A 56,082-nucleotide genomic window follows, 5' to 3' on the forward strand; every position below is an offset into this window, starting at 1 on the left:
ACACGAAGAACCGGCCCCGGTTGACCGCGGGGGAGAAGCGCTCCCAGAATTCCATGTTCACGTGCTTGGCGGTGTCGATGCGGAAGCCGTCGACGCCGGTCTCCTTCACCCACGTGCGGTAGATGTCGATCATGCCCTGGACGACCTCGGGGCGCTCGGTCCACAGGTCGTCGAGGCCGGAGAAGTCGCCGTACTCGGAGCTTTCGCCGGTGAAGGTGGAGTCGCCGCGGTTGTGGTACATCGCCGGGTCGTTGAGCCAGCGCGGCGTCTTGGCGGTGCGCGAGCCGACGGGCGTGTACGGGAACGACCCGGCGCCGACCTCGGGGAAGGTCTCGCGGCCCGCGTGGTCGCGGTCGTCGAAAGGCCTGCCCTCGGTGTCGACGTAGGGGTAGGCACCCTTCGAGCGGTAGGCCCGCGAGCCCTCGGCGTAGTCGATGACGTCGGCGGTGTGGTTGGTGATGATGTCGAAGAACACCTTCATGCCGCGCCGGTGTGCCAGCTTGACCAGCTGTTTCATCTCCGCGTTCGTGCCCAGGTGGGGGTCGATGCGGGTGAAGTCGGTGATCCAGTAGCCGTGATATCCGGCCGAGTCCTGCTGGACGGGGCGGTTCTGGAAGGCGGGGGTGATCCAGAGGGCGGTTGTCCCGAGTCCCTGGATGTAGTCGAGCCCGGCGATCAGGCCCTTGAGGTCGCCGCCCTGGTAGTAGCCCTTGTCGGCCGGGTCGAACCCGGTGCTCTGCCGGTCCCCCCGGAGGCCGCCGCGGTCGTTGGCCGGGTCGCCGTTGGCGAAACGGTCGGTCATGGCGAAGTAGAAGCGCTCGCGTGACAACTCGTTGCGCGCGGCGTCCCTGGCCAGCGACTCGTCCCCCGGTTGCGCCCGGTCGCTCGGCGGCGTCGTCACGGGTCCGCCGCCCGGCGCCGCCGTGCCTCTGCCCGCGATACCTCTGCCCGCCGGTACGGCGACCAGCGCGGCGGCCAGGGCGAGGGCGGTGAGCGTGCGTAAGGCGGGGCGGGAGCTCACGGGCACTCCAGGAGAAATGGAGGACGTTGCCCGGAACGTACGCGTTTGCGGAGAGCCTTGCAGGGGATTGCAGCAAAAATGCTGAAGATCAGGGCTTCAGATGTAACAAGTTTGCAGACCTTGCAGAAAGTTCTTCCGAAATTGGTCATGCGAGCGTAACGTCCCGGTTGCTTGACCCCGGTTTCGAGTACTCGAGGAGATGGACCATGCGGCGAGCCTTCCCTGCTGCGGCGGTCGTGGCGGCCCTTGCGCTGGCGGTTTCCGCCTGTGGCGGTGGTGAGAGCGCGGCTCCTGCCCCGGCGCAGTCGGCCGCCGACCCGTCGAAGATCAGCGGTGAGATCATCTGGTGGGACACCACCAGGCCCGACAGTGAGGGGCCGGTCTTCCAGGAGCTGATCAAGGAGTTCGAGGGCAAGTACCCGGCCATCAAGGTCAAGTACGTCAACGTGCCCTTCGACCAGGCGCAGAACCAGTTCCAGACCGCGGCCCAGGCGGGCACCGGGGCGCCCGACGTGATCCGCGCCGAGGTGGCCTGGACGTCGCAGTTCGCCTCGCTGGGCTACCTGCAGCCGCTCGACGGATCCCGGGCGATCGACAACGAGGCGGACTTCCTCCCCGGACCCCTCAGTAGCACGAAATATCAGGACAAGACGTATGCGGTGCCCCAGGTCACCGACACCCTCGCCCTGCTCTACAACAAGAAGCTCCTGGAGAAGGCCGGCCACACCGAGCCGCCCAAGAACGTCACCGAGCTCAAGCAGTTCGCCCTCGACGTCAAGTCCAAGGCCGGCGTCACCGGCCTGGCGCTCAACGTCGACGCCTACTTCCTGCTCCCCTTCATGTACGGCGAAGGCGGCGACACCCTCGACGTGGCCGCCAAGAAGATCGTGGTCAACTCCCCGGCCAACGTGAAGGCCATGCGGACCATCTCCGACCTCGTGACCTCGGGGGCCGCCGCGAAGCCCGCCGTACAGGACAGCTACGTCAACGCGATGACCGCCTTCAAGGACGGCAAGGCCGCGATGATCTACAACGGCCCTTGGGCGCTGTCGGAGATCTACCAGGGCGCGGAGTTCAAGGACAAGGCGAACCTGGGCATCGCGCCGGTCCCCGCGGGCAGCGTCAAGGCCGGTGCCCCGACCGGTGGCCACAACCTGGCGATCTACGCCGGTTCCAAGAACATCCCGGCCAGCTATGAGTTCGTCAGGTTCATGACCTCCAAGGAGAGCCTGGCCAAGATGTCCGGCAAGCTCGGCCTGCTGCCGCCGCGTACCTCGGCCTTCACCGACCCGGCGGTCACCGCGAACAAGGACGTCACCGTGTTCAAGCCGGTGCTCGACTCGGCCCTGCCGCGGCCGTGGATCCCCGAGGGCGGCCAGCTGTTCCAGCCGCTGCTCGAGGGCTACCAGGCGCTGGTCGGCGGCAAGGAGACGCCCGAGCAGATGGTGAAGACGGTCGACGAGAAGTACCGCGGCATCTTCAAGGACTGGAGCTGACGCGTGCCGGACTCGCGCGCATCTGAGCGGGGGCGGCGGGCGGCGGGGCGTGCCCGCGGCCCGCGCCGGGCCTGGCTGCGCCACTGGTACGCCTGGGCGATGGTGGCCCCCGTGCTCATCGTCATGGCGGTGCTGATCGGCTGGCCGCTGGCCCGCGGCGTCTACCTGTCGCTCACCGACGCCACCGAGGCCAACGTCGGCCGGACGATCGGGGTCAACGTCATCCCGTCCCGCTACGAGTTCGTGGGGCTGGACAACTACCTGGACATCCTCGGCAGCGGGCTGTTCTGGGCCAAGCTCGGCTGGACGGTCACCTGGACCGTGGCCTGCGTGGCCCTGCACTACGGGCTGGGGCTCGGGCTGGCCGTACTCCTGCACCGCAAGCTGCGTTTCCGCTCGGTCTACCGGGTGCTGCTGATCCTGCCGTGGGCGATCCCCGCGTTCGTGGCCGCGTTCATCTGGCGTTACCTCTACAACAGCGACTACGGCGTCATCAACGCGATGCTGGAGGCGGCCGGGCTCGGCGCGGTGGGCTGGCTGAACGACCCGTTCACCGCCAGGATCGCGGTGATCGCGGTCAACGTGTGGCTCGGCGTGCCGTTCATGATGGTCGCCATGCTCGGCGGGCTGCAGTCGATCCCCAAGGAGCTCTACGAGGCGGCCGAGGTGGACGGCGCCTCGCCGTGGCAGCGGTTCACCAACATCACGCTGCCGTCGCTGCGGGCCGTCTCCAGCACGGTGATCCTGCTCGGCACGATCTGGACGTTCAACATGTTCCCCGTCATCTTCCTCGTGACCGGCGGCGGACCGGGCAGCGAGACGGAGATCCTGGTGACCTATGCCTTCCGCGAGGCCTTCACCGGCGTCAGGAACTACTCCGGCTCCGCCACCTGGGGCGTCATCATCCTGCTGCTGCTCGTGCTCATGGCCTTCGGCTACCGGCGGGCCCTGCGCAAGACCGGGGAGGTGTGGTGAAAAAGCAGCATAAGAGGGGCGAGAGAAGCCCGCTGGCGTCGATCGCCTTGCACGCGACGCTGATCGTCGCCTCGCTGATCTCGATCTTCCCGGTCGTGTGGCTGATCCTGACCTCGCTCAAGCCGCGCGACGGCTGGCTCTCGACCGAGCTGGAGCTGTTCAACAGCCCCTCGCTCGGCAACTACGGCCGGGTGCTGTCGGAGACCGCGTTCCCGACGTGGCTGCTCAACTCGGTGCTCGTCGCCGGGCTGACCATGCTGCTCGGCGTGTTCCTGGCCGCGACCACCGGGTACGCGATCAGCCGCTTCCGCTTCCCCGGCTACCGGGGCGTCATGTGGCTGCTGCTGATCACCCAGATGTTCCCGGTGGCGATCCTCATCGTGCCCCTGTACAACCTGATGGCCTCGCTCAAGCTGCTCAACCAGCTTCCCGGGCTGGTCATCGCGTACATGACGGTGGCGGTGCCGTTCTGCGCCTGGATGATGAAGAGCTACTTCGACACCATCCCGCAGGAGATCGACCAGGCCGGGATGGTCGACGGGCTCAGCCCGTTCGGCGCGTTCTGGCGGGTGGTGCTGCCTTTGGCCCGCCCCGGCCTGGCCGTCACCGCTTTCTACTGCTTCATGACCGCCTGGGGCGAGGTCGCCTACGCGACCGTGTTCATGTCGCAGGAGGAGAAGCGCACGCTCGGCGTCGGCCTCCAGCAGTTCGTCGGGCAGCACTGGTCGGACTGGGGGCTGCTGACCGCGGCCGCCGCGCTCATCGCGATCCCGGCCGCGGCGGTCTTCCTGCTGGTCCAGCGCCACCTGGTGACGGGGCTGACCGCGGGCGCCACGAAGCTGTGAGGCTCGCCGACATCGCCGCCCAGGCCGAGGTGAGCGAGGCCACGGTGAGCAGGGTGCTCAACGGCCGGCCGGGCGTCTCGCCCGCGACCCGGCAGGCCGTCCTCGCCGCGCTCGACGTGCTGGGGTACGAGCGTTCGCCCCGCCTGCGCCGGAGCAGCGCCGGACTGGTCGGGCTGGTGACGCCAGAACTGGAGAACCCGATCTTCCCGGCGTTCGCCCAGGCCTTCGAGCGCGCGCTGGTTCAGCACGGCTACACGCCGCTGCTGTGCACCCAGACGCCCGGTGGCGCGGCCGAGGACGAGTTCACCGAACTGCTGGTCGAGCGCGGGGTGAGCGGGATCGTCTTCCTGTCCGGCCTGCACGCCGACACCGCCGCGCGCTCCGACCGCTACGTGCAGCTGATCGGCCAGGGCGTGCCGATCGTGCTGCTGAACGGCTTCGCGGCCGACGTGCCGGCGCCCTTCATCTCCCCCGATGACCGGCTGGCGGCGAAGCTGGCCGTCCAGCATCTCGTGGACCTCGGGCACGCGCGCATCGGCCTGGCGGCCGGGCCGGCCCGGTTCGTCCCGGTGATCAGGAAGATGGAGGGTTACCGGGAGGCCGTGGGCGGTCCCGGCCTGGTGGCCCATTCGCTGTTCTCGGTGGAGGGCGGGCAGGCCGCCGCCGCCCAGCTCCTCGACCAGGGCTGCACGGGCATCGTGTGCGCCAGCGACCTCATGGCGCTCGGCGCGATCCGCGCCTGCCGCGAGCGCGGCCTTTCGGTGCCGGGCGACGTCTCGGTGGTCGGCTACGACGACTCGCCGCTGATCGCGTTCACCGATCCGCCGCTCACGACGGTCCGGCAGCCGATCAGGGCGATGGTGGCGGCGGCGGTGCAGACGTTGATGGAGGCGTTCGGCGGCGCGCCGCCGCGGCACTCCGAGCTGGTCTTCCAGCCGGAGCTGATCGTGCGCGGCTCGACCGGCTCGGGTCCGCAGGTGGCCAGGTCCTCTTGACATCCGGCATGGGTGCGTCGTATAAAACCGTCTAGTTATGGAACTGGACAGTTATGAACATCTGGACGCCACGTTCGCCGCGCTGGCCGATCCGACCCGCCGGGCCATCCTGGCCAGGTTGCGCGCGGGGGAGGCGACCGTCGGCGAGCTGGCGGAGCCGTTCGCGATGAGCCAGCCCGCGATCTCCAAGCATCTGAAGGTGCTGGAGCGGGCCGGGCTCATCTCGCGCGGGCGCGACGCCCAGCGCCGTCCCTGCCGGTTGGAGGCCCGCCCGCTCAAGGAGGCCACCGACTGGCTGGCGAACTACCGGGACTTCTGGCAGGAGAGCTACGAGCGGCTGGACGCGTTGCTGGACGAGCTGAAGGAGCGGCCGTGACGCTCACCGTCGAGGCGCTCGGCGAGACCGAGATCATCATGATCCGGCCGTTCGACGCGCCGCGGAGCCTGCTGTGGGCGGCGCTGACCGATCCCGGACTGGTGCCGCGGTGGCTGGGGGCGCAGGGGTGGCAGATCGTGCGGTGCGAGATCGACCTGCGGGTGGGCGGCGCGTGGCGGTACGTGTCGGCCGGGCCCGGTGGGGCGGAGATGGCGCATGGCGGGATTTATCGGGAGATCGTGGCTGAGTCGCGGCTGGTGTTCACCGAGTCGTACGACGACCAGTGGGTGGCGGGGGAGTCGCTGACCACACAGATCCTGGACGAGCACGCTGGGCGGACCACGTTGACCACGACGATCACTTACTCGTCGCGGGAGGTCCGGGATGTCGCGCTCCGGTCGCCCATGGAGCGTGGGGTGGGCGAGGGCTACCGCCGCCTGGACACGGTCCTGACCAACCTGAAGCCCTGACCCACAGCCCTGCCCGCCCGGCTCTTGCCCGCCCGGCTCTGCGCACCCGGCTCTGCGCACCCGGCTCTGCGCACCCGGCTCTGCGCACCCGGCTCTGCCCACTCGGCTCTGCCCATTGGCCCCGCTCGCCAGCCCTGCCCGCCGGTCCTGCCCACTGGGTCCGCGCATCGGCGCTGCCCCGCTGGTTCCGCCCATCCGCCCTGCCACCGGTTCCACCCCATGGGCTTGGCCCATCCGCCCCGGCCCGCTGGTTCCGCCTTTTGCGTGTGCCTGTGGCCGCGTGTGGTTGCTTGGCCACTTGGCCGGCCCACGGGGCGGGCGTAACGGCGGCCCGCCCCGCGCGGCCTGCCTGCCGTTTTCCTGGAGTGCCCCCAGCCCCGTGCGGGGGTGGGGGCGGGGTGGCTGGGCCGTAACGTATGGAGAAGGTTCAGATGCGGTCGACGGCGGAGACGTGCACGTCGGTGGGGGGAAGCTGGGCGCGCCAGGCGAGCCAGTTCTGGCGGGTGCGGTGCGGGTCGTTGGTCTCGCGGGTGCGGCGGCCGGTGCCGCCGGTCTGCCACGGGTGCGGGCCGTCGAGCGGGCGGTACTCGCAGCCCGCGGCCTCCAGCCGGGCCAGGTGCGCCTCGCTCAGGCGGCGCGTCAGGTCGGCGAAGTCGGCGGGGCGGCCGGACCACACGGCCTCCGCGATCGCGCACGCCCTCGGGAAGGTCATGTAGTCGAGGTGGCGGTCGTCCGGGATGTATTCGCGCCACACCTGGAACTGCCCGCCCAGCACGCGCCCGCGCTCCTCCTCCGACCAGGTGCCGGGCAGGACCTCGAACGTCGCCGCGTCCTCCAGCGTGATCGGGCCGCCGATGGACAGCGGCTCCGTGGGCAGCGTGGACTGGTCGTAGTCGAAGTAGGTGGGGTAGGTGGGGGCGCGGACCACGTCGTACCCGGCCGCGGCGGCCTGGCGGGCGATCGCGTCGCCGCGCCAGCACATGACGATCGAGTCCGCGCGCACGCCGCCGCTCTGGAAGCCCTCGTCCCAGACGATCATGCGCTTGCCCCGCGTGGCCAGGTGCTCGCCGATCTCGCGCAGGAACCAGCCGTGCATCTCGCGCGCCCGCGTGATGCCGAGCGCGGCCATGTGCGCGGACACCTCGGGGTCGAGCGGCCAGTCCTCGGTCGGGCACTCGTCGCCGCCGAGGTGCACGTACGGGGTGTCGACGGCCTCCAGCACCTCGTCCAGCAGTTCGCACACCAGCGTGACGGCGGCGGGGATCGGCTTGAGCACCCCGGCCGAGATGCCCCAGCCGCCGAGCACCTCGCGGCTGCCGGTGCCGAGTTCGGGGAAGGCGGCCAGCAGAGCGGACGCGTGGCCTGGCAGGTCCAGTTCCGGCACGACGGTGATCCCGCGTTCCGCCGCGTACGCGGAGATCTCGGCGAGGTCGTCGAGGGTGTAGTAGCCGCCGTGCGGGGTGCCGTCGTAGTCGTTGGAGTGGCGCCGGTGGCCGATGAGCGTGTCGGGCCGGTGCGTGGACCTGCGGTTGATCGCCGGGTGCCGGCGGCTCTCGACCCGCCAGCCCTGGTCGTCGGTGAGGTGGAGGTGGAGGCGGTTCATGCGGTGCATGGCGAGGAGGTCGACGTACTTGAGCACCGCCCCCTTGGTCATGAAATGTCGTGACACGTCGAGCATGCCGCCGCGCCAGCCGACCGCGGGCGCGTCCTCGATCTCGCCGCACGGCGCCTCCCACCGTCCGGGCAGCGCCGCCGCCCGCCACGCGTCCGCCGTGAGCAGCTGCTTCAGCGCCTGTACGGCATGCCGTACCCCGGCCAGGTCCGTCGCCGTGATCGCGATGCCGTCGCCGGAGACGCGCAGCCGGTAGCCCTCGGCCTGCCCGCCGTCTCCTGCCTGCCCGCCGTCCTCGACCCGGACCGAGAGCACGCCCTCGGGTGCGGAGCCCGGCGCGAGGGGCAGGTTCAGGGGGTGCAGGAGGCGCCGTACCAGGTGGGCGACCTCGGGTTCCGCGTGCAGAAGCGTGCCCGCGTCGAGCGTGAACGAGCCGGGCCGGGCCGCGGCGTGCCGGGGAGCAGGGACGAGGAGTGCGTATCGATCGCTCATGCCAGCAAATTAACAGGATGGTATCCAGAAAGAAAGGCTATGTGGTACATCTTGGCCCATGCCGCGCACCGCCTCGCCCCACACCGCCCGCCTCATCAACGACCGGGCGGCCTTCGACCTGCTGCTGGAGCACGGCAGCCTGTCCAGAGCGGAGCTGCAGCAGCGCACCGGGCTCTCCCGGGCCACCATCGGCGATCTGGTGGACCGCCTGGAGGCCGGCAACCTCATCACCCCGGTCGGCGAGTCCCCGGCCCGGCGCCGCGGCCCGAACGCCGTCCTGTACGGCGTGGTCGCCGACCGGGCGCACGTGGCGGGCGTGGAGGTGCGGGCAGGCGAAGTACTGGCCTCGGTCAATGACCTGACAGGCAACCAGGTAGGTTCCGCCCGCCGCCCCCTCGACCCGGCCGCCGAACCCGACCAGCTCGTCTTCGACACCATCACCGACGCCCTCCTGGACGCCCAGCTGGAGCCCGGCCGCCTGGACGGCGTCGTGGTCGGCACCCCCGGCCTCATCGACCCCGAGACCGGCGACGTCTCCTACGTCGGCGCGCTGCCCACCTGGCACGACAACCTCCTGCCCGGCCTGCGCGCCCGCCTGGGCGGCCTGCCCGTCCTGGTCGAGAACGAGGTCAACCTGGTGGGCCTGGCCGAACACCGGCTGGGCGCCGCCCAAGGCGAAACCACCTTCGCGCTGCTGTCGCTGGGCACCGGCGTCGGCATGGCCGTCATCCTGAACGGCCGCCTGCACCGGGGCCGATCGGGTGGCGCCGGCGAAATCTCCTACCTCCCCCTGGGCCTGACCGGCTCCACCTTCCCCGACCTGATAGCCGGCCCCGCCCTCCTGGCCCTGGCCCATTCCCACGGCCTCACCCCACCCACGGGTACCTCCACCCCACCCACCAGTACCCCCACCCCGGCGACCGGTACCCCCACCCCGGCCGAGGTCCCTCCCACCCCACACGAAGCCACGCCCAATCCGCCTGGCGGCACCGGCCCAACGCCCGCTCAGCCCGGCGGTGCCGGGGCAACGGCCGCTCAGCCCGGCGGTGCCGGGGCAACGGCCGCTCAGCCCGGCGGCGCGCCCAGGTCGCCCGAGGTCCCGGGCGGCACTCCCACGCCGTCCGGGGCCACGCCCGTCTCGCCGGAACGCTCCTCCGCACCCCACACTCCCGGCGGCGCGGCCGCCCCGCTCGGAGCGTCTGACCACACATCCGGCGTCTCGGCCGCTGTCCCCGGCGCTTTTGACCGCAATCCCCGCACCCCTTCACCCGACGCCCCACAGGCACGTGGTCTGGCCGGGGGGCGGCTGGGGGCGGAGGAGCTTGGTGAGGTTGTCAGGCAGGCGCCACCCGCGTTTCTGGACGAGCTGGCCGATCGGATCGTGTTCGGGGCGCGGGCCGTCTGCGCGGTGCTCGACCCCGGTGTCCTGATCCTCGCGGGGACCATCGGCCGGGCAGGGGGAGAAGATCTGGCGGCCAGGGTGGAGGAGCGGCTGGCGGCGCTGATTCCGCTGCCCACGCGGGTGGTGCCCGGAACCGTCGAGGGCGATCCGGTACTGCGCGGCGCGGTGGTGGTCGCCCTGGAAAGGCTCTACACCCAGATGTTCGACCAGCAATAATGCGAGATAGCCGCATCATGCGTGACATCTCCGTGGAACGTGGTGGAAACCTCGACACGGCACCGTGGACCCTCACGAAAGGGGGCGGACGATGCTGCTTCGGATCAGAGTGTCCCTGCCGGACCGGCCCGGCGGACTGGGCCAGGTAGCCAGGGCACTGGGCGCGCTCGGCGCCGACATCCTTCAGGTGACCGTCCTCGAACGCGAGGCCGGCCGGGCCTTGGACGAGTTCACCGTCAACTGGCCGGCCGTCGCGGGCGAGGTGAGCGACCGCCTGTCCGGCGCGCCCGGCGTGCGCGTGGAGGGCTGCTGGCCGACCAAGGAGGTCCCGGGTTCCGCGCCCGACTACGACGTCCTCACGCAGGTGGCCGCCGACCCAGCGCGCGGGCTCGCGACGCTGGTGGACGCCCTGCCCGGCCTGTGCGGGGCCGACTGGGCGCTCGCGCTGGCCGACGGGGTGGTACGGCATGCCAGCCTGGCCGCCCCCTCCGCCTTCGACCTGCCCGACCCGCCCCTGCGCCCCGCCGCCCGAGCCGGCGCCGACCTGCGCCTCATGGTTCTACCCGTCGCCGAACTCCACATCGTGGTGGCCCGCTCCGTGGGCCCCGCCTTCCACAGAGCCGAACTCCACCGCGCCATCCGCATCGCCGACGTAGTGGCCAAGCTGTCAGGCCGCACCCCAGAAACCACCCACCAGCCCTAGGTTGCCGCCGGCCCGCACTCACGAGACGGCCCCGGGGCGGCCCAAGAAGGACGGGGCCCGGCGGGGGCGGACACGGGACGCGCGCAGGCCCACGCCCGGCTGGCGTCCGCACCGGCCGGGGCTCGCACGCCGGTGGTCACGGAGGTGTCCCCGCGCGGAGACACCCCACGGGCCGGTGCCAACGCGGGGTGCTTCCAGGCGAGGGAGTCTCCGCGTGTGGTGTGTCCACGCGGGGGAGTGTCCGTGCGGGCATGGGGTTCGCGGAGCCGGGGTGGCATGAGCGCCGACCCACCGAGGCCGAGCCGCGCGAAGGGGCTCCTATGCGGGGCGGATCCTGCGTGAGGTGGGTGCCCGTGCGGACCGTGGTCCGCGTGGGGGTGTGGGTGGGTGAGCCGTGGTCGGCTGTGGGTGTATGCCCAGTGTCCCGTGGTGCTCCGTGCCCAGTGTCCCGTGGTGCCCGTGCCCGTGCCCGTGCCCGTGCCCGTGCCCGTGCCCGTGCCCGTGCGGGTGCGGCTGGGGTTGGGTGCGGGGGTGGTGGGTGCGGGGGTGGTGGGTTCGGGGGGTGGTGGGTTCGGGAGGTGGTGGGTTCGGGAGGTGGTGGGTTCGGGAGGTGGGGAGGGGGTGGGTGTGGGGCGTTGACCGGGAAAACGTCTGACGATTAACGTGGCGAAGGTGACCGTGCATGAGGCGGCCATCGGCCGCTACTACGAGGACTTCGTGGTCGGCGACGTCTACCAGCACCCGTTGGGGCGCACGATCAGCGAGGCCGACAACACGTGGTTCACGCTGCTCACGATGAACACGAACCAGAACCACTTCAACGCCCACTTCGCCGCCAAAGCCCCGGTCGGGAAGGTCATCGTGAACTCGGGCCTGACGGTGGCGATCGTGCTGGGGCTGTCCGTGATGGACGTCAGCCAGACGGCGATCATGAACCTGGGCTGGGAGGACATCAAGCTCACCCACCCCGTTTTCCTCGGCGACACCGTCTACGCGGAATCGCTGGTCACCGCGAAGCGGGAGTCGCGGTCGCGGCCGTACGCGGGGATCGTCACGGCACGGACGCGCGGACTCAACCAGGACGGCGACGAGATCATGTCCTGGACCAGGACGGTCATGGTGTACAAGCGCGACGCCCCGCATGACAAGGACTATTTCCCCCAGGCCAAGAACGGTCCCATGACCACATGAGGATCACCTACGGCCCGTGGGGCGAGACCCTCGCCGAACTGACCGGGGCGGCGCGGGCCGCCGAGGAGGCCGGGGCCGAGGTGGTGTGGCTGCCCGAGCTGCACCGCAGCGCCACCGTGGCCGCGGCCGCCGTCGCGCCGGTGCTGGGCCGGGCGGGCGTCGGCACCGCGGTCGCGCTGGCCTTCACCCGCAGCCCGCTGACCCTGGCTCTGGAGGCGCTCGACCTGGACGAGCTGACCGGCGGGCGGTTCGTGCTCGGCCTCGGCGTGGGGGCACGCCGCCTGAACGAGCGCTGGCACCAGGTCACCGCCGACCGCCCCGTCACCCGATTACGCGAGACCGTCGAGATCATCAGGGCCGTGGTCGCGGGTACGCCGCCGGTCGTCGAGGGTGAGACGCGGCGCGCCGACCTGCGCGGGTTCCGGCGGCCGCACCGGCAGGTCCGTGCCGCCATCCCCATCTACCTCGCCGCCGTGGGGCCCCAGCTCACCCGCCTGGCCGGCCGGATCGCCGACGGGTGGATCTCGCACGAGCTGTGCTCGCCCGCCTACGTCCGCGAGCGCGTTCTGCCCAACCTGCGCCAGGCGAAGGCCCCGGACCACGGCGAAAGCCCAGACTCGGGCGAGGAGCCAGGCGTGCGGGCACGGGCGGGGGCGGGGGCGGACGTGCCGCCCGATGTGCGGGCGGGGACGGGGGTGTCGCCCGATGTGCGGGCGGACCCGGGAGTGGGTTTCCACACGGGGCCGCCCGATGTGCGGGTGGGGGCGGGGGTGTCGCCCGATGTGCGGGCGGATCCGGGAGTGGGCTTCCACACCGAACCGGGGGTGGATGTGGTGGTTTCGGGGTGTTGTGCCATCGATGCCGATCCGGCCGAGGCGCGCCGGCAGGCCAAGGGCGTCCTCGGCTTCTACGCCAGCGTCGCCACCTACCGTGACTTCTTCGCCTTCCACGGTCTGGCCGAAGAGCAGGAAGCGGTCATCGAGGCCTTTCGCTCGGGGACGCCGGCCGACGGGCTGGCGGCAGCCGTACCGGATCGGATGGTGGAGCGGCTGGCTCTGGCCGGTACGCCCGCGCAGGTCGCCGCGGGGATCGACGCCTACCGCGGGCTCGCCACCACGATCAAGCTCACCCCGCCCGTGTACGGCCGGCCGCCCGAGGCCGTGCGCGAGTCGCAGGCCCGCATCATCGCGCTCATCAAGGAGCTGACATGAGGCCGCTGGAGGACGTCAGGGTCATCAGCCTGGAGCAGTACGGCGCCGGGCCGTTCGGGAGCGTGCACCTCGCCGATCTCGGCGCGGAGATCATCAAGGTCGAGGACCCCCGGGCCGGAGGCGATGTGGGGCGGTATGTTCCGCCCTACGCGGAGGGCGGGGACTCGCTGTTCTTCGAGACGTTCAACCGCAACAAGAAGTCGATCGCGCTGGATCTGGGGTGCGCGGCGGGGCGGGAGGTTCTCGAGGATCTGGTACGGCACGGCGACGCCGTCTACTCCAACCTGCGCGGCGACGTCCCGGCCAAGATGCGGCTCACCTACGCCGATCTCCGGCATCTCAACCCTCGCGTGGTCTGCTGTTCGCTGACCGGGTTCGGGATGACCGGGCCGCGCGCGGCCGAGCCCGGCTACGACTACATCCTCCAGGGCCTGGCCGGGTGGATGACGCTGACCGGCGAACCCGGCGGTCCGCCGGCCAAGTCCGGGCTCTCGCTGGTGGACTACTCCGGCGGGCTGGTGGCGGCGCTCGCGCTGGTGGCCGGGGTGCACGCGGCACGCCGGGACGGGGTGGGCCTGGACTGCGACCTGTCCCTGTACGACACGGCAATCACCATGCTCACCTATGTCGGGACCTGGGCGTTGACCACGGACTTCGAGCCCGCCCGGACGGCGCGGTCGGCGCATCCGTCGCTGGTGCCGTTCCAGAACTTCGCGGCCGCCGACGGGTGGCTGGTCGTGGGATGCGCCAAGGAGAAGTTCTGGCGGCGGCTGGCCGCGATCCTCGGTGCGCCGTTCGACACCGATCCCGGGTACGCCGACTTCGCCGGCCGGCGGCGCAACGCCGACCGGCTGCTGCCCGCCCTCGCCGACGTCTTCCTGACCAGGACCGTGGACGAGTGGCTGGCGGTGCTGCGGCCGGCCGGGATTCCGTGCGGGCCGGTCAACTCCGTGCACGAGGCGCTGGCCGAGGAGCACACCACGGCCCGCGGGCTGGTGGTGGAGACCTCCCACCCCCGCTACGGACGGGTGCGGCAGCTCCGGTCGCCGGTGCGGGTGGGCGGGGAGCCGGTCGGGCATCGCCGGGCGCCCCGGCTGGGCGAACACGCGGAGGAGGTGCTCCGGGGCCTGCTCGGATACACGGAGGCGCGCGTCAAAGCCCTGGCCGGGGCGGGCGCCTTCGGGGAGCCGGGATGACAGCCGCCGAGACGCTGGTCGAGTGGGGCCTGGGGCTCCGGCTGGACGACGTCCCCGACGAGGCGCGCGCCGCCGCCCTGCGTCACCTGCTCGACGGCCTCGGCTGCGCCGCCGCCGGAAACGGCGCCGGCGCGGCCTCAGGAAAAGGCGCCGCGGCCTCACGAAAGGGCGCCGCGGCCTCAGGGCAGGGGGTACGGCCGGAGGAGGGCGCGTGGGCCGCCGTTCTGGTCGCGGGGGAGATGGGCGGGCCGCCGGAGGCGACGGTGTTCGGGACCGGGCGCCGGGTCGGGGCGGTGGCGGCGGCGCTGGCCAACGGGGCGCTGGTGCACGCACTCGACTTCGACGACACCCACGCCCGGGGGCTGGTTCATGCCACGGCCCCGGTGCTGCCGGTGGCGTTCGCGGTGGGGGAGGAGACCGGGGCGAGCGGGGCCGAGGTGCTCACCGCCGCGCTCGCCGGGTACGAGGCGATCTGCCGGCTCGGCGGCGCCGTACCGCATGGATTTCATGCTCGTGGCCTGCACGCCACGTCGGCCTGCGGCCCTCTGGCCGCCGCGCTCGTCGCCTCCCGGCTGTACGGGCTCGCGCATCGCGAGGCGGTCGCCGCGCTGGGCATCGCGGGCAGCATGTCCGGTGGCCTGCTGGAGTTCCTGAACACCGGGGCCTCCACCAAGCAGCTCCACCCGGGCTTCGCCGCCCAGGCGGGGGTGCTGGCCGCGCGGCTGGCGCGGGCGGGGGCGAGCGGGCCGGCGACGGTGGTGGAGGGCGAGCACGGCCTGTACGGCGCGCTGCTCGGCCGCCCGGGTGTCGACCCGTTCGGCGACCTGGGGCGCGGCTGGGAGGTCGGCCGGATCACGATCAAGCCGTATCCCGCCTGCCAGCTGCTGCACGCCGCCGTCGATGCCGCGAAGGTCCTGCGGGGGCTGGCCGCCGCGGAGGAGGTGGCCGAGATCGAGGCGGAGGTCCACGACGACGCCGCGGCGCTGGTGTGCGGAGCGGGGAAGGAGCGGCCGCGCACGCCGTACGCGGCGAAGTTCAGCCTGGCCTGGTGCGTGGCGGCGATGCTGGCCGACGGCGAGCTGACCGCGCGCACGTTCGCCCGGCCCGGGCGCGCCGACGTGTGTGATCTCGCCGCGAGGGTACGGCACGTGCCATCCGGGCACCGGGGCCCCGCGGCCGACCAGCACGGGCGGCTGCGGGCGCTGCTGACCGACGGACGCAGGGTGGTCGCGGAGGTGGCGCGCAGTTCGGGCGGTCCGGGCGATCCCCGCATCGACCGCCTGGTCACGGACAAGGCTCGGGGAAACGGGCTGAGCGAGCGCGCCGTGGATCTCGCGCTGCGCCTGCACGAACTGCCCGCCCTTGACGACCTGCTGAAGGAGCTGAGCGTGATGGAGGGGCCGATGTGAGGGACAGGACCGTGCGGCTGCCCGCGCTGACCGGCACCGACGCCCGCGACGCCTACGAACGGGCCCGCGTCGCGCTGGGCGCGCTCGGGCTGACGTGGGCGGACGCGGTGCATGTGCGGGAGTACGCGAGCGCCCGGCCGGATCCGGCGGCCAGGCCGGAAGGGGTCACGCTGTCGGCGATCGCGGTCGAGGGCGTGCTGGAGGACGGGCACGAGGTGGCCGTCGAGGTGACGGCCTGCCGGGGCGGCGGCGAACGGTTCGCCACCGGCCGCGGCGTGGTGACCGTGGCGGGGGAGATCGTGTATCTGCCCGCCGTCGTCCCGGCGGACCTGACGGCGGGGTTCGGCGAGCAGTACCGCTCCTGCCTGGAGGTGGCGGCGGAACTGCTCAAGGTGGCCGGGATCGGGCCGGAGCGGCTCGTGCAGACCACCGACTACACCGCGACCGCCACGCGGGCCGACTACCCGCGCTGCGGCCGTCCCCGCAAGGAACTGCTGGGCGGCGAGGGCAGCGACGGGCGGCCCGTGCATCCGGGCGCGGCCGGGATTCTGGTGGACCGCGCCGCCGTGAAGGGCGCGATGGTCACGCTGGACGCGGTGGGCTCGCGGCTGCCGCTGCGCGCCGTCAACCCCGGCTGGACGCGCTACGACACGCTCACGTACAAGCCGGGGGTGGCGGCGGGCGGCACGCTGTTCATGTCGGGCTTCGGCGCGCTGGAGCCGGCGACCCAGCGGTCGCTGTTCGAGGGGGACCTGGTGGCGCAGGCCGAGTACACCTACACGGCGATCGCCGCCGTGCTGCGTGAGGAGAACCTGACAGGCTCGGACGTGGTCAGACTGGTCGAGTACATCACTCCACCCGCCATCACGAAGTATCCGGAACTGGTGGCGGTCAGGGAGCGCCACTTCCCCGGCCGCCCCGCCCTCACCTCGGTCGTCTGCACGGCCCTGCTACGCCCCGAGTTCCTCATCGAGGTCGTCCCCACGGCGGTACTCCGGTGAACGAGGTCACCTACACCGCTCCCGAAGAGCTCGGCCGCGCCGCGATCCGCTACTTCGCCCAGGCCGTGGGCGACGCCAACCCGCTCTACACCGACGACGCCTACGCCCGCGAACACGGCTACGACGGCGTCATCGCCCCGCCCACCCTGATCTTCGAGACGAACCAGTTCACCGGCCTGCCCCGCGACGCCGACGGCTACTGCGGCCACACCTGGGACCTCGGCTTCCCCGGCACCCGCCTCGTGCGCGGCGGCAACACCTACGAGCTCCACCAGCCGGTACGGCCCGCCGACGTCATCACCGTCACCTGGCGCCTGGGCGACGTCGTCCGCAAAGCGGGCAAGATCTTCGTGACGTCCACGGCCACCTACACCAACCAGCACGCCGACCTGCTGGCCGTCAACGAGGAGACGCTGATCTACGTACCGCTGGAGGACCCGTGATCCCCCCTCTGGAGCGCCGGATCGACCGGGCCGCAATGATCGCGTACGCCGGGGCCACCTGGGACTGGCACCGCCTCCACCACGACTCCGCCTACGCGGCGGACAGGGGCCTGCCCGCGCCGGTCGTGGACGGCCAGCTCTTCGGCGCGCTCCTGGCCGAGCAGCTACAGGACTGGCTCGGCCCGAGCGCGCGGATCACCCGCATGAGCTTCCGGTTGCGCTCGACGGTGTTCGCGGGCGAGACCGTGCGCTGCACCGGGCGGGTGGTGGCCGAGCAGGACGGGCTGCTCACGGTGGAACAGCAGGTCGAGGTCGTCGGCGACGACCCCAGAGTCGCCGTGGCCCCCGCGACGTCCGTGGTGAGGGCGACGGCGGCGACCGGTGGCGGCCGGCGGCGGACATGAGCGGCGTGGCCATCGCAGGCGCCGCCGAGTCCGATCTCGGGGTCACCGGCAGGAGCGCACTCGAACTCCAGGCCCAGGCGGCCGGCCGCGCCCTGGCCGACGCCGGTCTCACCCTGCGCGACGTCGACGGCCTGGCCACCGCGGGCGTGGGCAGGTTCGCCGCCACCCAGGTCGCCGAGTACCTGGGCCTGCGCCCGGCCTGGAGCGACTCCACGTTCGCCGGCGGGTCCGCCTTCGAGATGTACGTGGCGCGGGCCGTACAGGCGATCGGGGCCGGGCAGTGCACCACGGTGCTGATCTCCTACGGCTCGAACCAGCGCAGTGCCCGCGCCCGCTCCCTGTCCGGCGTCCACGAGGGCGACGTCCCCCAGACCACGCACGAGGCCCCGTACGGCCCGCTCTACCCGATCTCGTACTACGCGATGGCCGCCCAGCGCTACCTCCACCAGTACGGCAGAAGCCGGGCCGACCTGGCCCAGGTCGCCGTGGCCGCCCGCGAGTGGGCACTGCTGAACCCGCGCGCGTACCGCCACGCCGCCGGTCCGCTGACGGTCGAGCAGGTCCTGGCCACGCCCATGATCTCCACGCCGCTCACCGCCGCGGACTGCTGCCTGGTCACCGACGGCGGTGCCGCGATCGTGCTCACCGCCCTCGACCGCGCCCGCCACCTGCCGAAGCTCCCCGTCACGGTTCTCGGGTACGGCGAGGCCACCACGACGGCGAGCATGTCCCAGGCCCCCGACATCCTGGACACCGGCGCCGCCGAAGCGGGCCGGAGAGCCTTCGCCACGGCCGGGCTCTCGCCGGGCGACGTGGACGTTGCCCAGGTGTACGACTCGTTCACGATCACGGTCCTGCTCACCCTGGAGGCCCTGGGCTTCTGCGAGCCGGGCCGCGCCGGTGACCTCGTGAAGGAGGCGGGACCGGGCGGCGCGTTCCCGCTCAACACCACCGGCGGCGGCCTGTCCCACTGCCATCCGGGCATGTTCGGCCTGTTCCTGCTGGTCGAGGCGGTCCGCCAGCTGCGCGGCGAGTGCGGTCCGCGCCAGGCGCCGGGCGCCGAGGTGGCGCTGGCCCACGGCACCGGCGGCATCCTGTCCACCCACGCGACCGTGCTGCTGGGAGCCGACCGTGGCTGAACGCCTGGAACTGCAGGAGTGCCGGGCCTGCGGCCGCCGCCAGCACTACCCGAGGCCGCTGTGCCTCGGCTGCGGCTCGGCCGACCTGGGCTCGCGCGAGGCGGAGGGAGGCGGCTCGGTGGACACCTTCACCGAGGTCCGCCGGGCCCCGTCAGAGGATTTCCGGTCCCCGTACGTGATCGCCCGAGTCCGCCTGGACGAGGGCCCCGTCCTGCTCACCCGCCTGGTCGGCCCCGGCCCGTGGGCCTGCGACGAGCGGGTACGGCTCACCTGGTGGCAAGGGCTGCCCGTCTTCGAGAAGGAGTAACGCGCCATGGACTTCGAGCTGACCGACGACCAGAGGGCCTTCAGGGAGACGTTGCGCGCCTTCGTCGAGAAGGAGATCGTCCCCGTGGCCACCGAGTGGGAGCACTCCGGAAGGTATCCCACCGAGATCGTGGCGAAGATGAAGGAGATGGGCCTGTTCGGGCTGACCGTCCCCGAGGAGTACGGCGGGCTCGACGCCGACATGGTGACCTTCGCCCTGGTCTTCGAGGAGATCGCCAGAGGCTGGATGGGCGTGGCGGGGACCGTCGGCTCCCACTCGCTGTCGGCCTGGATGATCGCCCGCCACGGCACCGAGGAGCAGAGACGCCACTACCTGCCGGATCTGGCGAGCGGCGCCCGCCGTACCGGACTGGCGCTGACCGAGCCGGGAGCGGGCACGGACCTGCAGGGCATCCAGACGCGCGCGGTGCGCGACGGCGAGCACTACGTCGTCAACGGCGTCAAGACGTGGATCACCAACGCCCGCCACGCCGACCCGCTTCCCGTGCTGGTGAAGACCGCGATCACCGAGCCCGCGCACAAGGGCATGTCGGTGCTGCTCGTCGACGCGGGAACGCCCGGCTTCACGGTCAGCCGCGACCTGCCCAAGCTCGGCTACAAGGGCACGGAGACCTGCGAGGTCGCGCTGCAGGACGTCCGGGTCCCCGTCTCGGCCCTGCTCGGCGGAGAGGAGGGCCGGGGCATGCAGCAGGTGCTGTCCGGCCTGGAGATCGGCCGGGTCAACATCGCCGCCAGGGCCGTCGGGGTGGCCCAGGCCGCCTACGACGCCGCCCTTTCCTACTCCCGCGGGCGCGAGGCGTTCGGGCAGCCGATCGCCGAGTTCCAGGCGGTCCAGCTGAAGCTCGCCGACCTGGCCACGGAGATCCAGGCCGCGCGGCTGCTGACCTACTGGGCCGCCTCGCGGGCCGACGGCGGCAAGCGGGTGGACATGGAGGCCGGGATGGCCAAGTACTTCGCCTCCGAGGTGGCGCTGAAGGCGTCGCTGGAGTCGATGCGCATCCACGGCGGCTACGGCTACAGCCAGGAGTACGTCGTGGAGCGCCTCTACCGCGACGCCCCGCTGATGGCCATCGGCGAGGGCACCAACGACGTGCAGCGCCTGGTGATCGCCAAGGCCCTGATCAGCGGCAAGGGCAAGGTCGGCTGGTGAGCGCCCGCCTCAGGCCGGCAGCAGGCGCAGGAGCGAGTCGCGCAGCCCCGTGCGCCGTACCGTCATGAACCGGTGCAGGCTGCGCGAGCCGAACGCCACCCGCTGCGCGCTGCGCCGCCGCTCGGCGTCGTAGGCCCGCAGCGCCTCCGGCAGCGTGGTGTGCGTGGCGATCGCCCTGGTCAGCGCCTCGGCGTCGAGGATCGCCGTGCACGCCCCCTGCCCCAGGTTGGGCGTCATCGCGTGCGCCGCGTCACCGACGAGCGCCACGTTCGCGCCGCTGGTGAAGGAGGGCAGGGCGGGGTGCAGGTGGCGCATCTCGTAGCGGATCCACTCCGCGGGATCCGTCTCGTGCAGGATGCGGGGGATCGGGTCGTGCCAGCCGCGGAACAGCTCACGCAGTTCCCCGGCGGTGGTGGCCTCCGGCACCGTCGCGTACCAGTTGGTCCTGCCCCGCTCGACCGGTGTCATCCCGAAGAACCGCCCCGCGCCCCACGTCTCGCCATGGACGCCGCTGTCGAATCCGGCGATGCCGATCCACGCCACCGTCCCCACGTGGCGCGGGCCGCTGCGCCCGCCGAAGCGCCCCTCCCGCACCGCGCTGCGGATGCCGTCGGCGCCGACCACCAGGTGGTGACCGGCCGCGAGCTCCTCCACGTCGCGCACCGCGGCGCCGAACTCGATCGGCACGTCCAGCGCCCCGGTCAGCACATCCAGCAGGTACGGCCGCGCGATCAGCAGCTCCGGCCGCCCGGCCCTGCGCTCGATGCGCTCCAGCGGCAGGTTCGCGATCACCGTGCCGTCCGGGGTCCGGACCCGCCCGTCGCGGTACGGCACCGCCCGCTCCCGGAACCCCTGCCCGACGCCCAGCCGCTCCAGCGCGCCCTGGGCGGTCGGGTGGATGCCGAAGGCGGTGCCGTACCTCTCGATCCCGGCCCGCCGCTCCAGCACCCGCACCGACCAGCCCGCGCGCCGCAACCCGATCGCGGTGGCCAGCCCGCCCACGCCCGCCCCGACCACCACGGCCTTTCCGGCCATGTCACACCTCCACGAATCGACTACCACATCTGTGGTACCACGTTTGGGGTAGTATCGGCAAAACGCGAGCGAGAGGCGGAGCATGGCGAACCAGGACCGGCGCGACCTTCTGCGCGACGCGGCCATCCACGTGCTGGCGCGCGAGGGCGGGCGCGGCCTGACGCACCGCGCGGTCGACGCCGAGGCGGGCGTGCCCGGCGGCACGGCGAAGAACTACTTCCCGGCCCGCGAGGCCCTGCTGCGCGCGGTCGCCGAGCGCTGCCTGGAGCTCTACCAGGGCGCCGTCCCGCCCGCGCCGCCCGGCGACGCGGCCGGGCTGGCGGCCCTGTTCGAGGCGCTGCTGCGCGACGCGGCGGGGCCCGGCCGCGCCCGCCTGCTCGCCTACCTGGAGCTGCAGGCCGAGTCGGCGCGCCGGCCGTGGCTGGCGGAGATCCTCGACCCGATCGCGGCCGGGGACTTCGCCCGGTTCGAGCGGGCCCAGCGGGCGGCCGGGCTGCCCGTCACCCGCGAGAGCGCCGCGCTGGTCACGCTGACCCTGCACGGGGCGCTGCCGCACCTGCTGTCGGGCGGCGCGGACACCCTGGCGGCGGCGGGGCTGGACGACCCGGCCGCCTTCGTCCGCGGCGTGCTAAGGGCGGCCTATCCGGACGCGGAACTCTAGGACTCCGGGAAGGACAATGCGGGGGTGAAACCACTTCTGGCCGTGAGCGCGGTCGTGCTCGGGGACGGCGAGGTCCTCATGGTCCACCAGCGCAACGTCGGTGACCCGCACCCGATCTGGGGCCTGCCGGGCGGCATGGCCGAGGACGGCGAGCTGTCGGACCGGGCGGCGGCCCGCGAGGTCGCGGAGGAGACCGGGCTGAAGGTGGGCCCGCCCACGCGCCTGCTGGCGGTCGTGCAGTTCCCGGTTCCCGCGACACTGACCGCCCTGTACTTCGCCTTCGAGCGGCCGCGCGGCCAGGACCTCGCGCCCGCCGACCCCGACGGGGACGTGCTGGAGGCGGCCTGGGTACCGGTCGGGCAGGCGCCGGCGCGGATGGCCGGCTTCCCGCTCGCCGTGATGCGCGAGCCGGCGACCGCCTGCCTGCGCGAGCCCGCCGGCCCGGTCCGCTACTGGACCTGGCCGGACGGGCCCGACGGCCGCGCCGTGGTGATCTAGGCCGTGGTGACTTAGGCCACGGTCAGGGGGAGCAGGGCCGAGGCGGGCGCCTCGGAACGGGCCGCCGCCACGAGGGCCTCCATGCGCTCCTCCGGCAGAGCGCGGCGGGCGTTGTCGCGGAACTTGCGGGCCAGTTCCTCCCCGGTCAGCGGGTGCTCGGGACCGCCCCGGGAGGAGTCGACGCGGTGCTCCAGCTCGGTGCCGTCGGCCAGCCGTATCCGCAGGACGGCCGCGAAGGCGCGCGGGAAGATCTCCGTCGCCCGCGCGTCGGCCACGCACCGCACCCGCGCGGCCAGCGCCAGCCGCGCCGGGTGCAGCTCGGCGAAGTCGTCCAGGCAGACGCCGAGCCCGCCGCCCGAGCCGAGCAGCGCCGTGGCGACCGTGTAGGGGCCGGAGAACTTCGCGTGGTAGGGGGAGCGGGGCGCCGCCTTCTCCTCGGCCGGTTCCGCGATCGTGCGCAGGACCGGCGCGGGCACCCCCAGCTCGATCTCCGCCTCCGCCAGCGCCTCAGGGCCGAGGCGCCCGCGCAGGGCGAGCGCGCAGTCGATCGCGGGATGGGTGAAGTGGTTGGTCGGGTACGGCTTGTAGACGGTGCGCAGCAGCTCCCACCGCCCGCCCAGCCCGTCGAGCAGCGCCCCGGCGTCGAAGCGGCCGTCCAGCCAGGCCTGGAAGAAGCCGAACCGCCCCTCCAGCACCGTCGGCGGCCCGGTCACGCCTTCGAGCGCCAGCACCGCGGCCGACACCCCGGCGTGCGCGGCCCAGCCGCAGTGCACCCGCTTGACGGTGCCGCCGGTCCTGTTGGCCTCGATGACCCCGGCGCCCATGCTGGCGGCGATGCCCATGGCGTCGGCCAGCCCTTCGGCGGAGAGCCCGTACAGCATCCCGGCCGCCACCGCGGCGCCGAGCGTGCCGCAGATGGACGTGGCGTGCTGGCCCTTGTCGAAGAAGAGCGAGTTGCCCGCCTCGGGCAGGTAGGAGGCCATGCCAAGGCGGTTGCACACCTCGATCCCGGCGGCGACCGCCGCCGCGAGACCCGCCCCGCCTGCCCCCGTGGCTTCGGCGGCGGCCAGCGCGGCGGGCACCACGGGCGCGCTCGGGTGCAGCACCGAGGGCAGGTGGGTGTCGTCGTAGTCGAGGGAGTGCGCGAGCGTGCCGTTGACCAGGGCGGCCGACGGGGCGGGCAGACGATGGCCGCTGCCGATCGTCGTCGCCTCCCCGGTGCCGTTCCACCGCAGGGCCGCGCGCAGGACCGCGGGCGCGGCGTCGGCGTCCGGCTCGGCGTAGGCGGCCAGGCAGTTGCCGAGCACGTCCAGGATCCGGCCGGCGACGTCCGCGCGGACCTCGCCGGGCAGGCCGTCATCGCGGCAGCCCGCGGCGAAGGCGGCCAGCAGTTGCACGTGTGTGGTCATGCGCGCTCCCCGGGCAGAACGGCCAGCGGCCGGACCGGCGCGCCGGTGGCGCCCACGATCGGCAGCGGATTGAGTACCAGGAGGAACTCGCGCACCCCCGCGTCGAGCAGTTCGTGCAGCCGCATCGTCTCCACGATGTTGATCCCCGACTCCACGAGCATGATCCGGTGCACTGGCAGTGCGGCGTGGCCGCGTTCCGGCGCGATGTGCTCGAAGGCGATCGTCTCGCCGCCGACCACGCGCGGGCGCCGTTCGGCGAGCCAGCGCCCGGCCTCGACCCCCGGCCCCGGTACGCCCGCCGTCTGCCCGGTGAACCGCCCGGGATCGTGCCAAACGCGCGACCAGCCGGTGCCGATCAGCACGGCGTCGCCCGCGCGGATCTCCACCCCCTCGGCCGCCGCCTCCAGGTCGGCGACGCTCACCTCGTAGCCCGGGGGCAGGAAGTCGGCGCCGTGGACGCGGGCCACGTCGAGCAGGACGCACCGGCCCACGTACGGGTCGAAGGAGTCGATGCCCAGGGAGCTGAAGCCGTCGTTGGTGGTGAGGTCGGCCGGGTCGGCTCCGCCGTACAGGAGGCCGTCGTGCGAGACGTGGGCCAGCGCGTCCACGTGGGTGCCGACGTGGCCGCCGGTGACGATCAGCTCGTTGGCGGCGGAACCGCCGTCGGCGCGGACCACGTCTCCGTGCCGGCGCTCCAGGAGCATGCGGAAAGGGGGATGATTGGGCGATTGGGGCATACCCCTACGCATCGGCTGCGCCAAGTCGTACACACGCAACCCGTCCTGCCACATGGCTCACTCCCGGTTGTTCCAATTATTGGAATTAGGTTTCAGACTGTACCCATGATCTACCTGGTCTACCGGATGCGGCTCGCCGAACGCGCCCGCAGGGACATGGCGGCCTTCTGGGAGTGGCTGGAGGAGCGCGAGCGCTGGTTCTACCGTGATTTGCCGATGGTGAAGGAGGTGCGCTGGTTCTACAGCGTCGTCGGTGACGTATACATGCTGGAGAACTGGGCGGCCTTCGACGACGAGGCGGCATGGGGCGCCTACAGAAAGGCCCTGGCCACCCTCAAGAGCGACTCTTCCTGGGAGTCGCAGCGCGTGTCACAGGAAGAATGGTGGGACTTCGTGGACACGAGGATCATGACTGACCCACCCGTACCGGTGGGGTTGCATCGCAGGTGAAAGGCTCCAGCATGTCCAGCCAGACCGTCGCGACCGTCGAGCGGGCGGCCGACGTACTCGTCCGCTTCGCCGAGGCGGGCACCAGCACGCTCGGGGTGACCGAGCTCGCCGACAGCCTCGGCATGTCCAAGGCGGCGGTCCACCGGGTGCTGGCCTCCCTGCGCAGCCGCGGCCTGGTCGAACTCGACGAGGACAGCCGCCGCTACTCGCTCGGGCTGACCGCGATGCGGCTGGGGCTGGCCTACCTGGACCGCATCGACATCCGCCGCCTGGCCGCGCCCGAGCTGGCCGGGCTGAGCGCCCGCACGACCGAGACCGCGACGCTGTCGATCAGGACCGGCCTCAGCCGCGTCTACATCGACCAGGTCAAACCGCCGCGCGAGGTCATCATGGCGGTCTCGCTCGGCGTGCCGTACCCGCTGCACGCGGGGGGTTCGTCCAAGGCGTTCCTCGCCTTCCTGCCCGAGGTGGAGATCGACTCCTACCTGTCGGCGCCGCTCGACCCGCTGACCCCGGCCACCGTCACCGACCCGGAGCGGCTGCGCACCGAGCTGGCGCTGATCCGCCGCCGCGGCTACGCCATGTCGATCTCCGAACGGCAGCGCGGCGCCGCCTCGGTGGCCGCGCCCATCCTCGACCACCACAGCCTGCCGGCCGCGGTGATCAGCGTCTGCGGGCCCGCCGAACGCTTCGTCGGCGAGGCCGACGTGTGCGCGGCGGCCCTCCTGGAGGCCACCGACCGACTTTCCGCACGACTCGGTCACCGCGCCTGAACTCTGGTTTTCTCCGGTACGGCGAGGCCGCTCCGGTTCTTGCCATTGACACAGCCGCCTCAGATTGGAACGCTGTTCCCAGAAGTGGAACGGGGCCCCTCGTACGGCGGGGTTCGGAACGGCAGGATCGGCCTCACCGTGGGGGAGGCCGAACCCACCACCCCGGCACCTCGCCGGCCCCGTCCGGCAGGGCCGGGCGGGGCCGAATCCCCGAGCGCCACGGCCCGGACCCGCCGAGTAGGGTCTGACGGTGTGACCAAGAAGCCGCCCGCCTACCAGGCGCTCGCCGCCGAACTGCGGGAGCTCATCGTGGCCGGCCGTTTCCGCCCCGGTGACCGGCTGCCGGTCGAGCCCGAGCTGTCGGCCGCCTACGGCGTGAGCCGGAGCACCGTGCGCGAGGCGCTGCGCCTGCTGGCCAGCCAGAACCTCATCGCCACCGTCAGAGGCGTGGCCGGGGGCAGCTTCGTGGTGACGCCGCGGCCCGAGCAGATCAGCGACTACCTCGCCACCAGCCTCAACCTGCTGGCCGGCGACACCCAGCTCACCGTCGATCAGTTCCTGGAGATCCGGGACCTGCTGGAGGTGCCCGCGGCCGGGTTCGCGGCGCTGCGCCGTACCCCCGAGGACCTGGCGGCGCTGCGGGCCACGCTCTTCGACCCCGGGGCAGCCTCGCCGGAGGAGATGTACGAGCCGAACAAGCGCTTCCACGCGCTGCTGCTCGGCGCCTGCGGCAACCCGCTGCTCGCGGTGGTGGCCAGGCCCGTCTTCCAGGTCCTGGACGAGCGCTTCCTGCGCTCACGCGCCCCCGGCCGCTTCTGGCACGACGTCGACCGCGACCACCGCGAGATCCTCGCCCGGGTGGAGGCGGGCGATGAGCCCGGCGCCCGCGAGGCCCAGCACGCCCACCTGGCCCGCCTGCGCGGCACCTACCTCGCCATCGACCGCAACGCCACGCCGTAGAACGCGCGGACCTCAGGTGGCGCGGCGGGGGGCGTCGATGCGGGCGCCCTCCTGCGTGAAGACCATCAGGCGGGAGACGTCCACGGCCACCTTGGCGGCGTCGTTGACCCGCCAGGCCGGGCGCACGCCCAGCCGGACGATCAGGTCGGTCCTGCGGTGGTGGCCGCTCTCCTCCGCCTGCTCCTGCTCCTGTTCCTCCATCACCGCGCGCGAGGCGAACAGCCGCCGCAGCAGCGTGCCCAGCCCCGCCGACTCCTGGGCGTGGCCGTTGACGCGACGGCGGGGATCCGGCGGCTCGGGTACGGCCACGCCGGGCGCGCCGCACTCCACGTAGGCCAGCCACTCGTGCCCGTGGTACTCCAGCGCCCTGACCCGGCCGAAGAACGCCGGTCCGTCATAGGTCTCCGGCACCGGCGCCAGCCCGTCGGGCCGCATGCCGACCAGCACCTGGCTGCCCGTGTACTGCGAGATCGCGTACGCCCGGGGGTCGCTCCACGGGATCGTCAGCCGGTGCGGGCCGAAGTCCAGCATCACGTACTGGTTCTGCGGGGTGCGCACCGTCGCGGCCAGCAGGTTGAGCTGCTGGGAGTTGAGGAAGGCCGCGACGAACGCGGTCGCCGGGTCGTTGTAGATCTGCGCCGGGGTCCCGACGTCCTGCAGGACGCCGCGGTTCATGATGGCGATCCGGTCGGCCAGCGTGAGCGCTTCGACCTGGTCGTGGGTGACGTAGATCGTGGTGACGCCGAGCGACCTGACCAGGGCGGAGATCTCCATGCGCAGTTCGGTGCGCATGCCGGCGTCGAGGTTCGACAGCGGCTCGTCCATCAGGAAGATCTTGGGCTGGCGGACGATGGCGCGGCCCATGGCCACGCGCTGGCGCTGGCCGCCGGACAGGGTGCCGGGGCGGCGGTCGAGCGTCTCGTCGATGTGCAGCGCCTTGGACAGCTCCAGCACGCGTTCCTTGACCAGCGCGGGGTCGGCCTTGGCGATCTCCAGCGGGAAGGCGATGTTGCCGCGCACCGAGCGGTGGGGGTACAGGGCGCCGCTCTGGAAGACCATGGCCACGTCGCGGTCGCGGGGGGCGAGGTGGTTGGCGAGCTTGCCGTCGAGCCACAGGTCGCCCTCGGTGATCTCCTCCAGCCCGGCGATCATGCGCAGCAGGGTGGACTTCCCGCAGCCGGAGGGGCCCAGCAGGACCAGGAACTCGCCGTCCTCCGCCTTCAAGCTCATGCGATCGACCGCCAGGTGGTCACCCGGGTAAACCTTGGTCACTTTGTCGAGAACGACCGAGCTCATGGGCAGCACCTTGCAGCCAGGTTCCGCTGTGATTGATGAGGTAGTACATCGCGGTTACAGCCTGATGTCCACCCTTGCCATAAAAAATCTCTATGGATCGGGCGCGCAGGGGTTGACACCCGGCCTGACTTCTGTCTTGGGCCCACGCAAAGCTTTCGCGCCGTGAGTCACGTCACATAGGGGGTTTTATCCCACTCTAGGGGTAAGTGTGGCGAAAAATCAGGGGTTGGTGGTGCATGGAAAGCCTTGCGTAAACTTGCGGCAAGAGATTTCATGTACGGGACTATTGGGGGGTTTTGATGACCGACTGGTGGCGCGACGCCGTCATTTACCAGGTGTACGTCCGCAGCTTCGCCGACGGGAACGGCGACGGCGTCGGCGACCTGATCGGTGTGCGCGACCGCCTGCCGTACCTGAAGAGCCTGGGTGTCGACGCCGTCTGGCTCACCCCCTTCTTCACCTCGCCCATGGCCGACTTCGGCTACGACGTCGCCGACTACCGCGACGTGGACCCGCTGTTCGGCACGCTGGCCGACGCCAAGGCGCTCATCGACGAGGCGCACGGTTTCGGCCTGCGGGTCATCGTGGACATCGTGCCGAACCACACCTCCTCGGCCCATCCGTGGTTCCAGGAGGCGCTGCGCGGGCGGCATCGCGAGCGCTACATCTTCCGCGACCGGCCCAACGACTGGGAGTCGATCTTCGGCGGCCCGGCCTGGACGCAGGTCGAGGACGGGCAGTGGTACCTGCACCTGTTCGACAAGGAGCAGCCCGACCTCAACTGGGACAACCCCGAGGTGCGCGCCGAGTTCGACTCGATCCTGCGCTTCTGGCTCGACCTCGGCGTGGACGGCTTCCGCGTCGACGTCGCCCACGGCATGGTCAAACCGCACGACCTCCCCGACATCGGGCACAGCGACCAGATCCGGATGATCGGCTCCGACGTCGTGCCGTACTTCGACAACGAGGGCGTCCACGACATCCACCGCCACTTCCGGCACATCCTCGACTCCTACCCCGGCGAGCGCATCGGCGTCGCCGAGGCCTGGGCGCCCACGCCCGAGCGGCTGGCCCGCTACGTCCGCCCCGACGAGCTCCACCAGGCCTTCAACTTCCATTACCTGAGCACCCCCTGGGACGCGCCCCGCCTGCGCGAGGCCATCGACGCCTCCCTGGCCAGCGCCGCCTCCGTGGGCGCGCCGTCCACCTGGGTGCTGTCCAACCACGACGTCAGGCGGCACGTCACCCGCTACGGCAGCCTCGACCGCGCCCGCGCCGCGATGCTGCTGACGCTCGCGCTGCCCGGCTCCGCCTACGTCTACCAGGGCGAGGAGCTGGGCCTGCCCGAGGTGCTCGACCTGCCGGAGGAGGTCCAGCAGGACCCGCAGCGGCTGCGCGACCCCGAAAGCGGGCGCGACGGCTGCCGCGTGCCGCTGCCCTGGACCCGCGAACTCGGCTGGGAACAGCCCTGGCTGCCGATCCCGGCGAGCTGGTCCGAGCTCAGCGTCGAGGCCCAGGAAGGCGTGCCGGGCTCCACCCTGGAGCTCTACCGCGGCGCGCTGCGGCTGCGCCGCGAGATCACCGGTGAGCTGCGCTGGCTCGACTCGCCGGAAGGCACGCTGATGTTCGCCCGCGGCGACCTCGTCTGCGCCGTCAACCTCACCGCGGAACCCGTCGCCTTCGCCCTGGAGGGCGAGCCCGTGCTGTCGTCGGCCGCAACGCCCGGCGCTCCCGATTCCGCGGTGTGGTGGAAAGTAAAGTAGCGCCCATGAACGGACACGCCCGCCTCGCCGACATCGCAGCCCAGGCGGGGGTGAGCGAGGCCACCGTGAGCAGGGTGCTCAACGGCAAGCCCGGCGTCTCCGCGGCCACCCGCCAGGCCGTCATGACCGCGCTCGACCTCATGGGGTACGAGCGCCCGCCCCGCCTGCGCCAGCGCAGCAACGGCCTGGTCGGGCTGGTCACCCCCGAGCTCGACAACCCGATCTTCCCCGCATTCGCGCAGGCCATCGAGAAGGCGCTCACTCAGCACGGCTACACGCCCGTGCTGTGCACCCAGATGCCGGGCGGCGCCCCCGAGGACGAGTTCACCGAGCTGCTCGTCGACCGCGGCGTCAACGGGATCGTGTTCGTCTCCGGCCTGCACGCCGACACCACCGCGCGCATGGACCGCTACACCCGCCTGACCGACCGCGGGCTGCCGATCGTGCTGGTCGACGGCTACAGCGAGCACATCGACGCGCCGTTCATCTCCCCGGACGACCGGCTGGCGGCGCGGCTGGCCGTCCAGCATCTCGTGGACCTCGGGCACGAGCGCATCGGCCTCGCGCTCGGCCCGCGCCGCTTCGTGCCGGTCATCCGCAAGATCGACGGCTACCGGCAGGCGATGGCGCAGCTGCTCGGCGCCACCGAGGTAGACGGCCTCATCGCCCACTCGCTGTTCTCCGTCGAAGGCGGTCAGGCCGCCGCCGCCCAACTGCTCGAACGCGGCTGCACCGGCATCGTGTGCGCCAGCGACCTCATGGCGCTCGGCGCGATCCGCGCCTGCCGCGAACGCGGCCTGTCGGTGCCCGGCGAGGTGTCCGTGGTGGGCTTCGACGACTCGCCGCTGATCGCCTTCACCGACCCGCCGCTCACCACCGTCCGCAAGCCCATCGGCGCGATGGCCTCGGCCGCGGTGCAGACGCTCCTGGAGGAGGTGAACGGCGCGCCCGCCCGGCACGTCGAGCTGATCTTCCAGCCGGAGCTCGTCGTGCGCGGCTCCACCGGCTCCGGCCCGCTGGTGAACCGGTGACCCACGACGTCCTCGTGGTCGGCGGGGCCGGCGTCGACACCACCGTCTACGTGCCCGGACTGCCCCTGCCGTACGCCGACACCCACACCGTCCCGCCCGTGATCGACCGGATCGGCAACACCGGCGCCGGTGTGGCGCTCGGCTGCGCGGCGCTCGGCCTGCGCACCAGGTTCGTCGACCTGATCGGCGACGACCCCCAGGGCGAGTTGGTCCGCCGCGCGCTGGGCGGCATCGACTGCGCGTACGGCGCCGCCGTGGCCGGTACCCGCCGCAGCGTCCTGCTCGTCGGCCCCGACGGCCGCCGCACCGCGCTGTTCGACCCCCGTGCCACGCCCGGCGAGACGCTGCCCCCGTCCCTGTACTCCGGCCCGCGTCCCCGCCACGCCCACCTGTCGATCACCGACTTCAGCCGGAAGGTCTTCGCGGACCTGCCCGGCGTCCCCACCTCGACCGACCTGCACGACTGGGACGGCGTCAACCCCTACCACGAGGACTTCGCCTACCAGGCCGACCTCGTCTTCCTCTCGGCCGCCGCCCTGCCCGACCCGCAGGCCGTGATGCGCCGCATCCTCGACAAGGGCCGCGCCCACACGGTCGTGTGCACCCGCGGCGCCGACGGCTGCCTCGTCCTGGAGCGCGGCGCCGGCCCGCGCGCCTTCCCCGCCGCCCCTCTGCCCGGCCCCGCCGTCGACACCAACGGCGCGGGAGACGCCTTCGTCTCCGGCTTCCTGTACGGCCGGCTGCGCGGCCACGACCTGGAGACGGCGGTCCGGCTGGGTTCGCTCACAGGCGCCCACGCCTGCACGGTGGAGGGCACCCACGAGTCCCCGCTGACCGAGACCGCCCTCCTCGCGCGGGCGTAGCCGCCGGGAGGGCGTCATCGGGCGCCGAGGCCGCAGCGAAGGCAGGCCGGGCGGGTGCGGTAGTAGTAGGCCAGGGTGGCCAGGCCGAGCGCCGCGGCCCAGATGGGCCAGTACGCCATCGGGCTCACCAGCCACGACGCCGGGTCCGTCCAGTCGGTGACCCGGATCGCCACCGCCCCGGCCGAGGCCAGGATCGCCGTCACCGCCGCGGCCGCGCCCAGCGGCAGCTTGCGCGGCACCGGCCGGCCGGCGAGCACCGGCACCCAGCGCGGCCAGATCTCCCCCCACGGGCGGACCAGGCCGAGCGTCAGCACGCCGCCCACCGCGCCGAACGTGGCCAGTCCCGCGCCCGCCCACGCCATCCCGGTCTCGTGCAGCCACCTGATCCCCTCCTCCGAGAACAGCAGCGGGATCTTCAGCGCCCACGCCCAGCGCACGACCGAGTAGAACAACGGGACGGCGAAGGCCGTGTAGGCGGCCCACCTGCCCCAGCGCGCCGCGCTCGCGGGCGTGCTCCAGTGGGTGGCGTGGACGTCCGCGCGGCCGCAGCTCTGACACGCTCCCGCGCCGCGCCGGGTGGCCGCCAGCGCCGCCCCCGCCCACAGCAGGCCGCCGGCCAGGCAGATCAGCATGTTCACCACCGGCCAGGGGAAGGCCAGCTCGAAGTAGTCGGCGTCCGGCCAGCCGAACGGCAGACCCACCAGGAAGATCGGCGCGTAGCCGACCGCCGTCATGATCCGGGCGTCCGGCACCAGCACCACCAGCAGGAACGCCATCGCCCACGCGGGAGCCAGCATCGCGATCCTGGCCGCCCCGCTCCAGCGCCGTGCCGGGCCGCTCCAGCCGCGGGTCAGGGCCACCGCCAGGAGGGCGCCCGCGAGGCCGAGTCCGGCGATGACCGGGGCGGTCCCCGCGGCGGTGGCCGCGCCCAGGAAGGACTCGGCGCGGGCGTCGGGGACATCGCCTTCGCCGAACGGGAAGCCGGCCCCGCCGTAAGCCCAGAAAAGCCCCAGACCGCCGTACGCCAGCGACCACGCGGCCGCTCCCCACGTCACCCGTCGGGGCCAGCGGGCGCTCTTCGCAACCTGCGTCGTGTTCATGGCTCAAGCCTCGCGGCGGGGGCGGCCGCCGCACATCTGCCGTTCGCCGGATCCGATGGCCTTCGCACCTGCCCCGCCTCCGCCGTTCGGCGGATGCCGCCCCTCCGCCGCCCCTCTACCCTCGAACCCATGGACGTGTTCGCGGCCGTCGCCGCCGTCCTGGCGGCGGCGACGGCCCTCCTCCCGCGCCGGGCGCCGAGTTTCGCGTCCCTGACACCCGAGGTCGTGGCCCTGGTGGCCGGCGGCGTCTCGCTGCTGGTCACCGCCGTCACCGTGCTGGCGAGGGCCGGAGCGCAGGCCGGGACCTGGTGGCTGTTCGCCGAGGTGCCCGCGCTGCTGGTGCTCACGCTCCTGGCCGCGCGCCGCCGCCCGGCCGCCGCCCTCGTGCCCGGACCGGCGGTCGCGCTGGTGCTGCTCAGACAGGTGTGGAACGCTCCGCCGCCGCTCGTCCTGGGCGCGTGCGCGGCCTGGGCGCTGCCCGCGGTCGCGGCGGCCGGGGCCGGGCTCTACCTGCGCTGGCTGGACCAGGCCAGGGGGCGGGCGGTGGCGGCGGCCGTACAGGATCAGCGGCTGGCCCTCGCGCGCGACCTGCACGACTTCGTCGCCCACGACGTCAGCGGCATGCTGGTGCAGGCGCAGGCGGCCGGGTTCACGCCCGGACTGCCCGAGCAGGTCGCCGACGCCCTGCGGCGCATCGAGGACGGCGGCCGGCGCGCGCTCGCCTCCCTCGACCGCACCGTCCACATGCTCAACGACCCGGACCGGGCGCCGACCCCCGGGCTCGAACGGGTGGAGGAGCTGGCCGACGGGTTCCCGCCGTCGGTGCGGGTGAGCTTCGACGTCGCGGCCGAGGGGGTCTCGCGTGAGGCGTCGGCGACCGCGTACCGGGTGGTGAGCGAGGCGCTGACCAACGTCCGGCGCCACGCGCCGAGGGCGAGCGCCGTGGAGGTGAGCGTGCGGGCCGGGCGTCTCCGGCTGGAGGTCCGGGTTCAGGACGACGGGGCGGCGGGCCGTACCGACGGCAGAAGGAGCATCGGCCTTTCCAGGAAGGGCGGCTTCGGCCTCGCGGGCCTGTCGGAACTGCTCGCCGCCGCCGGCGGCTCGCTGGAAGCGGGCCCGCACGCCGACGGCTGGCGGCTCACGGCGATGATCCCGGCATGACACGGTACGGCGCCGCCGTCCCACGAAAGCGGAGAAGATGACCACACGGATCGTGATAGCCGACGACCAGGACGACGTCAGGATCGGCTTCCGGCTCATCCTCGACTCCCAGCCCGACATGACCGTCGTGGGCGAGGCGGCCGACGGCGCCAAAGCGGTCGAACTGGCCAGGCACCTGCGACCCGACGTCGTGCTGGCCGACATCCGCATGCCCGGCCTCGACGGCCTGGAGGTCACCCGTCAGCTCGCGCAGGAGACGCGGGTGATCGTGGTGACCACGTTCGACCTCGACGACTACGTCCACGCCGCCCTGCGCAACGGCGCGGCCGGGTTCCTGCTCAAGCGGTCGGGGCCGGCGCTGCTCATCGAGGCCGTCCGGGCGGCGATGGCGGGCGACACGCTGATCAGCCCGCAGGTCACCGTGCGGCTGCTGCGCCACCTGCGCGCCGAAGCCGGCCAGGCGCCGCCGCCCGACCCGCTCACCGACCGCGAACGCGAGATCGCCGTCCTGGTGGCGCACGGCAGGACCAACGCCGACATCGCCACCCAGCTGTTCATCAGCGCGGGCACCGTCAAGACCCACCTGTCCAACATCCAGCGCAAGGTGGGCGCGGCCAACCGGGTCGGGATCGCCGCCTGGGCCTGGAGCTCCGGAGCCGCCCGCTGAGACCGCGGAACCTTGCCCATGCCATCGAAGGACCGGCATGGGCAACGGCGACCTCACCTCCGCCATGGCCCGGATCGCCCTCGGCGGCTACTCCGCCCCGGCACCGGCGGGACCACTCCTGCGGCAGCCGGCCGGTCTGTGATGCGCCCGGTGGGGCGCCGCCTGCTGCCGATCTCGCACCTGCGCGGCCACGAGGCGGCGGTCGCCGCCGAGCCCGCCGCGTACCCCACCTCCGTGGTCGGCACAGCTAGCCGAGTTCGACGCGTATGCCGCGGCTCAGGCCGGAGTCGTGCAGTTCGACGCTCTCCGCGCTGGCGGTCTTGGGCAGGTCGAACTCCAGGGCTCCGGTGAACGACTGGCCGGGGTCGATGCGGATCGGGGTGATCTCCTTGCCCGCCTTGTCCAGGAGCCGGGCGGCGCCGTGGAGGACGTCGTCCTGGTCGATCAGCTTCTGCTGGCCGGGGTAGAGGACCCTGGCCTCCTGGCCGATGTTGGACACCCGTACGGACAGGCGGCACTGACGGCGTTCAGCGGTCTTGGCGGGTTTGGGGCACTTGGTGGCGGTCACGGTGAACTTCAGCTTGCCGTCCTGGACCGGCGCGCCCTCACCCGCCGCCGACGGGCCGCGGAACATCCACGCCATCAGCGAGATGAACAGCACGATCACCAGCAGCACGATCACCGCGGCGATCAGGCATCCCGACATCCCCCGGCGCGCCGATCGCTGGGGTACGCCGAAACCACGCGGCGGCAGCGGCCCCTGACCGGTGGCGGAAGGCCGGGGCAGCGGCCCCTGACCGGTCGTGGAGTGCTGGGCGAGCGGCACCGGCCCGGTCACCCCGGGCCCGGAGCGCCGCGGATCACGCAAGGGCGGCCCGGTACGCGGATCGTGCCCGGGACCCGCCGGCCCCGGCAGCGGTCCCTGACCCGTGGTCGAGTGCCCCTGCCTGCCCGGCCCACCAGGGGCGGCGCGGCCGGGGGCCGCAGGGCTGGGGGCGCCGGGGGGACCTGGCTGCGCAGGAGGACCGGGGTGCGGGAGCTTGCCCGGGGCGCCGGGGCGTGAGGGCCGGCCTGAGGTGCCCGGGTGCGGCGGCTGGCCTGAGGTGCCCGGGTGCGGCGGCTGGCCTGAGGTGCCCGGGTGCGGCGGCTGGCCTGAGGTGCCCGGGTGCGGCGGCTGGCCCGGGGCGCCGGGGTGCGGGGGCTGGCCTGTGGCGCCGGGGTGCGGGGGCTGGGCCGGGGTGCCCGGGTGCGGGGGTGGGGTGAAGGGGGCCGGGCGTACCGGCGGGTTCTGGGCCACCGCCGGGTCCCACATGCTGGTCAGGTGGCGGGTGGCGGCCAGCTGGGCGGCGGGCTCGTCGGCCGCGCCCACGAGCTCCAGGAGCAACTGCCGCGACGCCGGCCGCCGCGCCGGGTCGGGGTGGATGGCCGCCGCCACCAGCCGGTCCAGCGGCGCGGGCAGCCCCCGCAGGTCGGGCGGGGCGGTCCTGGCGCGGGCGGCCATGACGTAGGCGTCGCCCTCGCCGAAGGGGTGCCCGCCCAGCCCCGCGTACGCGATCAGCGAGCCCCACGCGAACACGTCGCCCGCCGGGCTGGTGCGCCCCTCGAAGACCTGCTCGGGCGCGATCCACCCGGGTGTGCCCATGACCATGCCGGCGTTGGTGTGGCGGGAGTTGACGTGCGTGGAACGGGCCAATCCGAAGTCGATCACGCGCGGCCCGGCGAGGGTGAGCATGACGTTGGCCGGCTTCAGGTCGCGGTGGACCAGGCCGACGGCGTGGATGGCGGTCAGCGCGGCCGCCACGCCCACGGCGGCCGCGTGCAGCACCGACGGCTCCAGCGCGCCGTGCTCGATGAGGTGGTCCTCCAGGGAGACGCCGTCGATGTACTCGGTGACGAGGTAGAGCAGGCCGTCGTGCTCGCCGTGGTCGAGTACGCGCGCGGTGCAGAACGAGGCGACCTTGCGCGCGTTGGACACCTCTTCGTGAAAGCGCGCCCGGTAGACCGGGTCGGCGGCGAAGTCGCGGCGGATCGCCTTCAGCGCCACCTTGGACCCGTCGGCGCCCTTGGCCAGGTACACGGTGCCCATGCCGCCCGAGCCGAGGCGCTTGACCAGCTCATACGGGCCGATCTCGGACGGGTCGTCGGGGGTCAGCGGACCGCGCTTTCCCACCCTCGCCGCCCTCTCACCGTCGTCATCCCGCCGTCTCAAACCGACCGATCCTCCGCCCGGCATGCCTTTTCTCCCAAGACTCTAACGGTTGAGAGACGATCAGGCGTCGCACTGGGTTTCATCGCAGGCCGGGGCTCTGAGGCTCCGGAGGGTCCGGCCGCGGCGGGAAGGGTACGGCTCCCGCCCCGGGGATCGGCGCCACCACGGTACGGGGGCCCTCCGGAGGGTGCGTGGACTAGCGGATCCAGCTGACGCCGGAGCCCGTCTTCATGCGATCACCCCCTTTCCCGAAGGCGGGGAGCGGGGCGCCGGCGGCGCCCCGGCTCGGGCATGGAAGCGCGCCTCGGACACGAACCACGTCGACCGGGACGCCGCCGGGCCTCCCGTCGTGCCCGCCGCTCAATAGGGTGCGCGGCGGTGCACACGGGCCTGGATGCGCCCACGCTAAGGCCCGTTCACGGGGACCTCGACGAGCATGGGCAGGTCGGAGGCGGTCGCGACGCGCAGCGCGGCGGTGAGCGCCTCGCCGGACTCCACGTGGCCGGCGGCGACGCCGTACCCCTTGGCGATGGCGCAGAGGTCGGCGCCGGGGCCCGCGCCGTCGAGGCGCGACAGCCAGCGCAGCATCGCCTGCGCGCCGTCGGTGAGGACCACGACGGTCAGCGGCACCCGGTAGGCGGCGGCGCTCCACAGGGCGGCGACGGCGTGCTGCAGCGACCCGTCGCCGACGACGGCCACGACGGGGCGGGACGGTTCGCCGAGCTGGGCGCCGATGGCGGCGGGCAGGCCGTGTCCGGGCTCGCCGCCCGCCGCGCACAGGAACGAGCCGGGCCGGTCGATCCTGATCTGGTCGTGGAAGACGGGGCGGCTGGGCGGGGACTCGCTGACCCAGATCGTCTCGGGGGGCGCGCCCTCGGCCAGCGCGGCCAACGCGGTGGCGAGGCTCATCGGACGGCTGCCGCGGGGCGCGGGGGAGGGCGCCGGCCAGGTGCCGGGCAGGGGCTCCTGCCTGAGCTTGGTGAGTTCGGCGAGGGCGGTCAGCGCCTGCCGTACGTCGCCCACGATGACGTCGCCGAAGGCGGCGCAGGACGGGTCGGAGGTGAGCAGGACGGCGGCGACGCCCTCCGGCGGGGGCACGCCGGCGGCGAGGACCAGGTCGTGGGCGGCGAGCTGGCGGGCGGCGGATCCGGCGTCCGGGAGCAGGGCGCCGCGGTAGTGCGGATGGGACTGCGGGAAGGACACGCGGCCGGACTGCGAGGCCTCCCAGACGGGCAGGGCGCAGCGCTCGGCGAGTTCGACCGCGGCCGCCCAGCCGCCCGAAGCGTCCACGTCGGCGCCGACGACGAGCACGGGCGAGCGTGCGCGGTCGAGCCGCTCGGCCAGGACGGCCAGCGCGATCGGGTTGGGGGCGGCCGCGGCGGCCAGGGGGCGGACCGGGGGCGCCGGGTCCGCCTCGGTCGCGGCCAGGTCGGCGGGCAGCGACAGGAACACGGGGCCACGCGGCGGGGTGAGGGCGACGTGGTAGGCCCACTCCAGGGCGGCGGGCACGTCGCGCGGCGCGGGCGCGCAGGACCACTTGACGGCGGGCCGGACGGGTTCGCGGCCCTCACCGGCCTGCCCCGGCCCGGTCGTGACGATGAGCGGGGTGCGGTTGGCGGCGGCCCCGAGCACGGCGCCCGCCCCGTGGGCCGCGCAGCCGAGGTCGACGAGGACGGGCCGGCCGGTGACGGAGGCGTACCCGTCGGCCATCGCGACCACGACGGCCTCCTGGAGGCCGCGGATGCGGCGGACGTCGCCGGGGAAGACGCCGTCGGCTCCCGGGCCGCCGAAGACGGTGGTGAGGTCCCGCAGCCGCATCCAGTCGGCGATGGCCCGGCTTGTGGCGCTCATGATATTGATGGGAATCCCTCGGCATCAATGAGGCAATCATCCGTTTCGGTCGACGGAACGCCGAGTGCGAATTCCGTGGCTCTGTTCCGGCAGGGAAGACCGCAGGTCAGTGGCCTTTGGGCGGATGGCCCCGGTGGATCGACTGCAGGACGCCGACCGCGGCCAAGGCGGCCACCGTGGCCGACCCGCCGTACGAGACGAGGGGGAGCGGGACGCCGATCACGGGGGCCAGCCCGAGCGCCATGCCGATGTTCACGAACGTCTGGAGCGCCAGCCAGCACACGACCGCCGCCGCGGCGACGCAGCCGAACGAGCCCGTGCGGCCCGCGATCCGCAGCCCGCGCCACAGCACCACCGCCAGCAGGGCCACGATCAGCGCCGAGCCCAGGAAGCCGAGTTCCTCGCCGGCCACGGTGAAGACGAAGTCGGTGTGCTGCTCGGGCACGAACCGCCCGGCCGTCTGATCGCCGTTGAACAACCCGCGCCCGTACGCGCCGCCCGAGCCGACCGTGACCAGCGCCTCCTTGGCGGTGTAGCCGGCGCCGAGCGGGTCGGCCCCCGGCTCGGCGAAGGCGATGAGGCGGCTCACCTGGTGCGGCTGGAGCAGTCCCAGGAACCAGGCGGCGGCCCCCGCCGCGACGGCCGACCCGCTCAGCGCGAGCAGCCACCGCAGCGCCACCCCGGCGGCGAACAGCGCGCCCAGCACCACCGCGGCCAGGATCAGGAACGTGCCCATGTCGGGCTGCAGCAGGATGAGCGCGGCGGGCGGCGCGGCCAGGGCCAGCGCCAGCCCGACCTGGGTCCAGCGCGGCCGCCGCTCGCCGTCGTCCCGCTCGGCGAGCACGGCGGCCAGCGCCAGCACGAGCGCCAGCTTCGCCGGCTCCGACGGCTGCACCTGCAGGGGCCCGAGGCCGAGCCACGCCTGCGCCCCGTTCACGGTACGGCCCAGCGGCGTCAGCACCGCCGCCAGGCTGAGCACGGCGCCCAGATAGGCCCACGGCGTGTACGCCCGCAGCACCCGGTGACTCGTGGCGGAGAGCGCGACCATGACCGCGACCCCGACGGCGATGTTGACGAGCTGCCGCTTGAGGTAGGTGAGCGGATCCTGCCCGGCGTCCAGCAGCCGGGGCTCGGTGGCCGACCACACCAGCACCGCGCCCAGCCCGCACAGCGCCACCGCCGCCACGGCCAGCACCCAGTCGGGCCGCCGCGCCCTCACCGCAGGGCCGCCTTCCTGCCCTCAAGCCCGTACATGCCCGACCAGATCTCCCGTACGGCCGGCGCCGCCGTCGACGCGCCCGTCCCGCCCTGCGAGACCACGACCACCACGGCGTAACGCGGCTTGCCGGCCGGCGCGAAGGAGGCGAACCAGGAGGTGTCCTTCTTGCCGTACGCCTCCGCCGTACCCGTCTTGCCGGCCACCGCCAGCCGGTCCAGCGGGAACCCGGCGAACGCCCCGGCCGCCGTCCCGCTCCTGGGCACCTCGGCCAGCGCCTTACGGATGTAGGCGAGCACCTTTCCCGGCACCGGCAGCCGCCCGGCCACCTTCGGCTTGATCCGCCGCACCACGCTGCCGTCGGCCCGCACGACCGCCTTGCCCACGCGCGGCGTGAACAGCCTGCCGCCGTTGGCCAGCGCCGCGTACGCCCTGGCCAGCTGCAACGGCGTCACCAGCACGTCGCCCTGGCCGATGGAGAAGTTGGCCGCGTCGCCCGCCCAGAACCGGTGCCCGTCCAGGCAGCTCTCCTTCGCGATCGCCCGGACGTAGGCGGACCTGGCCCGCTTGGCCTCCTTGCACGACTGCTTCCTGGTCTGCGCCCAGAACGCGCGCTTCCACGCCCGCGTCGGCAGCCGCCCGGCCGCCTCGCCGGGCAGGTCGATCCCGGTGCGCTTGCCGAACCCGAAGGCCGCCGCCATCTTCTGCATCGGATCCTTGGGCCGCTTGACCGGCTTCGTACCGCCGTCCTTGAGCCACATCTCGTAGGCGAACCGGTAGAAGATCGTGTCGCACGAGGCGGTCAGCGCCCGGCTCAGCGGCATGCTGCCGAGCGGGATCCCGCGATAGTTCCTGAACGATCTGGCGCCCACCCGGAACGACCCCGGGCAGCCGTAGATCCCGTCGAGCGCGTAGCCCGCCTTCACCGCCGCGGCGGCCGAGGTGATCTTCCAGGTGGAGCCGGGCGCCCACTGGCCCTGGATCGCCTTGGGCTGCAGCCTGCCGCGCAGCTCACGGTAGGCGGGGCCGGAGATGCCGCCCGACCACACGTCGGGGTCGTAGCCCGGGTGGGCGGCCAGCGCCACCACCCGTCCCGTCCGCACGTCCATGACCACCGCCGCGCCGGCGTCCGCGGGCAGCCGCCGCCCGCGCGCCCCCTCCACCGCCCGGCGCAGCGCCCGCTCGGCCACCTCCTGCACCTCGGCGTCGATGCTGGTCACCAGGTCGTGCCCGGCCACCGGCGGCGTCTCGCCGAGCGTCCTGACGACCTGGCCGGTGGTGTCCACGACCACCTCGCGCCGGCCCGGCCGCCCGCTCAGGTCGGCGTCGTAGCGGGCCTCGAGCCCCTCCTGGCCGGACAGGCCGATGCCGCTGGCCGGGTCGCCGCCGCCCGACGGCGCGACGTAGCCGAGCGTGTGCGCCGCGAGCTCGCCGCGCGGGTGCTCGCGCACCGGCACGGGATCGGCGCTCACGCCGGGGAACAGCTCGGGCCGCTCGGCGATCTGCAGCGCCGCCCGCGTGCTCACCTCCCCCGCCACGGGGATCGGCTGGTACGGCGAGCCGGGCCAGCACGGGGGGCGGACGCCGGCCGTACACAGGCGGACCTGCTCGGCCAGGCGCGCGGCCGGGACGCCGAGCACGGCGGCCAGCCGGTCGAGCACCGCGCGCCCGCCGTCGCGGCGGCGGGTCAGCGCCACGTGGTCGACCGTGACCGCCAGCCGGGTGCGGTTGCGCACCAGCGGGCGGCCGCGGTCATCGAGGATCCCGCCCCTGACCTGCGGCACGACCACCTGCCTGACGTGATCTTCCGCCGCGGCCCTGGCGTAGTCGTCGCCGTGGCGCACCTGCACGTCCCACAGCCGGATGAGCAGGATGAGCAGCAAGGAGGCGATCAGCACGTGCAGGACCAGCAGCCGGGAACGCATCGGGCGCCTTCCACCGCATCGGGAACCAGACCAGGGGGCTCGCGGCCACCGTGTACGCGGCGGCCAGGGGGAGGACGTGGACGAGCGCCGGGCCCCCGGCGCGCGGGTCGCCGAGCGCCGCGTGCACGCCCGCGGTGAACAGCAGCCCGGCCAGCACGCCCAGCGGGAACGCGGCGACGGCCGGCAGCCTGAGCAGGTGGCCGGCGACGTACCCGGCCAGGCACAGGGCCAGCGCGTCGCGCCCCACCGGGTGCACGGCCGGCGGGATCAGGTCCAGGACGGCGCCCGCGGCGAACCCGGCCACCGCGCCCGCGACCGGCCCCCGCAGCCGGGCGACGGCCAGGACCGCCAGCAGGGTCAGGTCGGGGGTGACGCCGCCGGGCAGCGACAGCCGGTTGACCAGCACCACCTGGATCAGCGGCGCGAGCGCGACCGCCGCCCAGGCCCGCGCGGGCATCACGGCGCGCTCCCCGGCGGGATCACGACGGCGACCGCGTCGAGGGCGGTGAGGCGGGCCGCCGGACGGACCAGAGCGGTACGGGTGAGGGGATCGGTGGCGGGCGAGACGCTGACGATGGTGCCGATCGGGACTCCCGGGGCGAAGGGCACCATCCGCCGCGAGCCGAACGTCACCACCTTCTGGCCCGCCGAGACCGGGGCCTCGGCGTCGAGCAGGTTCAGGCGCAGCAGGCCGCCGGGCTTGCCGCCGCCGGTGACGGTGCCGACCTCGCCCGGCTTCTCGCCCTGGAGGCGGGCGCCGACGACCGAGGTGGCGTCACTGGCCAGCAGGACGGTGGCGGTGCCGGGACCGGCGGCGACGACCCTGCCCACCAGGCCGTCGCCGTTGAGCACGGTCAGATCGGGACGGACGCCGGAGGTGGTGCCGGCGTCGATGGTGACGGTGGCGGACAGGCCCTGCCGCCCGCCGTAGGCGATGACCTGGGCCGCGACGAAGCGCGGTCCTGGCGTGGCGGGGTCGGGCCGGTGGGGGCGGGTCCAGAGTTCGGCCCGCAGGCGGGCGTTCTCCTGCTCCAGCGCCCGGATCCGGCGGCTGTCTGAGCCGCCGGCTGCCAGGCCGGAGACCGCCCTCTCGACCGGTCCTGCCACCGCGGCGCCCGCGGTGAGCAGCGGTTGCAGCGCGGCCTCCCGGTCGGCGGCGATGAGCAGCGCAGCGGCCAGCACGAGGACGCCCACCACCAGCCTGCCCCGGCCCGGTTTCCCGCCGAGCGCGCCCCGGCCCCGTCTCATGCGTCTTCCTTCTCGGCGGCCCCCGAGCGCATCCGCAGGTCGCCTCCTTCCAGATCAGCGACGGGTCTCCGGTACGAAGACGTCCTTCAGGCGGCCGAACTGCTCCACGCACCGGCCGGAGCCGAGCACCACCGACTGCAGCGGGTTCTCCACCAGCTTGATCGGCATGCCGGTGGCCTCCGACAGCCGCCGGTCGAGTCCGAGCAGCTTCGCTCCGCCGCCGGTGAGGGCGATGCCGCTGTCCATCAGGTCGCCCGACAGCTCGGGCGGGCACTCGTCCAGGGTGGCCTGGACCGCTTCGACGATGGCGTTGACCGGCTCGGCCAGCGCCGCGCGGATCTCCGCGGCGCTCACCGGGACGGTCTTGGGCAGGCCGCTGACCAGGTCGCGGCCGCGGATCTCGGCCATCGGGTCCTCCCCGTCGGGGTAGGCGGAGCCGATGTTCATCTTGAGCTGCTCGGCGGTGCGCTCGCCGAGCATGAGGCCGTGTTCCTTCTTGGTGTGGGCGATGATCGCCTGGTCGAGTTCGTCGCCGCCGACCCGGATGGAGGTGGAGCTGACGATGCCGCCGAGCGAGATGACGGCCACCTCGGTGGTGCCGCCGCCCACGTCGACGACCATGCTGCCGGCCGGCTCGTGCACGGGCAGGCCGGCGCCTATCGCGGCGGCCATCGGCTCCTCGATGAGGTAGACCTGGCGGGCGCCGGCCTCGTAACAGGCTTCTTTGACGGCGCGCTGCTCGACGCCGGTGGTGCCGCTGGGCACGGCGACCACGACGCGGGGGCGGACGATGTAGCGGCGGCGGTGGACCTTCTGGATGAAGGAGCGCAGCATGCGCTCGGCGATCTCCAGGTCGGTGATCACACCGTCCCTGAGCGGGCGGATGGCGACGATGTAGCCGGGGGTGCGGCCGATCATCTGCTTGGCGTCGCCTCCGACGGCGACGATCTTGTCGGTGCGGGTGTTGATCGCCACGACGGACGGCTCGTCGAGCACGATGCCGCGGTCTCGGACGTAGACGAGGGTGTTGGCGGTGCCGAGATCCACCGCCAGGTCACGGCCAAGGAAGGGAAACGGGATGGGCATGGGCGACACCAGCCCTCTGGTGGGGGATAAATCACGCCCTTCCCCACCTATTCCCCGTCAAACGGCCAGGTCAGAAGGTTTCACAATCGTTAGCAAGGACGGTGTGCTTGATCCCTGGTTCGGGTAAACCCGAAACCATGGATCGCACCCCGGGGGAAGCCCTTCCTTCTCCTTGGCGAGGATGAGGATGGTGGACATGCCGGGGAAGTCGATCGTGCAGCACCGGCGCGCACCGGAGGCCGCCCAGCCGGGCAGCCTCGAGAAGGGGATCGACATCCTCTTCTCGCTCAGCGCCGCGGCGCAGCCGATCAGCCTGTCGCAACTGTGCAGGAACACCGGCCTGCCCAAGTCGACCGCCCACCGGATCCTCGCGGTCCTGTGCTCGCGGTCCCTGGCCAAACGGGCCGGCACCGACTACCTCGTCGGCGACCTGCTCGCCCGGCTCGGCGACGCCCGGGGCCGCATTCCGGGGACCAGGCGGGCCGTCCTGCCGTACCTGCTGTATCTGTACGAGACCACCCGACAGACGGTCAACCTGGCCGTCCTGTCGGGCCTGGAAGCCGAGTACGTCGAGCGGGTCTACGGCCACAACCGGGTTCCCTCGCCCTCCGACGGCGTGGACCGGGCGCCGCTGCACTGCACGGCCATCGGCAAGACGCTGCTCGCCTACGACTCAGGGCTGCGCCAGTCGTTCGCCGACCAGGGCAGCCCGCCGCGCCTGACCCGCCGCACCATCACCAGCCTGACCGGCCTGGACCGCGAACTCGCCCGCGTGCGCCACTACGGCGTCGCCTACGCCCAGGAGGAGTTCGCCGACGGGGTGGCCTGCGTGGCGGCGCCGGTGTTCGACGCGGCGGGCAAGGTGGCCATGTCGATCTCGGTGGCGGGACCGGCGGTCGCCCTGCCCCTGGCCCGCCTCGGCATCTCCGTCAGAGGCGCCGCCCAGGCCATCTCCGCCGCCCTCGCCCGCCTCGGCTGATCTTTCAGGGACGCAGCGCGGCCGCCTCCGCGGCGAGCTTCTCCACCCGCGCCCAGTCCCCGGCGGCCAGGGCGTCGGCGGGCGTGAGCCACGTGCCGCCCACGCAGCCCACGTTCGGGAGCGCCAGGTAGTCGGGAGCGGTGGCCGGCCTGATCCCGCCGGTCGGGCAGAACCGCACGTCCGGCAGCGGTCCCGCCAGGCTCTTCAGGTACGGCAGGCCGCCCGCCGCCTCGGCCGGGAAGAACTTGAGCTCCTTGACGCCCCGCTCCGCCAGCGCCATGACCTCCGAAGCGGTCGCCGCCCCCGGCAGGAACGGCACGCCGGACCCCAGCAGCGCCTCGGCCAGCGCCGGGGTCGTGCCGGGGGAGACCAGGAACTTCGACCCGGCCCCGGCGGCCGCCGCGATGTCGGCCGCCGACCGGATGGTCCCGGCGCCGATCACCGCGTCCGGAACCTCCGCCGCGATGCGCGCGATCGACTCCAGGGCGGCAGCCGTACGCAGGGTCACCTCGATGACCGGAAGCCCGCCCGCGACGAGCGCCCGCGCGAGCGGGACCGCCGTCTCCACGTCGTCGATCACCACGACGGGCACGACAGGGGCGAGATCAAGCAGGCTCATAGACACTTCTCCTCGAAAGCTGCTGGGTCAGCCAGGCCGCCGCCCCCGTCAGCGCCGGCTGCGGCGCGACGATCAGCGTGGTGGCGATCGACGACAGGTACCCGGACATGCTGGGGCTGGCGGCGAACCGCCGGCGGAAGGCGCTGGCTCGCACGCGCTCCACGATACGGGGGAGCACGCCGCCGCCGATGTAGACGCCTCCCCGGGCGCCCAGGGTGAGCGCGACGTTCCCGGCGAAGGTGCCGAGCATGGCGCAGAAGACGTCCACGGTCTCGGCGCACAGCGGGTCACCGTCGCGGGCCACGATCTCCGAGGCGCTCAGCCCGTCGACGGGGGCGGCGCCGTTGACCAGCGCCAGCGCCCGGTACAGGCGCGCCAGCCCGGGTCCGGACAGCACGTGCTCGGCCTCGACGTGCCGCAACCCCTGCGCACGCAGCGCGGCGACGATCTCCTGCTCGCGCTCGTCGTGCACCGGGACGCTGACGTGGCCGCCCTCGCCCGGCACCGGGATCCAGCCATGGTCGCCCGGCACCAGCCCGGCCACCCCGAGCCCGGTCCCCGGCCCGAGCACCGCCTTGATCCCGTCGCCCGGCGCCGGCCCGCCGAGCCCGGCCAGGTCGCCGTCGCCCAGGTGGGGCAGGGACACGGCCAGCGCCTCGAAGTCGTTGAGCAGCACCGCGTTCGGCACACCCAGGTCCCTGACCGACCCCGACCACGGCAGGTTCGTCAGCCGGTAGGAGTCACCGCCGATCGGCCCCGCGACCGCCACGCACGCCGCCCCCGGCCGCACTCCGCCCGCGTGATCCGCGAGATAGGCGGCTACGGCATCCGGAAGGCTCGCGTGATCGGCCCCGGCCAGCACCGCGACGTGCGAGGGAGCCTCGCCCGGCGCGGTGACGAGCCCGAACCTGGCATTGGTGCCGCCGACGTCGGCGACCAGCCACGGAAGCTCACCCACCGGCGTGCTCCGCGGCGTGGCGGGCGTGCTCTTCCATGACCTTCAGCCGGGACGGCGTGGCCTCCGCGTGCGCGGCCCCGGCCGGCGCGGCGAAGCCCAGGCCCGGCCCGTGCTCGGGCTGCTCGGCCCCGCTCACCCCGAAGACGCCGGCCCCGTACTCGGCCGGCCCGGCCATCCGCCGGAAGGCGGCGAACAGCTCACGTCCCGTCCCCACCCACTCGGCGTCGCTCAGCGCCCGCCCCTGCGGCTCGCGTCCCGACAGGTCCGCCAGCACCTCCAGGGTCCCGGCGGCGGAGTCGAGCCGGATGACGTCGCCCTCGCGCACGAGCGCGATGGCCCCGCCGTCGGCGGCCTCCGGCGACAGATGGATGGCCGCGGGAACCTTCCCCGACGCGCCGGACATCCGGCCGTCGGTGACGATCGCCACGTTCTGTCCCCGGTCGAGCAGTACGGCCAGCGGCGGCGTCAGCTTGTGCAGCTCGGGCATGCCGTTGGCCGAGGGCCCCTGGTAGCGGATGACCGCCACGAAGTCCTGCCCGTCCAGCGCGCCGGCCTCGAAGGCGGCCAGCAGGTCGAGCTGGTCGTCGAAGACCTTGGCCGGAGCCTCGATGACCAGGTGCTCGGGCTTGACCGCCGACACCTTGCTGACGGCGCAGCCGAGGTTGCCCTCGACCATGTGGATCCCGCCGTCGGCCGCGAACGGCGCCGCGACCGGCGCCAGCACGCCGAGGTCGGAGCTGCCCTCGGTGCGTTCCTCCCAGACCAGCGCGCCGTCCTTCAGCGACGGGGCCGAGCGGTAGTGGTCGAGCCCGCGCCCGGCCACGGTCAGCACGTCGCCGTGCAGCAGCCCGTGGTCGAGCAGGTCGCCGATGAGCACCTGCATGCCGCCGGCGTCGCGGAAGTGGTTCACGTCCGCCTGGCCGTTGGGGTAGATCTTGGTCAGCGACGGCACGACCTTCGACAGGCAGGCCAGGTCGTCCCAGGTCAGCACGATGCCCGCGGCGGCGGCCATGGCCACCAGGTGCAGCGTGTGGTTGGTGGAGCCGCCGGTGGCCAGCAGCGCCACGCAGGCGTTGACGATCGACTTCTCGTCGACGAGCTCGCCGATCGGGGTGTACTCGGAGCCGTGCGCGGTGATCTCCACGGCCCGCCGCCCGGCCGCCTCGGTCAGGGCGTGGCGCAGCTCGGTGTGCGGGTTGACGAACGTGGAGCCGGGCAGGTGCAGGCCCATGACCTCCATGAGCGCCTGGTTGGAGTTGGCGGTGCCGTAGAAGGTGCAGGTGCCGGGGGAGTGGTAGGAGGCGGCCTCGGCCTCCAGCAGCTCCGTGCGGCCGACCTTGCCCTCGGCGAACAGCTGCCGGGTGCGCGCCTTGACCTTGTTCGGCAGCCCGGAGCCCATCGGCCCGGCCGGGACGAAGATCGCCGGCAGGTGCCCGAAGTGCAGCGCGCCGATGAACAGGCCCGGCACGATCTTGTCGCAGACGCCCAGCAGCAGCGACGCGTCGAACATGTCGTGCGACAGCGCGATGGCCGTGGACATGGCGATCACGTCGCGGCTGTAGAGCGACAGCTCCATGCCGGCGCGGCCCTGGGTGATGCCGTCGCACATGGCCGGCACGCCGCCCGCGACCTGCGCCACGCCTCCGGCCGCGCGCACCGCCCTCTTCAGCTCCGGCGGGTAGGTCTCGTACGGCTGGTGGGCGCTGAGCATGTCGTTGTAGCTGGTGACGATGGCGACGCCGGGCTTGGCCGTACCGCGGAGGAGGGGCTTGTCCTCGGCGGAGGCGGCCGCGAATCCGTGCGCGAGGTTCGCGCAGCCGAGGTGCGCGCGGGCGGGGCCCTTGGCGCGGGCGGCCTCGCCGTCGCGGCGGATGCGCGCCAGATAGGCGGTACGGCTGGCGGCGCTGCGCTCGGCGATCCGGTCAGTGATCTCCTGGATCTCCCGGTGGGTCATCACGCCTCCTCGTGCCAGGCCCGGCCGCTGCGGCCGAGCAGTTCGTGGGCGCCCGCGGGGCCGGCGGTGCCCGCGGGGTAGGGCTCGGGCGGTTCGGGAGAGGATTCCCAGGCCGCCAGGATCGGGTCGATCCAGCGCCAGGCGGCCTCGACCTCGTCGCGGCGCATGAACAGCGTCGGGTTGCCGGCCAGCACGTCGGTCAGGAGGCGCTCGTAGGCCTCGGGGACGCGGGCGGTGAAGGTCTGGCCGAAGCTGAGCGACAGCGGCACCGGCTTGAGCGTGGTCTCGCCCGCGCCCGGCTCCTTGGCCATGATGTGCAGCTCGATGCCCTCTTCCGGCTGCAGGCGCAGCACCAGGCGGTTGGGCGAGCCGCCGGGGTAGATGGAGTGCGGCACGTCCTTGAACTGCACCACGATCTCCGAGACGCGGCGCGGCATGCGCTTGCCGGTGCGCAGGTAGAACGGCACGCCCGCCCAGCGCCAGTTCTTGATCTCGGCGCGGATGGCGGTGAACGTCTCGACCCGCTTGGAGTCCTCGGTGGGCGGGGTGGAGGCGGGCTCGTCGAGGTAGCCCACCATCGCGCTCTCAGCGGTGTACTGGCCGCGGACGGTGAAGCGGTCGACCTCGCTGCTCTCCTGGATGGGGCGCAGCGCCTGCAGCACCTTCACCTTCTCGTCGCGGATGGACTCGCGGTCGTTGCGCGCCGGCGGCTCCATCGCGGTGAGCGTGAGCAGTTGCAGCAGGTGGTTCTGGACCATGTCGCGCAGCGCGCCCGCCTGGTCGTAGTAGCCGCGGCGGCCGGGCGTGCCGACGGTCTCGGCGACGGTGATCTGCACGTGGTCGATCCAGAGGGAGTTCCAGATCGGCTCCAGGAAGGCGTTGGCGAAGCGGAGCACGAGCAGGTTCTGCACGGTCTCCTTGCCGAGGTAGTGGTCGATGCGGAAGATCTGGTGCTCGTCGAAGATCGCGCCGACCTCGTCGTTGATGCGCTGGGCGCTGGGCAGGTCGCGGCCGAGCGGCTTCTCCAGCACCACCCGCGACTGCGGGGTGACCAGGCCGGCCTCGTGCAGTTCGCGGCAGAACGGGCCGAACGTCATGGGCGGGCTGGCCAGGTAGAAGATGCGGTCGCGCTGCTCGTGCCCGGCGAGCTGCTTCGACAGCTCGGCCCAGCCGGACTTGTCCGGGTTGCCGGAGGGGCCGCCGACGTCCACCGACACGTGGTGCAGGCGGCCCAGGAAGCGCTGCCAGACGGCCGGGTCGTCGACGGGGACCTGGTCGCGTACCTCGGCGTCGACCTTGCCGCGGAAGTCGGCGTCGGTGAGCCCGCCCCGGGACATGGCGATGACGCGGGTCTCTGGCGCCAGGCGGCCGTCCCTGTCGCTGTGGTACAGCGCCGGGATCAGCTTGCGCATGGACAGGTCGCCGGTCCCGCCGAAGACGACGAGATCGGCGGCGTGGACGGCGGCGGGAGACGAGAGGGGGGACACGACACGAGCTCCGATGATCAGCCAAGCAAGGACAGAACGGACATTAGCCAGAGTTTGGGTCGTGCACAACCCGAGTTTTGCTATTTGAGATAAGAAAGTCGGGACTGTTCATGACTTAAGCAGGTGTGATTCACTAAGTCGATGCCTCGACGTACCGCCGCGCCCCTCGCCACCAGTGGCGAATTCCTGCGGCTCATCCGCACCGGAGAGGCCGTGACGCGAGCGGACCTCGGCCGGGTCACGGGACTGTCCCGGCCTGCCGTGCAGCTGCGGGTGGGCGAGCTGATCGAGCGCGGCCTCGTGGTGGAGCGCACCGACGCGCCCTCCACCGGCGGGCGGCCGCCGGTCAGGCTGGAGTTCAACGCCGGGGGCGGCGTGGTGCTGGTGGCCGCGCTCGGCGCCAGCCGTACCCGGGTGGCGGTGTGTGACCTGTCCGGCGCGGAACTGGCCGCGCGGCGCTTCCACATCGACGTCGAGCAGGGGCCCGACGTCGTGCTGCCGCTTCTCATGGACACCTGGGACGAACTCCTCGGCGACACCCCGCGCTCACGGGTCCGCGGCGTGGGCATGGGCGTGCCGGCGACCGTCGAGTTCGCCCAGGGGCGCACCGAGAGCGCCCGGGTGATGGCCTCCTGGACGGGCGTGGTCATCCCGCCGCTGATCAGGGCCCGCTTCGACGTGCCCGTGCTGGTCGACAACGACGTGAACGTCCTGGCCATCGGCGAGCACCGCGGCGCCCACGCGAACGTCACCGACCTCATGTTCGTGAAGATCTCCACCCGGATCGGCGCCGGGATCATCTCCGGCGGCGAGATCCTGCGCGGCGCACTCGGCGCGGCGGGGGAGATCGGCCACATCCCCGTACGCGACGGCGGCGGCGTGCTGTGCCGGTGCGGCAACATCGACTGCGTCGACTCGGTGGCCAGCGGCACCGCGCTGCTGCGCGACCTGCGCGCCGCCGGCAAGGACGTCAAGACCATCGAGGACGTCACCGCGCTCGTGCGGGCCGGCGACGCCCAGACGATGGCGACGGTACGCGAGGCGGGCCGGCGCATCGGCGAGGTGCTGGCCTCCGCGGTCAACATCCTCAACCCGTCGGTGGTCGTGCTGGGCGGCGACGTGGCCGAGACGTTCGGCCCCCTGGTGTCCAGCATCCGCGAGGTCGTCTACCGGCGCTCCACCGCCCTCGCCACCCGCACGCTGCGGATCGAGGCGAGCAGGATGGGCGCGGGGGCGGGCATCACCGGCTGCGCGGTGATGGTCCTGGACCACGTCCTGTCGCCGGACGCCGTGGACGACGCCCTGAGTTGAATATGGTCGGGCGTTTCGGTCATGGCACAATCTCCGCCATGTCTAACCGGATCCTGGCCCTGGCCGCCGTCCTGACGCTGGCCGCCACCGGCTGCGGGATGCTGCCCCAACCGCAGCAGGCCGCGCCCCCCACGAAGGCCCAAGAGTCGGCCCCCGCCACCACCCCGGCGACGACGACGCCCGCGGCCACCCCCTCCGCCACGAGCGACGACCGCCCCGCCCTCGCCGAGACCCGCAGCACCATGACCCCCGACCTCAAGGTCGAGGTGGTCGGCCTCAACCGGCTCAAGGCCAAGCATCTGGTGGTCCAGATCCGCCTCACGAACACCGGCGCGGACAAGGACCTCACCTGGACCGGCGAGATGGGCGACGAGACCCGCAAGCTCGGCGCGATCAGGTGGGCCTCCGGCATCGGCGTGCTCGACGAGCGGGCCAGGACCTGGATCCTGCCGTACAAGCCCGAGGGCAGCCCCTGCCTCTGCACCGACGAGAAGCGCGACGACATCGGCTACTTCATCAAGCCGGGCGCCTCGATCTCCCTCTACGCCGTCATGCCCGCCCCCAGCGGCGACCAGCAGACCGCGACCGTCGTCACCCCGCTGGCCCCGCCCATGCTCAACGTCCCCGTCGGCGACGACCCGCCGCAGGGCGACTTCCCCGACCCCGACGCCGAGCCCGTCACCCCGCTCGTCCACCGCGTCGTCCTGCCGTCGGAGTCGAACGACAGGACCGAGGAGACCGCGGACGACGGCAAGGACCTCCGGGTGAACCTGTCCTCCGACGTGCTGTTCGCCGTGGACAAGGCCGTGCTCACCTCGCGGGCCAAGGCGGTGCTCGCGCGTACCGCCAAGCTCATCGAGTCCTCGCCCGCCACCGAGGTCACGGTCGAGGGCCACGCCGACTCCTCCGGCAACGACGCCATCAACGACCCGCTGTCCGCGCGTCGCGCCCAGGCCGTGAAGGCCGCGCTCGCGCCGCTGCTGACGCGCGACGGCGTCGCCTTCCAGACCAAGGGGTACGGCTCGCGCCGCCCCCTGTACAGCAACGACACCGATGAGGGCAAGCGGCGCAACCGGCGGGTCACGGTGACCTTCGCCAAGCCGCGGGCCGCCGCGCGGCCGTCCCCCTCCCAGGACGTCGTCTCCACCGTGGGCCCCGGCGACGACCTGACGGGCAGCACCAAGGCCGACGGCCAGCCCATCGCCATGGAGGTCACCGGGCTGCGCCGGCTGCAGGGCGGCCTCGGCCTGCTCACCTACACGATCGCCAACGAGGGCACGGCGGAGGCGTGGTACAACGACCTGCACGACGGCCAGGACTGGCAGTCGTACAAGTACCAGTCCGCCAGCGCCGTCGTCCTCACCGACCAGGAGAACCGCCGCCGGTACCTGCCCGGCCGCATCGAGGTCCAGGCCGGTGACGACCCGGGGTCGTACTGCGCGTGCAGCGGCGTCTCCGGGGTCCGGCTGGGCACCGAGAAGTTCGCGCCGGGGCAGAAGCGGGAGTTCTGGGGGCTGTTCGCGCTGCCGGACGGGGCCTCGGGGCTGAGCGTCAAGATCGCCGGGTTCCGGGAACTGCAGGTCCCGATCCAATAGCGCTCAGGCGGTGATCACCGCGGCGGCTCGCGCGGCGGTGACCATTGTGGCGGGAGGGTGGAGCGGACGGCCTCCTCCGTGCGGCCGATCACCGCGTGGCCGTCGTCAGCGGTGATGATGGGGCGCTGGATGAGGATCGGGTGCTCGGCCAGCGCCCGGATCCACCGGTCGCGGCTGCCCGGATCGCGGGGCCAGGAGGCCATGTCCCCGGCGGCGTCCTCGCCGGTGCGGGTGATGTCCCAGGGTTCCAGGCCGAGGCGGGAGAGCACCTCGCGGATCTCCGCCTGGGTGGGCGGGTCGTCCAGGTAGCGGCGGACGGTGTACTCGGCCTGCTCGGCGTCCAGCAGGGAGATCGCCGAGCGGCACTTCGAGCAGGCGGGGTTGATCCAGATCTCCATGCCGGAAGAATAGGGCTCCTCGCGGTGAGGCGCCCTACTCTTCCGGCCCCTGCGCCCTGCGTCAGCTCAGCAGGCTTTGGCCCACCCAGCCGGACTCCTCGCAGCCCGGCGGGACGTAGAAGACCGCCGACCCGATCGGCGTCGTCCACTCGTTGAGCAGATCGGCCTTGGCCAGGCGGCGCTGCACCGGTGTGAACTGCCGCGCCACGTCCGCCTGGTAGGCGGCGAACAGCAGCCCGGTGTCCCCGTCGTCGTAGTTGTACACGCGGCGGAACATCCGCAGCCCGGGGTCCTGGGTGTGCGCCCGCCGGATGTGCGCGTACTCCGAGATCACCGGGAAGCCGATCGCGTTGAGCTTGGCGAAGTCGGCCTCGTCATGCTCGGCCCGCCCGCTCAGCGGGGCGCCGTTGTCCAGCCGCCGACCCACCGTGAACTCCTTGGCCACCCGGTCCGCGGCGTCCCAGGAGTCCATGAGCATCCGGATCCGCCGCAGAACCAGCATGGTGCCACCGGCCAGCGGCCCGTCCGCGATCCACACGGCCCGCTCGAACTCCGGCGTCCCGGGCTTGGGATTGACCGTCCCGTCGAGCTGGCCCATGAGATTGCGCTGGGTCAGTCCCGGCCGCTGCACCGCCTGCCGGAACCCGCGCTGCACCCACCTGACCTTCGTGAACGACGCGGTGTCCTTCACGATCATGCGCAGCGCGTGGGCCAGCGTGACCGGATCGTCGCAGCAGATCTGCAGCAGCAGATCGCCCTCCGACCACCGGTCCTCCAGCCGATCCACGGAGAACCCCGGCACCTGCTCGGGCCCGCCCTTGACGCCCGCCGCCCTGAACAGCCCCGGCCCGAACCCGAACGTGACCGTCAGCCGCGCGGGCAGCGCCGCCAGCTCGGGCTCGGTGTCGGCCAGCGCGCCGCGGCCCTGGGTGAGCCGCCGGGCGTCGTCGGTGAGCAGCCGCATCAGCCTGCCGAGCGCCTCCCTGCCGACGCCCTTACGCAGATCGAGCCCGACGAAGGCGGCGTGGGCCTGGGGCGTGGTGGCGACACCCGCCTGCCGGACCCCGTGAAACGGCTCCACGGCCGTGCCGCCGACCGCCTGCCCGGCGGGCGGAGCGGGCTGCCCCGTGGCCGCGCCGGCTCCGATCGGCTCCGCGGTTTCACGCCCTGCCACCGCCGCGCCGTCGGCGGTCTGGGCGCCGGCCGGGAGACCCGCGGTGAGCGTACCCGTCGCGACCAGGCCGCCCGCCGCCGCGCCACCGGCGAGCAGGCGGCGGCGGGAGATCCCGGCCGGGCGCTCGCCGTCACTCATGGCCGGGCTGGTACTTCTCGTTGGCACCGGCGAAGTCCTTGCCCACGGCCTTGAACTCCATCGTGCCGCCGTCCTTGAACGTCAGCGTGAAACCCACCTCGGAGCCCGGCTTCACCGGCGTGCTGACGTCCATCAGCATGATGTGGTCACCGCCGGGCTTGAGCTCCAGCTTCCCGCCCGCCGGGATCGTGAAGCCGCCCTCCTTGGGCCGCATGGTCATCTGCGTACCCTCGCCGACCGTCTCGTGAAGCTCCACCGTGGGCGCGCCGGTGGAGGTGGCGGAGACGATCGTGATCGCGGCGGCGGAGGGGTTGGCGATGGTGCCGAAGGCGGCGGTCATGCCGCTCTTCGTGGTCTTGATCCAGGGATCGGCGATGGTCAGCGGGCCCGCGGTGCCGGGCGTGGCCTTTCCGGCCGTACCGGTGGGCGTGTCAGAGGCGGGGGAGGAGGCGGCGCCGGTGGGCGCGGCGCCGGCGGGGGCGGCGGAGGTGGCCTGCTGCCCACCGCAGGCGGCGACCGCGGCGGTGGCCACGACGGCCAGGAGGGCATGACGAATACGCATGATGAGCTCTCTTCCAGAGGTCCAGAAATTTCGGGCAATCAACACCCACGCCAGGCCACAGCGGGCCCGGCCCGAACACACCCTCCGCCCGGCGACCAGGGCCACTCAGGGCACGCCGCCACAGCAGCCACACACAGGCGGCGCCCAAGGCTCAGCCCATCTGGTGAGCCGTCGGCCGCCGATGCCGGCACGGTCCCGTTGGCCGGGGCCGCCACGGCCGTGACACGGACCGGCGTCAGCCCGGCAACGGCGGGCGGGCCCGGCGGCGGGCTGCGGGGGAAGGGGTTCTCGGACCAGAGGCCCGGGAGGGTCAGGCGGGGAGGAAGAGAGGCGGGCCCCGGCCTGAGAGGGTGTGTTCCAGGAGGGCGGAGCGGGGGGTGGGGGGCTCCGCGTGCCGTACAGGAGCGGAAGGTCCTTCCATCACCGGTACGGCCGGCAACAGGCCGAGCCGCACCAGCACCCGGCGGAACAGTCCCCACAGCGCGGCCTCGCCCCGCGACAGCCACAGCGCCGTCAGAACGATCGCCCACCCGTGCATCACGAGCATGCCCAGCCCCGGCACCAGCCCGGAGTGCGCGTGCCCGCCCTGGACGGCCACCGGCGCCGCGTCGTGCAGCATCGAGAACATCACGTGCAGAACGGCCTGCACCACGACCAGCAGCGCCAGAATCCCACCGGCCGAACGTTCCCGCCCGGTCAGCGGCAACGCCGCCAGCAGCGACAACGCGATGGCCGCCACAGCGCCGGGCAGCGCCACGGCGGCACCGGCCACGACATGCGCGCCCATGCCCAGCCCCGCGCACACCGCGGCGAACGCCACGGCACGCACCAGACGGAACGGCAGGGAGGCAGGCATAGTGCCCGCCATCATCCCAGAGCCACCCCCCACCCGCG

Annotated in this window: 53 protein-coding genes (1 of these 53 running past the window's edge); 31 read left to right on the forward strand and 22 right to left on the reverse strand. The window is 73.1% G+C overall.

What is annotated here, in order from left to right; all coding sequences use genetic code 11:
- Positions 1-1,021: the 5' portion of an alpha-amylase family glycosyl hydrolase gene (locus ACIBI5_RS44185; protein WP_397256279.1), read on the reverse strand. Its footprint begins 317 nt before the window's first position; 1,021 of the gene's 1,338 nt are visible here — the first part of the coding sequence; the start codon lies at positions 1,019-1,021; its stop codon lies beyond the left edge, outside the window.
- Positions 1,022-1,227: 206 nt separating this feature from the next.
- On the opposite strand from ACIBI5_RS44185, the gene ACIBI5_RS44190 reads away from it, so the two are divergent.
- From ACIBI5_RS44190 to ACIBI5_RS44215, 6 genes are read left to right on the forward strand one after another with little or no spacing between them, the layout of a single operon-like run.
- The gene (locus ACIBI5_RS44190) at positions 1,228-2,517 is read left to right on the forward strand and encodes an extracellular solute-binding protein (protein WP_397256280.1); all 1,290 of its coding nucleotides are present in this window, start codon (positions 1,228-1,230) and stop codon (positions 2,515-2,517) included.
- Positions 2,518-2,520: 3 nt separating this feature from the next.
- Positions 2,521-3,492, forward strand: coding sequence for a carbohydrate ABC transporter permease (locus ACIBI5_RS44195; RefSeq protein WP_397256282.1), 972 nt, complete (start codon positions 2,521-2,523; stop codon positions 3,490-3,492).
- Positions 3,489-4,337 carry a sugar ABC transporter permease gene (locus ACIBI5_RS44200; protein ID WP_397256284.1) on the forward strand — a complete coding sequence of 283 codons (849 nt, stop codon included), beginning with the start codon at positions 3,489-3,491 and terminating at the stop codon, positions 4,335-4,337. The genes ACIBI5_RS44195 and ACIBI5_RS44200 overlap by 4 nt, the downstream gene beginning before the upstream one ends.
- On the forward strand, positions 4,334-5,332 hold the full coding sequence (locus ACIBI5_RS44205) for a LacI family DNA-binding transcriptional regulator (protein ID WP_397256286.1): 999 nt from the start codon (positions 4,334-4,336) through the stop codon (positions 5,330-5,332). The genes ACIBI5_RS44200 and ACIBI5_RS44205 overlap by 4 nt, the downstream gene beginning before the upstream one ends.
- A 37-nt stretch (positions 5,333-5,369) precedes the next feature.
- Positions 5,370-5,708, forward strand: coding sequence for an ArsR/SmtB family transcription factor (locus ACIBI5_RS44210; protein ID WP_397256288.1), 339 nt, complete (start codon positions 5,370-5,372; stop codon positions 5,706-5,708).
- The gene (locus ACIBI5_RS44215; RefSeq protein ID WP_397256290.1) at positions 5,705-6,178 is read left to right on the forward strand and encodes an SRPBCC domain-containing protein; all 474 of its coding nucleotides are present in this window, start codon (positions 5,705-5,707) and stop codon (positions 6,176-6,178) included. The genes ACIBI5_RS44210 and ACIBI5_RS44215 overlap by 4 nt, the downstream gene beginning before the upstream one ends.
- Positions 6,179-6,605: 427 nt before the next feature.
- Here ACIBI5_RS44215 and ACIBI5_RS44220 read toward each other — a convergent pair whose 3' ends face one another.
- Positions 6,606-8,282 carry a beta-N-acetylhexosaminidase gene (locus tag ACIBI5_RS44220; RefSeq protein ID WP_397256292.1) on the reverse strand — a complete coding sequence of 559 codons (1,677 nt, stop codon included), beginning with the start codon at positions 8,280-8,282 and terminating at the stop codon, positions 6,606-6,608.
- Between the two features lie 58 nt (positions 8,283-8,340).
- Between ACIBI5_RS44220 and ACIBI5_RS44225 the strand changes: the two genes are divergently transcribed.
- The 12 genes from ACIBI5_RS44225 (at position 8,341) to ACIBI5_RS44280 (ending at position 20,074) form a co-directional block, all read left to right on the forward strand.
- The gene (locus ACIBI5_RS44225; protein WP_397256294.1) at positions 8,341-9,900 is read left to right on the forward strand and encodes an ROK family protein; all 1,560 of its coding nucleotides are present in this window, start codon (positions 8,341-8,343) and stop codon (positions 9,898-9,900) included.
- Positions 9,901-9,991: 91 nt separating this feature from the next.
- Positions 9,992-10,603 (forward strand): ACT domain-containing protein, encoded by a 612-nt coding sequence (locus ACIBI5_RS44230; RefSeq protein ID WP_397256296.1) that lies wholly within the window; start codon positions 9,992-9,994, stop codon positions 10,601-10,603.
- Positions 10,604-11,275: 672 nt separating this feature from the next.
- Positions 11,276-11,794 carry a MaoC family dehydratase gene (locus ACIBI5_RS44235; RefSeq protein ID WP_397256298.1) on the forward strand — a complete coding sequence of 173 codons (519 nt, stop codon included), beginning with the start codon at positions 11,276-11,278 and terminating at the stop codon, positions 11,792-11,794.
- Entirely contained in the window at positions 11,791-13,005 is a 1,215-nt protein-coding gene (locus tag ACIBI5_RS44240; protein WP_397256300.1) for an LLM class flavin-dependent oxidoreductase, read from the forward strand. The genes ACIBI5_RS44235 and ACIBI5_RS44240 overlap by 4 nt, the downstream gene beginning before the upstream one ends.
- A complete protein-coding gene (locus tag ACIBI5_RS44245) occupies positions 13,002-14,201 on the forward strand; it encodes a CaiB/BaiF CoA transferase family protein (protein ID WP_397256302.1) in 1,200 nt (399 codons plus the stop codon). The genes ACIBI5_RS44240 and ACIBI5_RS44245 overlap by 4 nt, the downstream gene beginning before the upstream one ends.
- Positions 14,198-15,610: an MmgE/PrpD family protein gene (locus ACIBI5_RS44250; RefSeq protein WP_397256304.1), complete on the forward strand. Its 1,413-nt coding sequence runs from the start codon at positions 14,198-14,200 to the stop codon at positions 15,608-15,610. The genes ACIBI5_RS44245 and ACIBI5_RS44250 overlap by 4 nt, the downstream gene beginning before the upstream one ends.
- Positions 15,607-16,611 (forward strand): RidA family protein, encoded by a 1,005-nt coding sequence (locus ACIBI5_RS44255; protein ID WP_397256305.1) that lies wholly within the window; start codon positions 15,607-15,609, stop codon positions 16,609-16,611. The genes ACIBI5_RS44250 and ACIBI5_RS44255 overlap by 4 nt, the downstream gene beginning before the upstream one ends.
- Positions 16,608-17,054 carry a MaoC family dehydratase N-terminal domain-containing protein gene (locus tag ACIBI5_RS44260; protein ID WP_397256307.1) on the forward strand — a complete coding sequence of 149 codons (447 nt, stop codon included), beginning with the start codon at positions 16,608-16,610 and terminating at the stop codon, positions 17,052-17,054. Before ACIBI5_RS44255 ends, ACIBI5_RS44260 begins: the two co-directional genes overlap by 4 nt.
- Positions 17,051-17,458 (forward strand): MaoC/PaaZ C-terminal domain-containing protein, encoded by a 408-nt coding sequence (locus ACIBI5_RS44265; RefSeq protein ID WP_397256309.1) that lies wholly within the window; start codon positions 17,051-17,053, stop codon positions 17,456-17,458. The genes ACIBI5_RS44260 and ACIBI5_RS44265 overlap by 4 nt, the downstream gene beginning before the upstream one ends.
- On the forward strand, positions 17,455-18,597 hold the full coding sequence (locus ACIBI5_RS44270; protein ID WP_397256310.1) for an acetyl-CoA acetyltransferase: 1,143 nt from the start codon (positions 17,455-17,457) through the stop codon (positions 18,595-18,597). Before ACIBI5_RS44265 ends, ACIBI5_RS44270 begins: the two co-directional genes overlap by 4 nt.
- The gene (locus ACIBI5_RS44275) at positions 18,590-18,904 is read left to right on the forward strand and encodes a Zn-ribbon domain-containing OB-fold protein (RefSeq protein WP_397256312.1); all 315 of its coding nucleotides are present in this window, start codon (positions 18,590-18,592) and stop codon (positions 18,902-18,904) included. Before ACIBI5_RS44270 ends, ACIBI5_RS44275 begins: the two co-directional genes overlap by 8 nt.
- A gap of 6 nt (positions 18,905-18,910) precedes the next feature.
- Positions 18,911-20,074, forward strand: a complete 1,164-nt coding sequence (locus ACIBI5_RS44280; RefSeq protein ID WP_397256314.1) for an acyl-CoA dehydrogenase family protein — start codon at positions 18,911-18,913, stop codon at positions 20,072-20,074.
- Positions 20,075-20,083: 9 nt separating this feature from the next.
- Here the strand turns inward: ACIBI5_RS44280 and ACIBI5_RS44285 are convergent, their stop codons facing one another.
- Positions 20,084-21,109, reverse strand: coding sequence for an FAD-dependent oxidoreductase (locus ACIBI5_RS44285; protein ID WP_397256316.1), 1,026 nt, complete (start codon positions 21,107-21,109; stop codon positions 20,084-20,086).
- An 82-nt stretch (positions 21,110-21,191) separates the two neighbouring features.
- On the opposite strand from ACIBI5_RS44285, the gene ACIBI5_RS44290 reads away from it, so the two are divergent.
- Both ACIBI5_RS44290 and ACIBI5_RS44295 read left to right on the forward strand, forming a co-directional pair.
- Positions 21,192-21,770, forward strand: a complete 579-nt coding sequence (locus ACIBI5_RS44290) for a TetR/AcrR family transcriptional regulator (RefSeq protein ID WP_397256318.1) — start codon at positions 21,192-21,194, stop codon at positions 21,768-21,770.
- 24 nt (positions 21,771-21,794) lie between these two features.
- Entirely contained in the window at positions 21,795-22,268 is a 474-nt protein-coding gene (locus ACIBI5_RS44295) for an NUDIX hydrolase (RefSeq protein ID WP_397256319.1), read from the forward strand.
- Positions 22,269-22,279: 11 nt separating this feature from the next.
- On the opposite strand, the gene ACIBI5_RS44300 is transcribed toward ACIBI5_RS44295, so the two are convergent.
- Positions 22,280-23,677: an MmgE/PrpD family protein gene (locus tag ACIBI5_RS44300; RefSeq protein ID WP_397256321.1), complete on the reverse strand. Its 1,398-nt coding sequence runs from the start codon at positions 23,675-23,677 to the stop codon at positions 22,280-22,282.
- Complete coding sequence (locus ACIBI5_RS44305) at positions 23,674-24,468, reverse strand: cyclase family protein (protein ID WP_397256323.1); 795 nt, start codon at positions 24,466-24,468, stop codon at positions 23,674-23,676. The genes ACIBI5_RS44300 and ACIBI5_RS44305 overlap by 4 nt, the downstream gene beginning before the upstream one ends.
- Before the next feature lie 51 nt (positions 24,469-24,519).
- Between ACIBI5_RS44305 and ACIBI5_RS44310 the strand changes: the two genes are divergently transcribed.
- From ACIBI5_RS44310 to ACIBI5_RS44320, 3 genes are all read left to right on the forward strand, one after another.
- Positions 24,520-24,864 carry a hypothetical protein gene (locus tag ACIBI5_RS44310; RefSeq protein WP_379626548.1) on the forward strand — a complete coding sequence of 115 codons (345 nt, stop codon included), beginning with the start codon at positions 24,520-24,522 and terminating at the stop codon, positions 24,862-24,864.
- 11 nt (positions 24,865-24,875) lie between these two features.
- Positions 24,876-25,637 carry an IclR family transcriptional regulator gene (locus tag ACIBI5_RS44315; protein WP_397256325.1) on the forward strand — a complete coding sequence of 254 codons (762 nt, stop codon included), beginning with the start codon at positions 24,876-24,878 and terminating at the stop codon, positions 25,635-25,637.
- A gap of 252 nt (positions 25,638-25,889) precedes the next feature.
- A complete protein-coding gene (locus tag ACIBI5_RS44320) occupies positions 25,890-26,597 on the forward strand; it encodes a FadR/GntR family transcriptional regulator (protein ID WP_397256327.1) in 708 nt (235 codons plus the stop codon).
- Positions 26,598-26,609: 12 nt separating this feature from the next.
- On the opposite strand, the gene ACIBI5_RS44325 is transcribed toward ACIBI5_RS44320, so the two are convergent.
- Complete coding sequence (locus ACIBI5_RS44325; RefSeq protein WP_397256329.1) at positions 26,610-27,893, reverse strand: ABC transporter ATP-binding protein; 1,284 nt, start codon at positions 27,891-27,893, stop codon at positions 26,610-26,612.
- Positions 27,894-28,192: 299 nt separating this feature from the next.
- Here ACIBI5_RS44325 and ACIBI5_RS44330 point away from each other — a divergent pair, with 299 nt between their 5' ends.
- From ACIBI5_RS44330 to ACIBI5_RS44340, 3 genes are read left to right on the forward strand one after another with little or no spacing between them, the layout of a single operon-like run.
- Positions 28,193-29,656, forward strand: coding sequence for an alpha-amylase family glycosyl hydrolase (locus tag ACIBI5_RS44330; RefSeq protein WP_397256331.1), 1,464 nt, complete (start codon positions 28,193-28,195; stop codon positions 29,654-29,656).
- 5 nt (positions 29,657-29,661) lie between these two features.
- Positions 29,662-30,687 carry a LacI family DNA-binding transcriptional regulator gene (locus ACIBI5_RS44335; protein WP_397256333.1) on the forward strand — a complete coding sequence of 342 codons (1,026 nt, stop codon included), beginning with the start codon at positions 29,662-29,664 and terminating at the stop codon, positions 30,685-30,687.
- The gene (locus ACIBI5_RS44340; protein WP_397256334.1) at positions 30,684-31,550 is read left to right on the forward strand and encodes a carbohydrate kinase family protein; all 867 of its coding nucleotides are present in this window, start codon (positions 30,684-30,686) and stop codon (positions 31,548-31,550) included. The genes ACIBI5_RS44335 and ACIBI5_RS44340 overlap by 4 nt, the downstream gene beginning before the upstream one ends.
- Before the next feature lie 14 nt (positions 31,551-31,564).
- Here ACIBI5_RS44340 and ACIBI5_RS44345 read toward each other — a convergent pair whose 3' ends face one another.
- On the reverse strand, positions 31,565-32,650 hold the full coding sequence (locus ACIBI5_RS44345) for a hypothetical protein (protein WP_397256335.1): 1,086 nt from the start codon (positions 32,648-32,650) through the stop codon (positions 31,565-31,567).
- A 129-nt stretch (positions 32,651-32,779) separates the two neighbouring features.
- On the opposite strand from ACIBI5_RS44345, the gene ACIBI5_RS44350 reads away from it, so the two are divergent.
- A complete protein-coding gene (locus ACIBI5_RS44350; RefSeq protein ID WP_397256336.1) occupies positions 32,780-33,811 on the forward strand; it encodes a sensor histidine kinase in 1,032 nt (343 codons plus the stop codon).
- Positions 33,812-33,848: 37 nt separating this feature from the next.
- On the forward strand, positions 33,849-34,478 hold the full coding sequence (locus ACIBI5_RS44355; protein WP_397256338.1) for a response regulator: 630 nt from the start codon (positions 33,849-33,851) through the stop codon (positions 34,476-34,478).
- A 247-nt stretch (positions 34,479-34,725) separates the two neighbouring features.
- On the opposite strand, the gene ACIBI5_RS44360 is transcribed toward ACIBI5_RS44355, so the two are convergent.
- The 7 genes from ACIBI5_RS44360 to ACIBI5_RS44390 form a co-directional block, all read right to left on the reverse strand.
- On the reverse strand, positions 34,726-36,648 hold the full coding sequence (locus ACIBI5_RS44360) for a protein kinase (protein WP_397256340.1): 1,923 nt from the start codon (positions 36,646-36,648) through the stop codon (positions 34,726-34,728).
- A gap of 444 nt (positions 36,649-37,092) precedes the next feature.
- Positions 37,093-38,538 (reverse strand): thiamine pyrophosphate-dependent enzyme, encoded by a 1,446-nt coding sequence (locus ACIBI5_RS44365; RefSeq protein WP_397256342.1) that lies wholly within the window; start codon positions 38,536-38,538, stop codon positions 37,093-37,095.
- 106 nt (positions 38,539-38,644) lie between these two features.
- Complete coding sequence (gene rodA / locus ACIBI5_RS44370) at positions 38,645-39,757, reverse strand: rod shape-determining protein RodA (RefSeq protein ID WP_397256343.1); 1,113 nt, start codon at positions 39,755-39,757, stop codon at positions 38,645-38,647.
- Positions 39,754-41,625 carry a penicillin-binding protein 2 gene (gene mrdA / locus ACIBI5_RS44375; RefSeq protein ID WP_397256441.1) on the reverse strand — a complete coding sequence of 624 codons (1,872 nt, stop codon included), beginning with the start codon at positions 41,623-41,625 and terminating at the stop codon, positions 39,754-39,756. Before mrdA ends, rodA begins: the two co-directional genes overlap by 4 nt.
- Positions 41,507-42,136, reverse strand: coding sequence for a rod shape-determining protein MreD (gene mreD / locus ACIBI5_RS44380; protein ID WP_312896461.1), 630 nt, complete (start codon positions 42,134-42,136; stop codon positions 41,507-41,509). Before mreD ends, mrdA begins: the two co-directional genes overlap by 119 nt.
- Complete coding sequence (gene mreC / locus ACIBI5_RS44385; RefSeq protein WP_397256345.1) at positions 42,136-42,927, reverse strand: rod shape-determining protein MreC; 792 nt, start codon at positions 42,925-42,927, stop codon at positions 42,136-42,138. Before mreC ends, mreD begins: the two co-directional genes overlap by 1 nt.
- Positions 42,928-42,981: 54 nt before the next feature.
- Complete coding sequence (locus tag ACIBI5_RS44390; RefSeq protein ID WP_397256347.1) at positions 42,982-44,013, reverse strand: rod shape-determining protein; 1,032 nt, start codon at positions 44,011-44,013, stop codon at positions 42,982-42,984.
- A 196-nt stretch (positions 44,014-44,209) separates the two neighbouring features.
- Here ACIBI5_RS44390 and ACIBI5_RS44395 point away from each other — a divergent pair, with 196 nt between their 5' ends.
- Positions 44,210-44,992: an IclR family transcriptional regulator gene (locus ACIBI5_RS44395; protein WP_397256349.1), complete on the forward strand. Its 783-nt coding sequence runs from the start codon at positions 44,210-44,212 to the stop codon at positions 44,990-44,992.
- A 4-nt stretch (positions 44,993-44,996) separates the two neighbouring features.
- Here ACIBI5_RS44395 and eda read toward each other — a convergent pair whose 3' ends face one another.
- From eda to zwf, 4 genes are read right to left on the reverse strand one after another with little or no spacing between them, the layout of a single operon-like run.
- Positions 44,997-45,611, reverse strand: coding sequence for a bifunctional 4-hydroxy-2-oxoglutarate aldolase/2-dehydro-3-deoxy-phosphogluconate aldolase (gene eda / locus ACIBI5_RS44400; protein WP_397256351.1), 615 nt, complete (start codon positions 45,609-45,611; stop codon positions 44,997-44,999).
- Entirely contained in the window at positions 45,598-46,569 is a 972-nt protein-coding gene (glk, locus tag ACIBI5_RS44405; RefSeq protein ID WP_397256353.1) for a glucokinase, read from the reverse strand. Before glk ends, eda begins: the two co-directional genes overlap by 14 nt.
- Positions 46,562-48,523 (reverse strand): phosphogluconate dehydratase, encoded by a 1,962-nt coding sequence (gene edd / locus ACIBI5_RS44410; protein WP_397256355.1) that lies wholly within the window; start codon positions 48,521-48,523, stop codon positions 46,562-46,564. The genes glk and edd overlap by 8 nt, the downstream gene beginning before the upstream one ends.
- The gene (gene zwf, locus ACIBI5_RS44415) at positions 48,523-50,010 is read right to left on the reverse strand and encodes a glucose-6-phosphate dehydrogenase (RefSeq protein ID WP_397256357.1); all 1,488 of its coding nucleotides are present in this window, start codon (positions 50,008-50,010) and stop codon (positions 48,523-48,525) included. Before zwf ends, edd begins: the two co-directional genes overlap by 1 nt.
- A 141-nt stretch (positions 50,011-50,151) precedes the next feature.
- Here zwf and ACIBI5_RS44420 point away from each other — a divergent pair, with 141 nt between their 5' ends.
- On the forward strand, positions 50,152-51,321 hold the full coding sequence (locus ACIBI5_RS44420) for an ROK family transcriptional regulator (protein WP_184963984.1): 1,170 nt from the start codon (positions 50,152-50,154) through the stop codon (positions 51,319-51,321).
- Between the two features lie 38 nt (positions 51,322-51,359).
- Positions 51,360-52,916, forward strand: coding sequence for an OmpA family protein (locus ACIBI5_RS44425; RefSeq protein WP_397256359.1), 1,557 nt, complete (start codon positions 51,360-51,362; stop codon positions 52,914-52,916).
- A gap of 14 nt (positions 52,917-52,930) precedes the next feature.
- Here the strand turns inward: ACIBI5_RS44425 and ACIBI5_RS44430 are convergent, their stop codons facing one another.
- From ACIBI5_RS44430 to ACIBI5_RS44445, 4 genes are all read right to left on the reverse strand, one after another.
- Positions 52,931-53,314, reverse strand: coding sequence for an ArsC/Spx/MgsR family protein (locus tag ACIBI5_RS44430; protein ID WP_397256360.1), 384 nt, complete (start codon positions 53,312-53,314; stop codon positions 52,931-52,933).
- A gap of 61 nt (positions 53,315-53,375) precedes the next feature.
- Positions 53,376-54,626 (reverse strand): Dyp-type peroxidase, encoded by a 1,251-nt coding sequence (locus ACIBI5_RS44435; protein WP_397256362.1) that lies wholly within the window; start codon positions 54,624-54,626, stop codon positions 53,376-53,378.
- Positions 54,619-55,188 (reverse strand): copper chaperone PCu(A)C, encoded by a 570-nt coding sequence (locus ACIBI5_RS44440; protein WP_397256364.1) that lies wholly within the window; start codon positions 55,186-55,188, stop codon positions 54,619-54,621. The genes ACIBI5_RS44435 and ACIBI5_RS44440 overlap by 8 nt, the downstream gene beginning before the upstream one ends.
- 310 nt (positions 55,189-55,498) lie before the next feature.
- Positions 55,499-56,044, reverse strand: coding sequence for an MFS transporter (locus ACIBI5_RS44445; protein ID WP_397256366.1), 546 nt, complete (start codon positions 56,042-56,044; stop codon positions 55,499-55,501).
- Positions 56,045-56,082 lie beyond the last annotated feature (38 nt).

It is taken from the genome of Nonomuraea sp. NPDC050540, assembly GCF_044457485.1.
GTDB lineage: Bacteria > Actinomycetota > Actinomycetes > Streptosporangiales > Streptosporangiaceae > Nonomuraea.

Bases quoted from the DNA above. Each gene is read 5' to 3' on its own strand.
- ACIBI5_RS44290 (WP_397256318.1), top strand. From the start codon at position 21,192: ATGGCGAACCAGGACCGGCGCGACCTTCTGCGCGACGCGGCCATCCAC.
- mreD (WP_312896461.1), bottom strand. From the start codon at position 42,136: ATGCCCGCGCGGGCCTGGGCGGCGGTCGCGCTCGCGCCGCTGATCCAG.
- ACIBI5_RS44420 (WP_184963984.1), top strand. From the start codon at position 50,152: ATGCCTCGACGTACCGCCGCGCCCCTCGCCACCAGTGGCGAATTCCTG.
- edd (WP_397256355.1), bottom strand. From the start codon at position 48,523: ATGACCCACCGGGAGATCCAGGAGATCACTGACCGGATCGCCGAGCGC.
- ACIBI5_RS44310 (WP_379626548.1), top strand. From the start codon at position 24,520: ATGATCTACCTGGTCTACCGGATGCGGCTCGCCGAACGCGCCCGCAGG.
- ACIBI5_RS44210 (WP_397256288.1), top strand. From the start codon at position 5,370: ATGGAACTGGACAGTTATGAACATCTGGACGCCACGTTCGCCGCGCTG.
- ACIBI5_RS44355 (WP_397256338.1), top strand. From the start codon at position 33,849: ATGACCACACGGATCGTGATAGCCGACGACCAGGACGACGTCAGGATC.
- ACIBI5_RS44430 (WP_397256360.1), bottom strand. From the start codon at position 53,314: ATGGAGATCTGGATCAACCCCGCCTGCTCGAAGTGCCGCTCGGCGATC.
- ACIBI5_RS44315 (WP_397256325.1), top strand. From the start codon at position 24,876: ATGTCCAGCCAGACCGTCGCGACCGTCGAGCGGGCGGCCGACGTACTC.
- ACIBI5_RS44395 (WP_397256349.1), top strand. From the start codon at position 44,210: ATGCCGGGGAAGTCGATCGTGCAGCACCGGCGCGCACCGGAGGCCGCC.
- ACIBI5_RS44230 (WP_397256296.1), top strand. From the start codon at position 9,992: ATGCTGCTTCGGATCAGAGTGTCCCTGCCGGACCGGCCCGGCGGACTG.
- ACIBI5_RS44345 (WP_397256335.1), bottom strand. From the start codon at position 32,650: ATGAACACGACGCAGGTTGCGAAGAGCGCCCGCTGGCCCCGACGGGTG.
- ACIBI5_RS44365 (WP_397256342.1), bottom strand. From the start codon at position 38,538: ATGAGCGCCACAAGCCGGGCCATCGCCGACTGGATGCGGCTGCGGGAC.
- ACIBI5_RS44225 (WP_397256294.1), top strand. From the start codon at position 8,341: ATGCCGCGCACCGCCTCGCCCCACACCGCCCGCCTCATCAACGACCGG.
- ACIBI5_RS44425 (WP_397256359.1), top strand. From the start codon at position 51,360: ATGTCTAACCGGATCCTGGCCCTGGCCGCCGTCCTGACGCTGGCCGCC.
- ACIBI5_RS44435 (WP_397256362.1), bottom strand. From the start codon at position 54,626: ATGAGTGACGGCGAGCGCCCGGCCGGGATCTCCCGCCGCCGCCTGCTC.
- ACIBI5_RS44330 (WP_397256331.1), top strand. From the start codon at position 28,193: ATGACCGACTGGTGGCGCGACGCCGTCATTTACCAGGTGTACGTCCGC.
- ACIBI5_RS44270 (WP_397256310.1), top strand. From the start codon at position 17,455: ATGAGCGGCGTGGCCATCGCAGGCGCCGCCGAGTCCGATCTCGGGGTC.
- ACIBI5_RS44300 (WP_397256321.1), bottom strand. From the start codon at position 23,677: ATGACCACACACGTGCAACTGCTGGCCGCCTTCGCCGCGGGCTGCCGC.
- ACIBI5_RS44335 (WP_397256333.1), top strand. From the start codon at position 29,662: ATGAACGGACACGCCCGCCTCGCCGACATCGCAGCCCAGGCGGGGGTG.
- ACIBI5_RS44285 (WP_397256316.1), bottom strand. From the start codon at position 21,109: ATGGCCGGAAAGGCCGTGGTGGTCGGGGCGGGCGTGGGCGGGCTGGCC.
- eda (WP_397256351.1), bottom strand. From the start codon at position 45,611: ATGAGCCTGCTTGATCTCGCCCCTGTCGTGCCCGTCGTGGTGATCGAC.
- ACIBI5_RS44245 (WP_397256302.1), top strand. From the start codon at position 13,002: ATGAGGCCGCTGGAGGACGTCAGGGTCATCAGCCTGGAGCAGTACGGC.
- ACIBI5_RS44280 (WP_397256314.1), top strand. From the start codon at position 18,911: ATGGACTTCGAGCTGACCGACGACCAGAGGGCCTTCAGGGAGACGTTG.
- ACIBI5_RS44250 (WP_397256304.1), top strand. From the start codon at position 14,198: ATGACAGCCGCCGAGACGCTGGTCGAGTGGGGCCTGGGGCTCCGGCTG.
- ACIBI5_RS44240 (WP_397256300.1), top strand. From the start codon at position 11,791: ATGAGGATCACCTACGGCCCGTGGGGCGAGACCCTCGCCGAACTGACC.
- ACIBI5_RS44445 (WP_397256366.1), bottom strand. From the start codon at position 56,044: ATGCCTGCCTCCCTGCCGTTCCGTCTGGTGCGTGCCGTGGCGTTCGCC.
- ACIBI5_RS44220 (WP_397256292.1), bottom strand. From the start codon at position 8,282: ATGAGCGATCGATACGCACTCCTCGTCCCTGCTCCCCGGCACGCCGCG.
- ACIBI5_RS44440 (WP_397256364.1), bottom strand. From the start codon at position 55,188: ATGCGTATTCGTCATGCCCTCCTGGCCGTCGTGGCCACCGCCGCGGTC.
- ACIBI5_RS44305 (WP_397256323.1), bottom strand. From the start codon at position 24,468: ATGTGGCAGGACGGGTTGCGTGTGTACGACTTGGCGCAGCCGATGCGT.
- ACIBI5_RS44390 (WP_397256347.1), bottom strand. From the start codon at position 44,013: ATGCCCATCCCGTTTCCCTTCCTTGGCCGTGACCTGGCGGTGGATCTC.
- ACIBI5_RS44190 (WP_397256280.1), top strand. From the start codon at position 1,228: ATGCGGCGAGCCTTCCCTGCTGCGGCGGTCGTGGCGGCCCTTGCGCTG.
- mreC (WP_397256345.1), bottom strand. From the start codon at position 42,927: ATGAGACGGGGCCGGGGCGCGCTCGGCGGGAAACCGGGCCGGGGCAGG.
- ACIBI5_RS44350 (WP_397256336.1), top strand. From the start codon at position 32,780: ATGGACGTGTTCGCGGCCGTCGCCGCCGTCCTGGCGGCGGCGACGGCC.
- ACIBI5_RS44325 (WP_397256329.1), bottom strand. From the start codon at position 27,893: ATGAGCTCGGTCGTTCTCGACAAAGTGACCAAGGTTTACCCGGGTGAC.